This window comes from Granulicella sp. S156 (genome assembly GCF_009766105.1).
In the GTDB taxonomy this organism is placed as follows: domain Bacteria; phylum Acidobacteriota; class Terriglobia; order Terriglobales; family Acidobacteriaceae; genus Granulicella.
Genome location: NZ_LMUH01000020.1, coordinates 201,046 through 258,716, shown reverse-complemented (window position 1 = coordinate 258,716; position 57,671 = coordinate 201,046). Strand labels below are relative to the sequence as shown.

General features: G+C 55.2%; 45 protein-coding genes (2 of these 45 only partly in view). 25 read left to right on the top strand and 20 right to left on the bottom strand.

Features of this window, described 5'->3' with window-relative positions; all coding sequences use genetic code 11:
• The 6 genes from GSQ91_RS15725 to GSQ91_RS15700 form a co-directional block, all read left to right on the top strand.
• Positions 1-621: the 3' portion of a thioredoxin family protein gene (locus GSQ91_RS15725; protein WP_158822709.1), read on the top strand. Its footprint begins 156 nt before the window's first position; only the last 621 of its 777 coding nucleotides appear in the window; its start codon lies beyond the left edge, outside the window; the stop codon is at positions 619-621.
• Positions 622-769: 148 nt separating this feature from the next.
• Complete coding sequence (locus tag GSQ91_RS15720; RefSeq protein ID WP_254064618.1) at positions 770-1,693, top strand: hypothetical protein; 924 nt, start codon at positions 770-772, stop codon at positions 1,691-1,693.
• A gap of 263 nt (positions 1,694-1,956) precedes the next feature.
• On the top strand, positions 1,957-2,235 hold the full coding sequence (locus GSQ91_RS15715) for a hypothetical protein (RefSeq protein ID WP_158822707.1): 279 nt from the start codon (positions 1,957-1,959) through the stop codon (positions 2,233-2,235).
• 77 nt (positions 2,236-2,312) lie between these two features.
• Positions 2,313-3,197: a DUF692 domain-containing protein gene (locus GSQ91_RS15710; protein WP_158822706.1), complete on the top strand. Its 885-nt coding sequence runs from the start codon at positions 2,313-2,315 to the stop codon at positions 3,195-3,197.
• A complete protein-coding gene (locus GSQ91_RS15705) occupies positions 3,194-4,090 on the top strand; it encodes a DNA-binding domain-containing protein (RefSeq protein ID WP_158822705.1) in 897 nt (298 codons plus the stop codon). Before GSQ91_RS15710 ends, GSQ91_RS15705 begins: the two co-directional genes overlap by 4 nt.
• A 14-nt stretch (positions 4,091-4,104) precedes the next feature.
• Positions 4,105-5,850 carry a thioredoxin domain-containing protein gene (locus tag GSQ91_RS15700; RefSeq protein WP_158822704.1) on the top strand — a complete coding sequence of 582 codons (1,746 nt, stop codon included), beginning with the start codon at positions 4,105-4,107 and terminating at the stop codon, positions 5,848-5,850.
• 69 nt (positions 5,851-5,919) lie between these two features.
• Here GSQ91_RS15700 and GSQ91_RS15695 read toward each other — a convergent pair whose 3' ends face one another.
• The 5 genes from GSQ91_RS15695 to fdhD all read right to left on the bottom strand — a co-directional run bounded on the left by GSQ91_RS15695 (position 5,920) and on the right by fdhD (position 11,317).
• Positions 5,920-7,134: an OFA family MFS transporter gene (locus GSQ91_RS15695; protein WP_158822703.1), complete on the bottom strand. Its 1,215-nt coding sequence runs from the start codon at positions 7,132-7,134 to the stop codon at positions 5,920-5,922.
• Positions 7,135-7,216: 82 nt separating this feature from the next.
• Complete coding sequence (locus GSQ91_RS15690) at positions 7,217-8,470, bottom strand: cupin domain-containing protein (protein ID WP_158822702.1); 1,254 nt, start codon at positions 8,468-8,470, stop codon at positions 7,217-7,219.
• Positions 8,471-8,488: 18 nt separating this feature from the next.
• A complete protein-coding gene (locus tag GSQ91_RS15685) occupies positions 8,489-9,904 on the bottom strand; it encodes an alginate export family protein (RefSeq protein WP_158822701.1) in 1,416 nt (471 codons plus the stop codon).
• 19 nt (positions 9,905-9,923) lie between these two features.
• Positions 9,924-10,307, bottom strand: a complete 384-nt coding sequence (locus tag GSQ91_RS15680; RefSeq protein WP_158822700.1) for a hypothetical protein — start codon at positions 10,305-10,307, stop codon at positions 9,924-9,926.
• Entirely contained in the window at positions 10,304-11,317 is a 1,014-nt protein-coding gene (gene fdhD / locus GSQ91_RS15675) for a formate dehydrogenase accessory sulfurtransferase FdhD (protein ID WP_254064617.1), read from the bottom strand. Before fdhD ends, GSQ91_RS15680 begins: the two co-directional genes overlap by 4 nt.
• A gap of 225 nt (positions 11,318-11,542) precedes the next feature.
• Between fdhD and fdhF the strand changes: the two genes are divergently transcribed.
• Entirely contained in the window at positions 11,543-14,560 is a 3,018-nt protein-coding gene (fdhF, locus tag GSQ91_RS15670; RefSeq protein ID WP_158822699.1) for a formate dehydrogenase subunit alpha, read from the top strand.
• A 30-nt stretch (positions 14,561-14,590) separates the two neighbouring features.
• On the top strand, positions 14,591-15,034 hold the full coding sequence (locus tag GSQ91_RS15665; RefSeq protein WP_158822698.1) for a hypothetical protein: 444 nt from the start codon (positions 14,591-14,593) through the stop codon (positions 15,032-15,034).
• Here the strand turns inward: GSQ91_RS15665 and GSQ91_RS15660 are convergent.
• Positions 15,031-15,933 carry a helix-turn-helix domain-containing protein gene (locus tag GSQ91_RS15660; protein ID WP_158822697.1) on the bottom strand — a complete coding sequence of 301 codons (903 nt, stop codon included), beginning with the start codon at positions 15,931-15,933 and terminating at the stop codon, positions 15,031-15,033. The genes GSQ91_RS15665 and GSQ91_RS15660 overlap by 4 nt on opposite strands.
• Before the next feature lie 119 nt (positions 15,934-16,052).
• Entirely contained in the window at positions 16,053-17,234 is a 1,182-nt protein-coding gene (locus GSQ91_RS15655; RefSeq protein ID WP_158822696.1) for a glycoside hydrolase family 105 protein, read from the bottom strand.
• A 180-nt stretch (positions 17,235-17,414) separates the two neighbouring features.
• Here GSQ91_RS15655 and GSQ91_RS15650 point away from each other — a divergent pair, with 180 nt between their 5' ends.
• Complete coding sequence (locus GSQ91_RS15650) at positions 17,415-17,687, top strand: hypothetical protein (protein ID WP_216845275.1); 273 nt, start codon at positions 17,415-17,417, stop codon at positions 17,685-17,687.
• 72 nt (positions 17,688-17,759) lie between these two features.
• Here the strand turns inward: GSQ91_RS15650 and GSQ91_RS15645 are convergent, their stop codons facing one another.
• Together GSQ91_RS15645 and GSQ91_RS15640 are read right to left on the bottom strand one after the other, a co-directional pair.
• Positions 17,760-18,515, bottom strand: coding sequence for an SDR family oxidoreductase (locus GSQ91_RS15645; RefSeq protein ID WP_158822695.1), 756 nt, complete (start codon positions 18,513-18,515; stop codon positions 17,760-17,762).
• A 21-nt stretch (positions 18,516-18,536) separates the two neighbouring features.
• Entirely contained in the window at positions 18,537-19,931 is a 1,395-nt protein-coding gene (locus tag GSQ91_RS15640; RefSeq protein WP_158822694.1) for a hypothetical protein, read from the bottom strand.
• A 292-nt stretch (positions 19,932-20,223) separates the two neighbouring features.
• Here GSQ91_RS15640 and GSQ91_RS15635 point away from each other — a divergent pair, with 292 nt between their 5' ends.
• From GSQ91_RS15635 to GSQ91_RS15620, 4 genes are all read left to right on the top strand, one after another.
• Positions 20,224-23,913, top strand: coding sequence for a TonB-dependent receptor (locus GSQ91_RS15635; RefSeq protein WP_158822693.1), 3,690 nt, complete (start codon positions 20,224-20,226; stop codon positions 23,911-23,913).
• A gap of 241 nt (positions 23,914-24,154) precedes the next feature.
• Positions 24,155-27,886: a carboxypeptidase-like regulatory domain-containing protein gene (locus tag GSQ91_RS15630; RefSeq protein WP_158822692.1), complete on the top strand. Its 3,732-nt coding sequence runs from the start codon at positions 24,155-24,157 to the stop codon at positions 27,884-27,886.
• A gap of 319 nt (positions 27,887-28,205) precedes the next feature.
• Positions 28,206-30,326: a glycoside hydrolase family 3 C-terminal domain-containing protein gene (locus GSQ91_RS15625; protein WP_254064615.1), complete on the top strand. Its 2,121-nt coding sequence runs from the start codon at positions 28,206-28,208 to the stop codon at positions 30,324-30,326.
• A 26-nt stretch (positions 30,327-30,352) separates the two neighbouring features.
• Positions 30,353-32,734: a TIM-barrel domain-containing protein gene (locus GSQ91_RS15620; protein WP_158822690.1), complete on the top strand. Its 2,382-nt coding sequence runs from the start codon at positions 30,353-30,355 to the stop codon at positions 32,732-32,734.
• A gap of 96 nt (positions 32,735-32,830) precedes the next feature.
• Here the strand turns inward: GSQ91_RS15620 and GSQ91_RS15615 are convergent, their stop codons facing one another.
• A complete protein-coding gene (locus GSQ91_RS15615; protein ID WP_158822689.1) occupies positions 32,831-33,334 on the bottom strand; it encodes a response regulator in 504 nt (167 codons plus the stop codon).
• Between the two features lie 209 nt (positions 33,335-33,543).
• Between GSQ91_RS15615 and GSQ91_RS15610 the strand changes: the two genes are divergently transcribed.
• Positions 33,544-33,804 (top strand): hypothetical protein, encoded by a 261-nt coding sequence (locus GSQ91_RS15610; protein ID WP_254064613.1) that lies wholly within the window; start codon positions 33,544-33,546, stop codon positions 33,802-33,804.
• A gap of 121 nt (positions 33,805-33,925) precedes the next feature.
• The gene (locus GSQ91_RS15605; protein WP_254064611.1) at positions 33,926-34,588 is read left to right on the top strand and encodes a Crp/Fnr family transcriptional regulator; all 663 of its coding nucleotides are present in this window, start codon (positions 33,926-33,928) and stop codon (positions 34,586-34,588) included.
• A gap of 13 nt (positions 34,589-34,601) precedes the next feature.
• On the opposite strand, the gene GSQ91_RS15600 is transcribed toward GSQ91_RS15605, so the two are convergent.
• Positions 34,602-35,348 carry a sensor histidine kinase gene (locus tag GSQ91_RS15600; RefSeq protein WP_158822687.1) on the bottom strand — a complete coding sequence of 249 codons (747 nt, stop codon included), beginning with the start codon at positions 35,346-35,348 and terminating at the stop codon, positions 34,602-34,604.
• 345 nt (positions 35,349-35,693) lie between these two features.
• Between GSQ91_RS15600 and GSQ91_RS15595 the strand changes: the two genes are divergently transcribed.
• Positions 35,694-36,413 (top strand): Crp/Fnr family transcriptional regulator, encoded by a 720-nt coding sequence (locus tag GSQ91_RS15595; RefSeq protein ID WP_158822686.1) that lies wholly within the window; start codon positions 35,694-35,696, stop codon positions 36,411-36,413.
• 12 nt (positions 36,414-36,425) lie between these two features.
• On the opposite strand, the gene GSQ91_RS15590 is transcribed toward GSQ91_RS15595, so the two are convergent.
• On the bottom strand, positions 36,426-37,766 hold the full coding sequence (locus GSQ91_RS15590) for a serine hydrolase (RefSeq protein WP_158822685.1): 1,341 nt from the start codon (positions 37,764-37,766) through the stop codon (positions 36,426-36,428).
• 115 nt (positions 37,767-37,881) lie between these two features.
• Here GSQ91_RS15590 and GSQ91_RS15585 point away from each other — a divergent pair, with 115 nt between their 5' ends.
• The gene (locus tag GSQ91_RS15585; RefSeq protein ID WP_158822684.1) at positions 37,882-38,730 is read left to right on the top strand and encodes a phosphodiester glycosidase family protein; all 849 of its coding nucleotides are present in this window, start codon (positions 37,882-37,884) and stop codon (positions 38,728-38,730) included.
• Between the two features lie 26 nt (positions 38,731-38,756).
• Here the strand turns inward: GSQ91_RS15585 and GSQ91_RS15580 are convergent, their stop codons facing one another.
• The 4 genes from GSQ91_RS15580 to GSQ91_RS15565 form a co-directional block, all read right to left on the bottom strand.
• Positions 38,757-39,572, bottom strand: a complete 816-nt coding sequence (locus GSQ91_RS15580) for an anti-sigma factor domain-containing protein (protein WP_158822740.1) — start codon at positions 39,570-39,572, stop codon at positions 38,757-38,759.
• Positions 39,569-40,192, bottom strand: a complete 624-nt coding sequence (locus GSQ91_RS15575) for an RNA polymerase sigma factor (protein WP_158822683.1) — start codon at positions 40,190-40,192, stop codon at positions 39,569-39,571. The genes GSQ91_RS15580 and GSQ91_RS15575 overlap by 4 nt, the downstream gene beginning before the upstream one ends.
• A gap of 174 nt (positions 40,193-40,366) precedes the next feature.
• Positions 40,367-41,410: a ferritin-like domain-containing protein gene (locus GSQ91_RS15570; RefSeq protein WP_158822682.1), complete on the bottom strand. Its 1,044-nt coding sequence runs from the start codon at positions 41,408-41,410 to the stop codon at positions 40,367-40,369.
• 34 nt (positions 41,411-41,444) lie between these two features.
• Positions 41,445-42,449: a ferritin-like domain-containing protein gene (locus GSQ91_RS15565; protein WP_216845273.1), complete on the bottom strand. Its 1,005-nt coding sequence runs from the start codon at positions 42,447-42,449 to the stop codon at positions 41,445-41,447.
• Positions 42,450-42,950: 501 nt separating this feature from the next.
• On the opposite strand from GSQ91_RS15565, the gene GSQ91_RS15560 reads away from it, so the two are divergent.
• Both GSQ91_RS15560 and GSQ91_RS15555 read left to right on the top strand, forming a co-directional pair.
• Positions 42,951-43,502 (top strand): fasciclin domain-containing protein, encoded by a 552-nt coding sequence (locus tag GSQ91_RS15560; RefSeq protein WP_158822680.1) that lies wholly within the window; start codon positions 42,951-42,953, stop codon positions 43,500-43,502.
• A 210-nt stretch (positions 43,503-43,712) separates the two neighbouring features.
• Entirely contained in the window at positions 43,713-44,549 is an 837-nt protein-coding gene (locus GSQ91_RS15555) for an amidohydrolase (RefSeq protein ID WP_158822679.1), read from the top strand.
• Positions 44,550-44,575: 26 nt separating this feature from the next.
• On the opposite strand, the gene GSQ91_RS15550 is transcribed toward GSQ91_RS15555, so the two are convergent.
• Complete coding sequence (locus GSQ91_RS15550; protein WP_158822678.1) at positions 44,576-46,108, bottom strand: carboxylesterase/lipase family protein; 1,533 nt, start codon at positions 46,106-46,108, stop codon at positions 44,576-44,578.
• A gap of 381 nt (positions 46,109-46,489) precedes the next feature.
• On the opposite strand from GSQ91_RS15550, the gene GSQ91_RS15545 reads away from it, so the two are divergent.
• The 3 genes from GSQ91_RS15545 (at position 46,490) to GSQ91_RS15535 (ending at position 50,444) form a co-directional block, all read left to right on the top strand.
• A complete protein-coding gene (locus tag GSQ91_RS15545) occupies positions 46,490-47,380 on the top strand; it encodes an IclR family transcriptional regulator (RefSeq protein ID WP_158822677.1) in 891 nt (296 codons plus the stop codon).
• An 83-nt stretch (positions 47,381-47,463) separates the two neighbouring features.
• The gene (locus GSQ91_RS15540; protein ID WP_158822676.1) at positions 47,464-48,726 is read left to right on the top strand and encodes an exo-alpha-sialidase; all 1,263 of its coding nucleotides are present in this window, start codon (positions 47,464-47,466) and stop codon (positions 48,724-48,726) included.
• A gap of 161 nt (positions 48,727-48,887) precedes the next feature.
• Complete coding sequence (locus GSQ91_RS15535; RefSeq protein WP_158822675.1) at positions 48,888-50,444, top strand: sodium:solute symporter; 1,557 nt, start codon at positions 48,888-48,890, stop codon at positions 50,442-50,444.
• A 43-nt stretch (positions 50,445-50,487) separates the two neighbouring features.
• Here GSQ91_RS15535 and GSQ91_RS15530 read toward each other — a convergent pair whose 3' ends face one another.
• The 3 genes from GSQ91_RS15530 to GSQ91_RS15520 all read right to left on the bottom strand — a co-directional run bounded on the left by GSQ91_RS15530 (position 50,488) and on the right by GSQ91_RS15520 (position 53,279).
• Entirely contained in the window at positions 50,488-50,982 is a 495-nt protein-coding gene (locus GSQ91_RS15530; RefSeq protein ID WP_158822674.1) for an MgtC/SapB family protein, read from the bottom strand.
• A 118-nt stretch (positions 50,983-51,100) separates the two neighbouring features.
• Positions 51,101-51,964 carry a DsbA family protein gene (locus GSQ91_RS15525; protein ID WP_158822673.1) on the bottom strand — a complete coding sequence of 288 codons (864 nt, stop codon included), beginning with the start codon at positions 51,962-51,964 and terminating at the stop codon, positions 51,101-51,103.
• 91 nt (positions 51,965-52,055) lie between these two features.
• Positions 52,056-53,279, bottom strand: a complete 1,224-nt coding sequence (locus GSQ91_RS15520) for a thaumatin family protein (protein ID WP_158822672.1) — start codon at positions 53,277-53,279, stop codon at positions 52,056-52,058.
• A 1,080-nt stretch (positions 53,280-54,359) separates the two neighbouring features.
• Here GSQ91_RS15520 and GSQ91_RS15515 point away from each other — a divergent pair.
• The 3 genes from GSQ91_RS15515 to GSQ91_RS15505 all read left to right on the top strand — a co-directional run.
• Positions 54,360-55,763 (top strand): RICIN domain-containing protein, encoded by a 1,404-nt coding sequence (locus GSQ91_RS15515; RefSeq protein WP_158822671.1) that lies wholly within the window; start codon positions 54,360-54,362, stop codon positions 55,761-55,763.
• 112 nt (positions 55,764-55,875) lie between these two features.
• Positions 55,876-56,112, top strand: coding sequence for a hypothetical protein (locus GSQ91_RS15510; RefSeq protein ID WP_158822670.1), 237 nt, complete (start codon positions 55,876-55,878; stop codon positions 56,110-56,112).
• Between the two features lie 335 nt (positions 56,113-56,447).
• On the top strand, positions 56,448-57,671 hold the 5' portion of the coding sequence (locus GSQ91_RS15505; protein ID WP_158822669.1) for a TlpA disulfide reductase family protein. 909 nt of this gene lie beyond the right edge of the window; the window shows 1,224 of its 2,133 coding nt (coding positions 1-1,224); its start codon is at positions 56,448-56,450; the stop codon falls past the right edge of the window.

Genomic DNA, 57,671 nt, shown 5'->3' with positions numbered 1-57,671 from the left:
GATAAATTGCTCCGCGAGATTGATGGGACGGAACCTGTTGCGGGGCAGCTCATCGTCGGTATTAGCGAGCACGTTACTTATTGGAACTCGCTCGGATGGTCTGATCCGTTTTCCTCATCCACTTATACGGACCGGCAGAACGGCTATGGGACGAGGTTTGGGCTCGAAAGTGTGTACACACCGCAGATGGTTGTTAATGGCACAGAACAGTTTGTCGGCAGCGATAGAAACAGTCTTACAAACGCTATACGGAAAGAGCAGAATCGCACCGCAACAGTGGATCTGCATATTCTTTCCTCAAGTTTCTCGGGGGGGGCGCTGACTGTGAACTTCTCGGCAATGGCGGATGCTTCACTGCATGGCGCGGATATCTTTGCGGTTCTCGCCGACGATGCCGACCAGTCGACCGTGCTGAATGGAGAGAACGCTGGCCGTACGTTATCCCACGTTGCCGTAGCACGCTCCATTGTTCACGTGGCCAAGCTACGAGCAGTGGCTCAGCAAACCGTTGAGATTGCGTTGCCAGCCTCCTTTCATAAAACGCCCGGACATCATCTCATCCTGTTCGCCCAGGCCCCCGGAAGTGGACGAGTGCTCGGCGCGGATTTCACGCCACTGTAAATGCCGCACCCGAATTGCTGTTTAAACATACTGCGACTCTAATGGGATCCTTGAGGTATCCACCGCTGTCCCGGTGGAACAGGCGATGCTTGTGATATTCAGGATCATGCGAAGGTTACGAACTCTCGGTCTTCTAGCGATTATGGCAATGCCGATCGGAAGCCTCGCCGCGCAAGAGAAAGGTTCACGCCACCTACCGGCCATTGCGTTCTCTCAATCGCTTGCAGCAGGAGGCGCAACGCTGCAGATCGATTTTGCGGAAGGCCGGCTCGACCTGCCCAGAAGTGAGGTCATTCAGCGTATTCAAACGGCAGCTCACGCGGTAGCCCTCTACTATGGCCGTCTGCCTGTCCAGCGTATTCGAATCCTCGTCATCCCTGTTGCTGACCAGCACGGTGTTCTTCAGGGAACAACCTGGGGCAACATGGCTGGATCTCCTGCATTCCTGCGACTTCGTGTTGGCCAATCGACAACCCGTGAAGAGCTCGCTGCCGACTGGATCATCACCCATGAACTCGTTCATACAGCTTTGCCGTCGCTGCCGGACGACCAGCACTGGCTGGAAGAGGGAATTGCCAGCTATATCGAACCCGTTGCCCGAGTGCAGGCCAGCCAACTTTCCGCTGCAACCATCTGGGCCGACATGATGAATGGCATGCCGAATGGAGAGCCCGGTTCAAACGACCACGGGCTTGATGTGACACACACCTGGGGTCGAACCTACTGGGGAGGAGCCATGTTCTGTCTTATGGCCGATGTAGAAATCCGCAAGCGGACAGGGAACCGTCGAGGATTGCAGGACGCGTTGCGGGCAATCGTTGCCGCAGGCGGTTCTATCGATAAAGAATGGCCATTAGCACGGGTTCTAAGCATCGGAGATCAGGCTACGAGCACAAAGGTGCTTGAGGAGATGTACGCTCAGTGGAGCGTAACTCCGGTTCCCGTCGATCTTCCACGACTCTGGAGTCAACTTGGTATCCGTGCCGGACAGCACGGCGTCACCTTTGATGCGTCGGCTCCGCTCGCTACGATCAGGGTCTCTATTACTATTCCTGACCGGCCAAGTCTATAACAAGAAAAGGAATAAGTGTTGGATGTGACCGAAGGGTCGGTTGCTCGGCAGTCGTTAGGTGTGAAAAATAATCCTCGTAACCTATTCCGCACTTGGCACTCAAACGTGCAGTATGAATACGCGAAGATTAAGCCTCGCCGATGGCAATCCATTCGGCTTGTCATCGCGTTCCATCAGTACGGCAGTTTTGTATTTATCTTGCATCTATCTACTAACGCCCAGCGCACGCCGTGCGCGGCCCAACCCATAGAAAGGTTCCTCTCATGAAGAACTCCACAAAGTCGCTTGCTCTGGCCGCCGCAGTTGCTGGCCTTCTCGGTGGTACTGCTGTTCGCGTGAATGCACAACCGACGTCGAACGCGCCCACCACGGTTCAGGCCGCCGGTGTGTTGCTCGCGCAGACGACTCCCGACCCCACCAAGCACTCCTGCAAGGGAAAGAACGACTGTAAAGGCCAGGGCGGCGGCAAGCACCCCGGCAAGAACAGCTGCAAGGGTAAGGGCGATTGCGCAACCGACGGCTCCAAGGGACCTAAGGCTTAATTTGTCTCCTTGTTGTGGGGGTTTGAAGGTTCCTTCAGGCCCCTACTCCCCAGGCTTCATCGCATCAGGAGTACGCAATGCCAGCCAATCGATTTAATGGGTTCACGGACTACGGTGTCGGAATAGGACTGCGTGTGCCCCACTATGAGCACATCTTCTCCGAAAAGCCTGTCGTCGACTGGTTCGAGATCATCTCTGAAAACTACATGGTTGATGGTGGCAGGCCGCTCAAGGTGCTCGACCAGATTCTGGAACAGTATCGCGTCGTTCAGCATGGCGTCTCCATGTACTTTGGTTCCGCGCAGGCGCTCGACCGTGAACACCTCAAACGGCTGAAAGAGCTGACAAAGCGCACCAAAACGCCGTGGCTCTCCGACCATCTCTGCTGGGGCAGCGTCGATGGCCGCTATACCCACGATCTGCTTCCTTTGCCATATACGTTCGAAGCTGTACGCAACACCGCGGCCCGTATTCGCGAAGTGCAGGATTTTTTAGAGATTCCCATTGCCGTAGAGAATGTCAGCAGCTACGCCGAGTTCCATGAATCGCAGATGACCGAGTGGGAGTTCCTGAACGAAGTAGTTCACGCCGCCGACTGCGGCATCCTGCTCGACGTGAACAACATCTATGTTTCGTCTCAGAATCATAATTTCGACCCGTTGGAGTATGTGAATGCGGTAGCGGCCGATCGTGTCGCGCAGATTCACATTGCGGGACATTCCAAGTTTGAAAAGTACACCCTCGATACCCACGACCATCCAGTGCTCGATCCCGTGTGGAATATGTACGCACGTGCGATCGAGCGCGTCGGGGTGACCGCAACGCTTCTGGAATGGGATGACAATATCCCTTCGTTCGACGAAGTCCATGCTGAAGCGCTCAAGGCGAATCGTTACCTCGACCAGCCGCAGTCGCGGCCTTCCGCAGTACCGGTGGCTCAGCGCGACGAGGTCAGGGTATGAATCTGCTCGAACTCCAGCGGCGCATGTCAGAGGACGTTCGACGGCCACTGACAGAAGACTTCGAGATGCAACAGGAGATCGAAGATGGCCGCTCGATGAGCGACCTTGCAGAAACCTACGTCAAGCCGAATGATCGGCTTACGTCCTTTGAGCGGCTTGAGATCTATAACCGGCAGTATTGGTTCCGTACTATCGGCGCTGTCTCGGAAGATTTCCCCGCGCTCGCAGCAGTGCTCGGTGCCAAGCGTTTCGATGCGCTGGTACTTGCGTATCTCAAAGAAAACCCCTCAACCTCCTTCACGCTACGGAACCTGGGTGCTCGGCTGCCGCTCTGGCTGAAAGATCATCCCGAGTTTTCGTCAAGGCGGCACACGCTTCTGCTCGATGTAGCACGCCTGGAGTGGGCATATGTCGAAAGTTTCGACCGCGCCGCTGTCGCTCCTCTCACGCAAGAAGCCTTTACCGGGCTTGACGGCGAGTCCAGGCTCTCGCTGCAACCGCACCTCCAGCTTCTCGATCTCCAATACCCGGTCGACGAACTTGTCCTGGCCGTACACAGGGTGACGCCTGAGTCTGACATCATGAGCAACGCCGTTACGGAGCGCAAGGAAACAGCTCGCCTGCGGCTGCCAGGCATGCGCCGGGCGAAAATTTATCTTGCCATCCATCGCTTTGACAACTCGGTCTACTATCGCCGGATCGAGCGCGAGGCTTATCTCCTTCTCTCCGCGCTACAGCAGCGCAAGACGCTCGCAGATTCTATCGACCACGCCTTCGCAAGCAGCAAGCTGAGCCCTGAGGAGCAGGCAGCCAGGATTCAGCAATGCTTCGCGCATGCTGCCGAACTTGGCTGGTTCTGTCAACAACCGCCTGACTATATCGGCATCCAATGAAGCTCCGCTGGCTTTTGCCGTTAGCTCTCCTGACGGCTCACGGCTACGCGCAATCTACGTCTCAGCCCATCGTCTGGCATCCATGGTCGGATGAAATCTTCGCGCAAGCCGCGCGCGAGCATAAGTTTGTGCTGCTCGATCTGGAAGCCGTGTGGTGCCACTGGTGTCATGTGATGGATCAGCAAAGCTACCGCGATCCCTCTGTGCGACGCCTGATGAGTAAGAGCTATATTGCGGTCAAAGTCGATCAGGATTCGCGGCCTGATATCTCCAATCGGTATGAAGACTATGGCTGGCCTGCTACCGTCATCTTCAATGCAGATGGCAGTGAAATCGTCAAAAGACAAGGCTATCTTCCGCCGCAGCAGATGGCGTCCATCCTGCAGGCCGTAATCGATGACCCTTCGCCCGGGCCTTCTGTCGAACCAGAGAAGGCTATTACGTACGCTGTGACTCCATTTCTAGCTCAGTCACTGCTTGATGAGGTGAAGAAAGAGTACGAAAAGCAGTACGATGTTGCCGGCAAAGGCTGGGCCTTCGGCCACAAATATCTTGATGCCGATTCCGTCGAGTATGCCAGCACACTTGCGTGGCGGGGAGACAAGCTTCAGGAGCAGCGCGTCCGCGAGACGCTTCAGGCTGCGGGAGAGTTACTCGATCCCGTATGGGGTGGGGCCTATCAATATTCCACTGGTGGCAATTGGAATGAACCACACTTTGAGAAGCTGCTCTTCATCCAGGCACAGGTGATGCGCACCTATGCGCAAGCCTACGGCCAGTTCCGCACGCCGGAGTATCTCACTGCTGCGCAGAACGTGCATCGTTACGTCCGTACCTTTCTCACCAGTCCAGAGGGCGCGTTCTACGTTAGCCAGGACGCGGACCTCATTGCAGGCAAGCATAGCGCGGACTACTTCAAGCTGGATGATGCCAAGCGACGTTCGCTCGGGACACCACGCGTAGATAAACACCTCTACGCACGTGAGGACGGATGGATGATCAGGGCTCTCTGCACGCTCTATGCTGTCACTGGCGACCCACTTACGCAGGAAGAAGCCGAGCGCTCCGCCCGCTGGGTCATAGCTCATCGCAGTGTTGCTAACGGAGGTTTCTCCCATGGCGATCGGGATGCTGCAGGGCCGTACCTGGGAGATTCACTTGCCATGGGGCAGGCTTTCTTATCGCTCTATGAGGTCACTGGCGATCGCGAATGGCTGAAGCGAGCTGAAGCAGCACGTCATTTCATCGCTGCCAACTTCGCGGCTGCCACAGGAGCGGGGTTCATCACCTCGAAGACGTCTACCGACCACGCTTACAAAGCGCATCCGGAACGAGATGAGAACGCACAACTAGCTCGCTTCGCGAATCTGCTCTCGCACTACACAGGGGAGAAGGGTGATCAAGAGACCGCGACACGAGCCATGCGTTATCTGGCAACATCCGAAGTAGCGACAGCATGGCTCTCCGCGCCCATCCTGATTGCAGAGACGGAGTTCACCAGGCCACCTGTTCACATCACCATCGTTGGCGCAAAGAAGGATCCGACTGCAAAAGCTCTCTTCCAGACGGCTCTAAGCGCCGGGCCGGTCTACAAACGAGTGGAGTGGTGGGACCCAACAGAGGGACCGTTGCCACGGGCTGACGTGCAATATCCATCGCTGCCCCACGCTGCAGCGTTCCTTTGCACGGCGTCCAGCTGTTCTGCTCCCATCTCGGATCCACGGATACTCGAATCGCGCTCCCGCAAAGCAGGAGAATGAGCCTGGGTGATTTGAGATAGAGGGTTCTGAGGTGTCAGCCTTCAGAACCCTCTCCTCGTTGATATCTATCTATGCTCCCTTACTAACAGGATGGGGAGGACGCACTGCGAGTGGGATGATGGTCGCAATCAGAACAATGATGGCAAGGGCATGAAATCCGCTGCGGTAGTTGCCGTTTGCCTGGCGCATATGCGCGACGAGAAGAGGGCCAAAGGCGCTAGCTGCTCCCCAGGCAGTGAGCATCAGGCCATAAATAGGACCGACGTTGGCTGAGCCGAAGTAGTCCGCGGTGAAGGCCGGCATGGTACCGAAGCCGCCACCGTAGCACATGAGAATCAGGAAGGCGACTACTGTTAGCACCGTGGCTGAGGTGATTCCGGGGAGGAACCAGAAGAGCGCGACTTGCAGGAGGAACGTAATGATGAAAGTCGCGCGCCGGTTGAGGAGATCCGAGACCCATGACCAGAAGACTCGGCCAACAGCGTTACCGATGCTGGCGATGCCGACCATACCGGCGGCAATGACAACGGTAACCTTGGCGAGTTCCTGGAAGACTGGCGATTCCTGGGAGATGAGCGAGATGCCGGCGCAGGTGTTGAGGAAGAGGATCATCCAGAGCGCCCACCACTGCCAGGTGCTGAGGGCTTCGCCGAGCGTGTGGTTGGCTTCAGAACGTTGAGCCGTGAGGGCAGCAGAGGGCACCCAGCCTTCGGGCTTCCAGTCCTTATCCGGATTGCGCATAAACAATGAGGCGAGAACGCCGAGAACCGCGTAAGTAATGCCAAGGACGGCGAAGGTGTGGAGCACTCCGATGCTGGCCATCAAGTGTGTGGCCACAGGAGCGGTGATCAACGCCCCAGCTCCAAAGCCACCAACCGCAACACCGGTGATAAACCCCCGGCGGTCAGGGAACCACTTGACCAGTACCGCGACCGGAACGATGTACGCGAAACCAAGGCCAATGCCACCGATAACGCCGTAGGCGAGGTACAGAACCCAGAGGCCGTGGGCAGACAGGCTTGCGAGAAGGGTCCCAAAGCCGTAAAGAAAGGCTCCGGTGACAGCAACGGTGCGTGGACCTACTTTACCGAGCCAGAGGCCGCCGAAGAAAGCAGCAAAGCCAAGAACGACGATGCAGATGGTGAAGGTAAGGGTGACCTGAGAGATGCTCCAGTGAAACTGTTTGATGAGGGGCGTACGGAAGACGCTCCAGGCATAGACAGAGCCGAGCACAACCTGCAACACGATACCCGCAAGGGCAATTCCCCAACGATTTGTTTTCACGAATTGTCGCCCCCTTTAGGCGACTAATGATCTTGTATGGAAAGATGTGGATGCCCCGTTGCAGGGCATCCACACGATACAACTACTCAGGTGTGATGACAGCTTCTTTTTTCTGGATCTTATTTAGGAAGTCTTCGCCGGTACCGATGTGCTGATCGACTAGGCGAGAAGGTGTGTGCGCCAGCCACTCACCGAGGGAAATGTCCTCGTAATAAGGGGTGGGGAAGACCTCTAGGAAGACCAGGTCTTCGTCGCCGGTGTTTTCGATGAAGTGGGGAAGGGACCTGTCGATGTAGCCAACGTCACCTGCCTGGAAGTCCATGGTGCGTGCGCGACCACCTGCGGCAAACACGGACATGCGTCCACTACCTTTGACGTAATACTGCCACTCATCTTCATTCGGATGCCAGTGCAGTTCGCGTAGGCCTCCAGGCTTGAGGGTGACGATAGCAGCAGCGATGTTCGATGCAGGGAAGTTTTTCGCGTCGACGATTTTGACTTCGCCCCCCTTGGTTACCTTGGTTGGGCTCATCTTGCTGGTGAAGAAGGCAAATGAATTGGGGACGCCTCCAGTGACAGCTTCAACCTCGCGTTTTTCTTCCGCCAAAGGACGCGGCAGCTCGCGTTCGAAGATGAAGAGTTCTTTCGGGGGGACATTTGCGAAGGTCGCGGCGGGCACGTCGAAGTTTTTGGCCAGAGCTTCTGCTGGGGTGTGGTGCAGCCAATCGGTAAGGAGGAAGGTCTCGAATTCGTTAAAGTTCCCGTCGTCGAAGACCAGGAGGAACATGGCGCCATCCGGCCCAAGACCCTGAATGGAGTGAGGGATGCCCCCGGGGAAGACCCAGAGATCGCCCTCGTTGACATCATCCACAAAACCGCGCCCATGCTGATCGACAGCGGTGATGCGAGCACTGCCGGAGATCATGAAGGCCCACTCTGCTCCTACATGCCAGTGCAGTTCACGAATGCCGCCCTTGATGAGGCGCATCTGAACGCCGGCCATCTTTTTCGACATGGGAAGGTCGCGTACGGTTACCTGGCGGGTCCAGCCACCGCCTTCGATGCGCTTATGCGCGAAGGAGAAGGGGTACTTGAAGGGAGGCTGTCCACCGGAATCTGTTTCAGGCGGGAAGTTAGAAGAAGGATTCTGTGCATCGAGCGCGGTGTTCTTAGGCTGCGGCTCAAGTTCGTTGACGAGATGATGGTCTTTGGAGCGGATAGGTGTTGCTTCCTGCGCGGAAGCGGCTACCTGCATTCCGGCTATGGCCACCAGAGCTGCTGAAGAATTTCCAATAAACCTGCGACGGCTTAGAGGGTTGTACTCATTCTCGGACATAGGTTCTGTAGTTCCTTTCTAGTTCTGTTTGCCTGGATTCTGAGTTTGCTTATCCACTCGAAAACGGTAGGTGAGTGAAAAATAGCCAATCGTTTCCGCGGCTCCATGCTTGTTATCGAGGAGCACCTTGCCGGGAAAGAGATGCCCCACACCGACATTGGCGACGATGTAGTCGTGAAAAACGTACTTTGCGGAGGCGTCAAATTCCTGTCCGATGTCATCCGTCGCGAACCCGCCGGTGGGCGGCTTGATGACTACGGAGGCGGAGCTGGAGTAAAGCGAGTCATTCTTCTGGGCGAGATTCAGGAAACCGCCCTGGACCAGTATCGAAAGATTTTTAGAGGGTCCGAGATCCAGGTTGATGCGCTCCTGACGAATGTTCTGGTAGCCGAATAGATCAACGAGACCGAACGCGTTGTGGTTCGATGGATACGACTGGTCATAGGTGCCGATACGGTTCGCGTTGGTGTGGTCATTGCCGGTCGCGTAGTCAAACTCGCCACCGATGCGCGGCTTCCACGGAAGCGTTTCCATCGTGTAGGCGAGCTTATCGAAGTTCTGGCCTGCGTGAATCGAGTTGTTCGAATAGCTACCGCGCTGTAACGATGCATTGGCCTCGTAATCGAAATTCGCAGGCAATGTCCCTTCAACTTCGGTGCCGAACGTTGTTTCTACCTCATTACCCTTGATATTTTGATTGCTGGTAACCCCGCGTACCGTATGGATAAGCACATACGGAGAGAGGTGAACCTTCGGAATCCACGTCGAGATCGAGCCGTACGCACCATGGAAGGTGAGTCCGGCTCCATGTTTGTCGAGCGATGTGGGGTGCACGGCAACTACCGACGTAGAAAACAGATCAATTCGATTCTTGTCGCCGATGCGGGCATCAAAGCCGTCCCAGGTGCGGCTGTTATTGGTCCAGTCGCTGATACCGATGATTCGCTCTGAGCCGAACTTCAGTTCCTGCCGCCCCGCGAAGAGGTCGACGGGTATACCTCCTGGCCGCCCGTGCAAATCGGCATAGCCCTGGCGCAGGTCGAACGCGTCGCGCATGTTGGAAGCTACAACATGCGTGGGCAGGCCCAGGGCGTGGGTGTCGATGAACTGCAGATAGCCGGTAAAGAAGCTGGTCGGTCGAATTTCCAGAGCACCGTAGGCACGTGTCAGCTCATAAATGCGATCGCCGTCCTGGGTGTAGTTGTAGGAGGTTTGGCCTTCGGTACGGCCGCGAAGTTCCATGCTGAGTGTCATCCACGAAGGCAGATCGTTCCACTGGAGGGGTTCGACCTTTCCGCGCTTCTGCGGGTAATCCGCATAGATGGTGGACTGCGCAATGGCGTGGACGGCAGAGAATGCGACGATTGCTGCTAGGGCAATGGCACTGATGCGCGTTGCCAGGTGAAGCTTATTGCAGAATAAGTTGGTTGTCACTTACGTTCTCCGTATGGAGTCAACAGGCCTTGCCTGCCAATGGATTGGCGAAGGTATCTGCGTTGTCTTCGTCGCTAAGATCCAGGCAGGCGAAGTCTTTTTCGATGGATACTTCGAGCACTGTCGTTTCATCGACAGGCAGCGAAGCATAGATGCCGACCTGGTGTTCGCCGCTCCAGCTTGCGAGTTGGTCCTGGGACACACTCACGACGATCTGCTGGTCAACGAAGACCGTCGTGACAGGCTGGCTATGTGAGCCGACCTCCAAAACGTAAACAAGCCTGGCGTTGGGGTCGACTGAAAAACGAATAGTTTCCTGAATGCGCTCTCCAGCCTGGAGTCGTGCAAGTTCTGAGCGTGTGACTCGCAAGCGTATTGAGTTACCTTTCAATCGCAGTTTCACGCGGATACCTCCGTGGACGCCTTATGGCGGGTTATATGTTCGATACCGTGGTAGACGTTGAAGTGCCGATCACGCAAAAAACCTATCAAAGTTACGTCGAAGTCGCGAGCGACCTGGACGGCAAGGCTGGAAGGGGCACCGACAGCAGCCACCATGGGAATGCCCGCCATTACGGCTTTTTGCAACAGTTCAAAGCTGGCACGGCCAGACAGCATCAACACTCTGTCGCGCAAAGGCACAGCATCGGCGAGAAATTGAGCACCCAGAAGTTTGTCTACAGCATTATGGCGGCCAACGTCTTCGCGCGAGAGGACAAGCTCGCCCTGGGCGGTGAACAGCCCCACACCATGAAGGCCGCCTGTAGCCGCAAAGATCTGCTGTGCGGTGCGAAGCGATTCGGGCAGGGCATAGAGTGTTTCGGAAGAGATCGAAAAGTCATTATGCCGGCGCGGAGGGCACACCGATCGCAGTGCAAGTAGAGAAGCCTTGCCGCAGATGCCGCAGCTGGAAGTGGTGTAAAAGTTGCGCTCCAGGGTTGCTGTTCGGACTTCGACATCTGGCGCAAGCTCGACACGAACGATGTTGCCAGGACTTGAAGCCGGAAGCGCGCTGTTGGGCGAATCCTCTTGCGGGGTTACGCCGGCGAGAAAGTCGATGCGCAAAATCTGGGCGCTGTCTTCGAGAACGCCTTCGGTTAGGAGAAATCCAGCTGCCAACTCGTGGTCGTGACCCGGAGTACGCATGGTGACCGTGATGGATTTTGTTTTCCGCGCATCAAGGGGCCCGAAGATTAGTTGAATCTCAAGCGGCTCCTCCACGGCGAGGAGATCTTCGCTGGTCTCGACGCCTTCCGGATTGACCCGACATATTGCTGCCGAGGCTGTCGATTGAGACCGGCCTGAGGGGGATGCCGAATTTGTCGTTTCAGCCGGCATCACGTCGGTATCGAAAGCTGATTGCTGCACGCGAAGCCCCTTCGGAGTTGTGCCTGGAATCGTAAGATTTCGCAAATCCAGATACAAATTGCAAAAATACACCCTGCTGATATAGATGCGAAAGGCCCTAGGAGCATAGGTTTGCCCTCGAAAGCCAGATGAGCGGTGTTTTTTGAAAAAATACATAGAAACTCGCAAAACCGACCTATGGAAACAGGCGCAGACTTATCGTTAGGCGGTGGTGCAGCATCGTATGGAAAAGCGGCGCAGGTCTAGAATGTTTGTGGTTGAGGTTTGGATATGCTCGGGACGATAAGTGAAGCAGTTCCACTACCGGTAGAAGTTGAGACCGGCGCGATAGTTCATCTCCAGATCGATGGGCAAGAGGTCGTGGCTAAACCATCAGACCTTGTGCTTGAGGCCATCTTGCGGGAGAAAGAGATTCCGCATGTTTGCTATCACTCCCCGCTGATGGGCCCCATTCAAACCTGTGACACCTGCCTGGTCGAGGTCGACGGAAAACTTGTCCGTTCCTGTGGGCTGAAGGTTGCGGCAGGCATGGAGGTAGTGACGGAATCAAAACGGGCGGCGGACGCCCGAGCCGAAGCCTTCGATGTGATTCTCGGCAATCACATGCTCTATTGCACAGTCTGCGATAACAACAATGAGAACTGCACCGTACACAATACCGCGCTCGCGATGAAGGTAGAACACCAGGAGCGTCCCTTCACGAAGAAGCCGTATGAAGTGGACATGTCGAATCCGTTCTACCGTTACGATCCCAGCCAGTGCATTCTGTGCGGTCGTTGCGTACAAGCCTGTCAGACGGTGCAGGTCAATGAGACTCTGACTATCGGCTGGGAGCTCGAGCACCCGCGTGTGCTGTGGGATGGCGGTATGCAGATCGGCGGCTCAAGCTGTGTTTCTTGCGGCCACTGCATTACGGTTTGCCCGTGCAATGCGTTGATGGAAAAATCGATGTTGGGCGAGGCGGGCTATTTGACGGCTACTCCGCAGAAGACGCTCGACAAGATGATTGACGTGATTAAGGCCATTGAGCCGGAGATGGGTTACGGCGCGGTGATGGAGGTGTCGCAGACCGAGGCGGTGATGCGTGAAGAGCGCATCAAGAAGACCAAGACCGTGTGCACATACTGCGGTGTCGGCTGCTCGTATGACATCTGGACCAAAGGCCGGCACATTCTGAAGGTTGAGCCGCTCCATGGTGATGCGAATGCGATCTCCACCTGCGTGAAGGGCAAGTTCGGTTGGGATTATGTGAATCACAAAGAGCGCCTGCAGAAGCCGCTGATCCGAGAGGGAAGCGGCTTTCGTGAAGCCGAGTGGGAGGAGGCGCTGGAGCTTGTCGCGAGCAAGTTGAGCAGCATCAAGTCGGAGTACGGCCCCGATGCCATCGGAGTGGTCGTCTCTTCGAAGACCACCAATGAAGATGGCTACGTCATGCAGAAGCTAGCGCGCGCTGTCATTGGTACCAACAACGTCGACAATTGCTCGCGCTACTGTCAGTCCCCAGCCACCGCTGGCCTGTTCCGAACCGTCGGCTATGGCGGAGACTCCGGATCTATCGAAGACATCGGCATGGCGAAACTTGTGCTCGTCGTTGGAAGTAACACTGCCGAAAGCCATCCTGTGCTTGCGACGCGGGTAAAGCGGGCGCACAAACTCTTCGGCCAGCGCCTTATCGTTGCCGATCCGCGTGAGCACGAGATGGCCGCTCGTGCTGACATCCACTTTCGCCCCAAGCCGGGCTCGGATCTCGTATGGCTTTGTGCTTTTAGCCGCTACATGTTCGATAACGGCTACGCCAAGACCGAGTTCATCACACAGCATGTCAACAACGTTGAAGAGTACCGTGCCAGCCTCGAGCCCTTCACCATGGAGTTTGCCGCAAAGCAATGTGCGGTACCTATCGAGACCCTCATAGAGGTCGCCGAGGAAATCGCCAAGGCTGAAACGGTCTGCATCCTGTGGGCCATGGGAATCACGCAGCATGTGATGGGGTCAGACTCCTCGACTGCGATTAGCAATTTGCTGCTCACGACCGGGAACTACGCCAAACCGGGCTGCGGCGCCTATCCGTTACGTGGTCATAACAATGTCCAGGGCGCTAGCGACATGGGCGCCATGCCCAATAATTTCCCCGGCTACCAGGCAGTTACCAACGACGAAATCCGCGGCAAATTCGAGAAAACCTGGGGTGTTACCTTGCCGGCGAAGGTTGGCCTGGACAACCACCAGATGGTGGACGGTGTCTATGACGGCAAGCTCCGTGCCATGTACCTCGCCGGAGAAGACATGATCTCTGCAGACTCCAATGCGAACCACGTCGCCGGAGCCTTTGAACGTCTGGACTTCTTCGTCGTTCAGGACATCTTCTTCACGGAGACCTGCCGCTACGCTGACGTCGTTCTTCCCGGCGCACCCGCACTCGAAAAAGAAGGCACCTTCACCAGCACCGAGCGCCGCATTCAGCGCCTTTATCAGGCTCTGCCCGAACTAGGCAATGCACGCGCCGACTGGAAGATAACGCAGGACATCGCGAACCGCCTCGGAGGCAATTGGAACTACTCGCATCCCTCCGAGATCATGGCGGAGATGGCATCGCTGACGCCTCTGTATGCCGGCGCGAGCTTTGAGCGTCTTGAGAATTACAACACTTTGCAGTGGCCTGTACACCCAGACGGTACCGATGAGCCAACCCTCTATCTCAACGGATTCAACTTTCCGGACAAGAAGGCCCGTTTCTTCCCACTTCAGTTCCGTGAACCCAGCGACGCCCCGTCCGATGAGTTCGATCTCTTTCTTAACAATGGCCGCCAACTCGAGCACTTCCACGAGGGCAATATGACACACCGTGTTCCCGGTATCAACCTGGAAACGCCCGAGCGCTACGTCGAGGTCTCCGAAGAACTCGCCCGCGAGCGGCATATCGAATCCGGCCACTGGGTTCGCCTCACCAGCAAGTACGGCTCGCTGAAGATCAAAGTGCTCGTGACCGCTCGTGTCGTCGGGAAGCAGGTCTACCTTCCTTTGGCTTCGCAAGAGGGGCCGGTCAATGTTCTTACCGGTTCTTATACAGACTCAAGTACAGACACTCCTGCTTACAAGGAAACCGCAGTCAAGATGCAGGTACTTCCGGAGAAGGGAACCAATCCACTTCGGCCGCTGAACTTTCGCTATTCAGGTGCTCCCACGCCGCAAACCGGTGTAGAAGTCGAACGCAAATGGAAGCGTGCAGACTATCGCATGCCCGGTTCGGCAAAGCTCGTACAGATCGAGACTCGGAAGTCCCACTGATGTTAGAGCGCGCAAGCAAGGAGGAAAAGTATGGCGGTTGCCGTTGATTTCCGAGTATATCAACCAGCAGACTCTCGTGAAGATCTGCTTCGCAAAGTGAATGAAGCGCCTGCGCAACATGCTGAGGCTGTTCTGGCTGCGTATGAAGTTTTGGAGAAACTGCACGAAAAAGACGTGCTGAACTTGATGAAAGGTCTGTTGGGCGCGAAGGATACCGTTGTCGACCACGTGGCGGATTTAGTGAGTTCGCAGGAGATGGTGAACCTGCTGCGACTGTCGCTGCTGGCGGGGAATCTACTGAAGGACATAAACCCGGATGATCTGCATGGCGTCCTGAAAGAAGCAGAGGGTGAACCTCCCTCGCTGTTTCAGATTGCACGCAGGATGACTTCGAAGAACGCTCGCCGTGCTATGGGAGCTGCGGGTGGATTGCTGAATGTGTTTGGCGCAGCGCTCAGCAAGAAAAACAGCTAGAGCGAACGGCGAAGTTGACCCGGAGTAATCCCGGCATAGCGGCGGAATACCGTCGTAAACTGGCTTTGGTCCTGAAAGCCGCAACGATGCGCGATCTCCAGCAGAGTCAGGTCACGATGCCCCAAAAGCATGCGTGCCTGTTCGACGCGTTTCAACACTACATACTTATGTGGCGTCATTCCAACCGACTGGCGGAATAGCGCGATCAGATAGTTGGGACTGATCTCAGCCACCTTTGCCAGCTCTTCCAGAGTGATCGATTCGTTTAGGTGTTCGGCGATGTAGGACAGTACGCGGCGTTCGCGGCTGGGTCCCATGCCACCGCGATAGGAATGAAAGGCACGACTGCGGTTGCTGTAGGAACGAACAAGGTGTGTCGCCGTGAGGGTAGCCACGGACTGCGTAAAGAGCTCCGTGAGATGGCCTTCGCGGCTCTCTCGGTGAAGCGACTTTGCAAGTTCCACGAGAAATGGATCGCGGACCAAAACAGAGGGAATCAGCAAAGCTTCTACGGAGTCCGGCGCATCTTCCACCATCTTGCTGAAGAAGGATCCCGAGAGATAAAGATGGATCAGTGTAGCCGGGCGATCGAAGTGGATGACATGCTCTACGCCGGGAGGGACGATCCAAGCCATATCTCCGTTCATCTCGCGACGTTCGATGTGACCGCTTTCGCCTTGCCATTCGCCGCGAACCTGCGCGGGATTCATCGCAATGGTGATTTGGGTGCAGTCGTGCGTGTGACGCTCCCATACGGAGCGGTGCTGCTCCGCGGCGTAGAGGCTATAGTCGCTGTAATCCTGCGACACGTAGTCCTCTGGTGGACCCGGGGTAAGCCCGATCAGGAACTGTTGCTGCCCGATGGGCGAAGCCTCGATATTTCGATTCGAATTTGACATCCCGGCACCTTCTCACGAGACAGTCGCAATTCTGTAATTGTAGTCTCTTCTGCCTCTAATTGGCTGATATAGAGAGTTGTCCCCATCGTGAGCAGGTGGTTGCAGGCTTCCTGTTAGGCTCAGCAACCGGCAGTGCGCATCTGTTCGTTCATGATGAGGAAAGAACCCAATCCATGAAAATCGTCCAGCTTCCGCTGTCGAGCGTAGTAGTACTCCAGATCGCCGACATTGGTGCCCTCGCAGATGTTTGCGATGTGAACGAGGCCCTCCTCATCCCGTGAGAGTTGAGTCAAAACGCCGCGGTATCCCTTGCATGCTACGTGGTCGTATTTCTTTGCGATGTAACCACGCTGCACAGCTCTTGACAGTGTGTATGTGTACATTGAGGAGCTCGAGGTCTCAAGCCAGTTATTGGGGTCGGAACTCTTGTCGACTACTTGGTACCACAACCCTGTCGCCGGATCCTGATAGCGTTCATAGGCAGCGGCCAACTGGCGTACGAGCTTGAGCAAATCATTGCGCTGAGAATGGCTGTGCGGCATCACTTCCAGAACCTCAATCAGCGCCATGCCAAACCATCCGATGGCGCGGCACCAAAAGATCGCGGAGTGACGAGTGACCGGATCGGTCCACTTCTGAGCACCCGATTCGTCATACGCGTGAAACATTAATCCCGAAGCCGGATCGTTGAGATGTTTGGCATAGATCAGTAACTGTTTCGCGGCTTCATCACAGGTGTACTTGTGATCGTCGAACATTTGGCCATAGCGCACAAGGAAGGGCATGGACATAAACATGCCGTCCAGCCAAAGCTGATGCTGGCGAGAGTATGCATGCCAGAATCCCCCATCCTCGGTGCGTGGGTAGGTATCGAAGGTCCGCCGGATGGTGTCGGCTGCCGTTTTATACTTTGCCTGTTTCGTTTCCGTATAAAGCACGAGTAGCAGATTGCCGGGCAGCATGTAATCGAGGGCAGTGATAGAGCGATCGATTACACCGTCCTCATTCACATGGCGGTCCACCCAACTCTGAATGTAGTCGAGATGCTTGCGCTCACCCGTACGTTTGTAAAAGAGGTATTGACCATAGAGGTAAAGCGAAACAGCATATCCCCACGCGCCGAGATCCGGGCCCTCGGGTGTTCGATGCATCGTTGTCTCGATCATCCCTTTGGACCAGTCGATTGCGGGAGCAGCAACCTTCTTTTCACTCAAAAGGACGCCTGCCCACCCCTTATTGCCACCGAGCAAGGAAGCTGCTGCCATTAGTCGCAGCGCCTCTCGTCTCGTTGAATGACTCATCCTCGTCTCCTTCTCGAAATTTGAAAATCAAAGCTTGCCCAAGAGGCTTTCTTGTCTCTCCAGAGCCACAGGCACTCCGGCGAATCCGATGCTGGTCAGTTTAGAAAGTCTTATGTTGATTTAATTCACAGTACGAAAAGCTAGGGCAGTCACTGTTAATTTGTCAATGAAATAAATATTTTGCGGGAGAAATTTTACGAGGCACGAATAGGTACCGCTGACCGCAACTCCGCCCGCGGTACTGCCTTTTCCCGACTCGATGTAGGGCTGCATAAGTCGTTCGGCTTATGGACAGAGGCGACGAAGCTAGACTTCCGCGCTGAGGCGTTCAATGCCCTAAACCAGGTGAACTATCAGTCACCTGATGGTAGTAGGACGGATGGTGGTTTTGGCGCCATTACCTCGGCTTACCCGGCACGACAGCTTCAGTTTGCCGTGAAGTTGCTTTTCTAATCGCTGCATTGCGGCGTGCCATGTGGAACTTGTGTCCACGTGGCACGCCGATCTTATTTCAGGGGAAGCACTTCAAGCCAGAGTATTGCCACCGTTTACGGAGAAGCGCTGACCGGTAATGAAGCCCGCGGCATCGCTCGCCAGGAATGCAACCGTTTTGGCGATGTCGTCGGGGATGCCCATTCGCTGCATGGGGACATTCGCCGTGTAACTATCCATCTCTTCCTGACTTGCGTCTACGTGGCGCTTGGTCGGAATCCAGCCGGGCGCTACGAGGTTGACCGTAATGCCGGTTGGAGCGAGTTCGCGTGCCCAGGAACGAGTTAGTCCAAGCTGCGCGCCTTTGGCTGCGACGTAGTTCGCAAACCGGGGATTTCCGAGCTCGAAGACTTCACTACCAATGTTAATGATCCTGCCGAAGCCACGTTCTTTCATTCCCGGCAAAACCTGTTTCAGCAGCAATAGTGGAGACTTTACGAAAAACTCCAGCTGGTCGAGATAGGAATCCCATGTTTGCTCTTCGATAGAGAGGAACGGCTGGGGACCGGTCGCGTTTACAACAAGAACGTCTATCCCGCCGAAGACGTCCTCTACCTCACGGACCAGACGGGCGACCTCGGCTTCGTCACGCACATCCGCCTTGAAGGCATGAGCGTAACCGTCGTTCTGCCGAATGCGTTGACAGAGCTGTTCAGCCTCGTCGCCACTATTGAAGTAGTTGATGGCAACGTTCGAACCGACGGCTCCTTGCTCGAGAGCGATAGCAGCGCCAAGGCCCCGTGATGCGCCGGTAATGAGAACGGTACGTCTGGAGTTTGGAGTGCTCATGTCCGCCTCACTTACGATTGTCTACCAGACATGCACGGCGATCACTTCCGTCGCCGCCGGTTTGAAATCGATAACCTTGACGTGCAGGATCAACTGCAGATTTCGGCTTGCCCAATCTTTCGGCAGGAGACGTGTCATGTCAGAGATAGCAGCCGGGCTGCAGACAAAGTCGGAGGCAGCCAGAGTTCCATACTGGCCCATGCCGGCAACGCTGAGGATCGGTGCGTCCCCAGGTCGTTGTGTCAGGCGGGTCACGATAGCGTAGTCCTCTGTGTCGTGTGAGTCGGCTGAGGCGTGCAGCAGCCAGTGCCGATTGGGATCTTGTATGTCATCGATCTCGTTGCGGGCACGCATCACGAATCGCAGGCCCTTGGTCAGTTCCAGCGTCATCGGATTGTTGAAACCGCCGACCAGCAGCGTTGGGCTGTTGCGCAGTTCGGCGAAGGAGATGTCGTTGGGGAAGCGCTCCTGGAAGCTTTGCTTCTGGCGAGTCAGGTTGGCTACCAGAGCGGAGACGGACGCGACGTCCCCCAGGGCAACGAAGCTGTCCACCGACGGGTGCAGGTCGCTGCCGTGAAGGATGGCCGTTGGAGCAAATGGAACAAAGAACTCCTGGCCGCGTGTCTCCAGTTGATGGTCCTTTGCGTACTGGTCTGTGACGCTGTCAGAGAGCCGGTACACGGCATTGCTCCCGATTACGATAATGACTGGCTTTGGACTGTTCGTCCATGGGCTCCAGAACTCCTTGAAATGCTTGGCCTGGGTGTTATTCCAACTGGGAGATGTGAACCCAGCGATACCTGCAAGAAGCAGGGAAGCAGCCACAACCACCCAGATCTTCCAGGTGTTCTTTCGGGCGGACGGCGAAGGCAAAGCATCAGGAATTGTGCCAATCTGTGGCATTTCTGGTGCATGAGAAGCCTGGGGCAGTGGATGCGACTCTGTATCGATCGTCGAAACGTCTGCAAGTCCTGTCTCATGAATGACAGTTACAAGTGCTTCAACTTGTCCATTGACGATTGCATGGAAGCTATTGTTCCAGCGGAAGGTAGCGCGATAGCAGCCTGAAGGGATCTCAATGTGGACTTCTGGCGGCTCGTGCAGGGACTGGTAGTACTGCGCCAGACGTTTCCGAACCTCCGCTACTCGGATTCGGACTACCGGATCGTCGCCGGTCTCATAATCTGGCCGCCGGCCAAAGATTTCAGAGCCGATGACCCGTTCGCGCAGAAGGTTATCCTCGCCGGCGAGACTGTGCTTGACGATGTAGCGCAACAGGCTCTGACACTGCAGGGTGTTTCGAAACGGTCCGCTGGACAGTATCTGGTCGAGGGCCTGTTGCAGGCGTTCCAGGCTTCGTGACCCTGCGTCTTCATTTTCCGGAGGAGCCAGAGCCGAATTGGTGAGAGTTTCCATTAATGTTTGTGGTCTACGAATAATCTTTGTGATCTATGAAGCGGTATAGTACCCCCCCGTAATCTAACCTGTCAAACACGCAGAATCAATCAGTTAGGCAGGTATGGAACTGTACATTGCTTGTCGGGCATACGGTCCAGGGAGTCTTGTGATTCGGGCTGAGGGAACGGCAATTTGGAGTTCCTTCGACCTGCGTTCCGGCCCCAGTTTTTACCGATGAGCGACGACTCACGTTTGCCAGAGACGATCGCACACGACACCGACACGACTTTGTAAGCTCCAGGAGAACCAGATGACATTGCGATTGAGATTGAAATTCCTGTTCGTGGGGGCGATACGAACAACCCCGTTGAGCAACTCCAGGCATGCGACCGCCAGCGTCCTAGCCCTCGTAGCGTTCTGCATGCTGATGTTCATGACACCGCTCCTACGGGGGCAACTGACTACCGGCAGCTTGTCCGGTACCGCAGCCGATTCCACCGGAGCGGTCGTTCCCAATGCCAAGATCGTTCTGCTCAATGAGGAGACCCGCGATGAGCGTTCAACGACCAGCAATAGCGTGGGACGGTTCACGTTCGCGGCGGTACAACCAGGCACGTACACGGTGACTGTTTCGGCCACTAATTTCAAGTCATGGAAAAACTCGGGGATTCCAATGAACCCCGGTGACCTCCGTGAGGTTTCCGGCGTTGCCCTGGTGGTTGGCGCTTCCAACGAAACCGTGGAGGTTGAGGCCGGTGCGATGAACCTGCTGCCAACCGACTCGGGAGAACGATCGGCGATTCTGAGCTCGAAGGATATCGAGCGGCTTTCGCTGGAAGGCCGCAATATCTCAGAACTGCTCAAAGTCCTGCCCGGCGTCACGACCGTTCCCAACGGCATTGGAAATGGCGTGGGTTTCGACTTCACAGCCTCTTCGTCGACTGGAAGCACGATCGGAGTGGGGCTTTCCCCTGGTGGCGCGCCCTATCGAGGAGGTACGTCCTACATTCTTGACGGCGCCAACATCATCGACCCAGGCTGCAACTGCTGGTCGATTGCGGTGGTGAACCCGGACATGACCCAGGAGGTGAAGGTCCAGACGTCGAACTTCGGCGCTGACAGTCCCAATGGCCCGGTCATCGTCAACGCCATCAGCAAAAGCGGCGGCTCCAGCTACCACGGACAAGCATATCTATATGCCCGTAACAGCGCGCTCAACGCAAACTCTTGGGCCAACGATCAGCAGGGAACCCCCAAGCAGGCTGCCAGATATTACTACCCCGGCGGCAATATAGGCGGTCCGATCAAGGTTCCCGGAACGAACTTCAATCATAACGACAAGCTGCTCTTCTGGGCGGGCTATGAGTACTACAACCAGCTGCTTCCTTCGTCTACCCCGCTTGAATCGTTTGTGCCAACTGCCGCGATGGAGGGTGGTAACTTCACCTCCGGTGGCGCCGGCAATGCAGCGCTTTGCCCAAATGGATTCACCGCTTCAGCTACCAATTGGTGCAACAACTTGTCTGGAACGGTAGCCCCCGATGGTACAGCGATTACCGGAGGCGTCATTCCTTCCCAATATCTGGACTCCGGCGCGGCGGCATTGATGAAGATGTTCCCTGCAGCCAACACCAATCCTGCGTCTACCCCTGGCGGCTACAACTTTTATCTGCCTATCAGCACGCAAGAAAACGGCTATGTGTGGCGTGCCCGGGTGGACTATAACTTCAGCGATAACACCAAGCTCTTCGTCACCTACCAAACCGGCAGCAATGGATCGTCGCAGCCAGCCCACATTTACTACAACCCCAGCTATGCCGTGCCTTACCAGGGGGGCACGATCAACAATCCAACCGTCTCCCGTGTATTAACGGGCAACCTCGTGCATATCTTCAGCCCGACGTTGACGAACGAGTTTGTAGCCGCATGGGGATATGCCAGCAGCCCCTATACGCCAAGCGATCTTCAGGCTGCCTATAAATCCACACTTGGATACGGCTACGGAACGATCTACAGCAGCGCGGCAAAGCTAGCGCCCTCGATCAACAGCGCTGGAGCGCAGACCTTCCCGGATATGTCTCAGCCCGATCTATGGGAGGACGGAGGTTCTTACCCTTCGGTCAAAGCAAATCCAGCATTTTCCGACAATGTGACCAAGGTCTATAAATCACACACCTTGAAGTTTGGAGCGTATACCGACCTGGCCAGCAATCGCCAGGGAACCTACGCTTATCCAAACGGCAATCTCTCGTTCAACAGTGGTCTACAGCCGAACGAGGCAAATCCAACGGTGCGCATCGGTTCCTTGAACCCTGTCGCGAATCTGGCAATGGGCGTTGCCACCGCCTTTACCCAAAACAACTACATGCCGATCGAGGATATGGCGTATCGCACGACCTCTGCCTATCTCATGGACGACTGGAAGGTAGCGAGCCGCCTTACCGTAAATGTGGGCCTGCGCTGGGACCATGTTGGTCGCTGGTACGACCGGCAGGGTACAGGGTTGGCCGTCTGGCTTCCAGGGAGATACGCCAGCGATCTCAATTCAGGAAAGGTCTATCCCGGAGTCTACTGGCATGCTATCGATCCCGGTATTCCCGTAGGCGGCTCACCGACTCGTCTTGCTTTCACCTCACCGCGTCTCGGCGTTGCCTGGAACATCGATGGGGCAGGTCGCACCATCGTCCGCGGCGGATGGGGTGAGTATCGCTGGAACGATCAATTCAACGACTATGGCGGAGACCTGAGTACCGCACAACTGATGACCACCTATAACTCTCCCAGTGGTCAGTCTGTGACTCTTTCGCATCTCGGCCAACTTGGATCAACTGCCGCAGCTACGGCCAGTCTCCCCAGTGCGGTGAGTGCGGCGGATCCGAACGATTACGAAGTACCTAATACCGAGGCCTGGAATCTCACCATCGACAGGCAGCTCCCATGGCAATCCTTGTTCGAGATTGCGTATGTCGGCAACACCACGCGCCATCTGCTGATGGGTGGCCAGAGCAGCGGCTCTGATATCGGTGGTTCTGGATTCACCAATGTGAATAAGATTCCCGTTGGTGGCCTCTTCCAGCCGGACCCGGTGACGGGCGCGGCGGCACCCTCCGATCCCGATAACACTTCCACCTATACCCTCGCGGATTACTACCCGTATTACGCCGGTTATGGTTCGAACTCCATCAGCGTGGGCGAGCATGTCGGCTATTCCAACTACCACGGACTTCAGATCGCATGGTTGAAACAGGCCGGTCGCCTGTCCTTCGACGTCAACTACACCTGGTCGAAGTCGCTGGGTATGATCAACAGCACCGTCGACGCCTTCAATGTGCGTGGCAACTATGGTGTTCTGAATATCGATCGCCCGCAGGTGATCAACACCTCCTACGCCTATGACCTCGGCAGGCTGTATCGCGGAGATCATAGGCTGATTGGCGGTACTGTAAATGGCTGGACGATCTCCGGTACGACGACCTGGCAGTCCGGGGGCAATCTACAGGCACAGGACACGCAGAATCTTGGCCTGACCATTCTCAACTCGACGAAAAACGAGTCTTTGACCTCGAACACCTACTTCGGGACCAATGCCAATGAGATTTTGCCGATTATGACCTGCAACCCCAAGAGTGGACTGCAAGCCCATCAACTGTTGAATCTCTCCTGCTTCAGCGCACCTGCTGTAGGTCAACAAGGGCTACGGCAGTTTCCCTATCTGAGCGGGCCCTCTTACAACAACTCCGATCTGACCATCTATAAGACGTTCGCAATTACGGGGAGGCAGAAGGTGCAGTTCCGCGCATCGGCGTTCAACTTCATGAATCACCCGCTGTGGGGATTCAGCACCAGCAATGACATCACGCTCAAGTACGCGACGACTAATGGGACAACCTTTACTCCCAACGTAGCTTCGGGGCTGCCTACGGGTTATACGTGGGGCACCATGGACACCAAGTCTGGAAGTGCCAGGGTACTGGAGTTGTCGCTGAAATATAGCTTCTAGATGAACCGCAGCCTGGCGGGTTCGCTCGCCAGGCTGCCATTACGGACCACAAGACCAGTACTGTACCCCCTTCGAGAAAACCAATAAGGCACGCTTAATCAGCGACTTAGAAAAGTACTGAACTGTACATTGCTTGTGGGTCGTACGTTCGGGGGAGTCTTGTGATTCGGGCTGAAGAAAGCCGGAGATTTTGACTTGTAGTTCCAGCAAGAAGGCCCATGCAGCATTTCAGGAGACCAGCATGAACGATATGCACAAGAGATATTCTTTACCGAAGCGGCTTCTCACCACAGGTTTGCTCGCAGGCAGTCTGCTTGCTCTGGTCGGGGTAAACGTTTTCACTGTACCTGCCTATGCGCAGGTCACCACCGCTTCGCTATCGGGAACAGTGACAGATAGTACCGGAGCGATTGTCTCCAACGCAGTGATCGTGTTGCGCAACGCCCTCAGTGGCGACACGCGCTCCATCAAGTCCAACGGTTCGGGGTTCTTCACGTTTGCCGGAGTTTCGTCGGGCGACTATACCGTCACGATCAGCGCTCCCAGCTTCCAGCAACTCAGTGAGTCGGGAATCCATCTGGATCCCGGCGACAGCCGCAACCTGGCATCACTCATCTTGAAAACTGGAAAAGCGACAGAGACTGTCACCGTGGAAGCAGAGTCGTCTGTTCCGCTCGATACCGGGGAGAGCAGCCAACTGATTACGGCCGAAGAGATTAAGCATCTTGCGGTCGAGGGGCGTGACGTTACCGAACTCTTCAAGACACTACCCGGTTTTTCCATCGCGAATCAAGGCGTATCTAACTCCGCCTATGATCCTTCGCAGGTGAATGTGAATGGCGCGCTGGGCAGCTACGCTGCTAACGGCAACCCGCTTAATGGCATCAGCCTGAAGCTGGACGGCGCCGATATCACCGATCCCGGCAACTATGGCGCGGCGATCCAGAACGTCAATTACGACCAGGTGGCTGAGGTTAAGGTGCAGGTCTCCAACTTCGGCGCGGATGTTGCCAACGGTCCTGTCGTTGTGAGTGCCGTAACCAAAGCCGGGGGCAGCCAGTACCATGGAGAGCTTTATACCTATGCCCGAACCAGCCAGCTCGACTCCACGGATTCGCTGGACAAGGCTACCGGGGTCGCGAAAGATCCAGACCGCGAGATCTACCCGGGATTCAACATTGGCGGTCCCATTCTGATTCCGGGCACCCACTTCAATCACAGCAAGGCGCTGACCTTCTTCGCCGGAGCGGAAGACTATGCGCAACGCAACATCTATGCGTATGGAAACGCTGCGAGTGCCCTGGTGCATGCGCTTGTGCCTACGGCCAACATGCGCGCCGGCAACTTCAGCGCGTCGGAACTGCAAAACTACTTGGGTCCGCAGCTCTATGCAAACTCGGCGTATAGCAACATCAATGCGGTTCCGACGTATGCCAAAGACGGAACAGCCATCACGAACGGCCAGATACCCAGCACCTATCAGGACCCTGGGTTCCAGGCCATCTTCAAGAATTATCCTTTGCCGAACGCTGTGCCAACCCTGGCGAACCCGTATAACTGGCAGTCGCAGGACTTCATCAACAACGACATGTGGCAGGCCATCGGGCGCGTCGATATCGACATCTCACCGAAGAACCATCTCTTCGGCCGTTATACCGTGGAACGGGGTGCTTCAGGAGAGCCGGGTACCATTTACTACAATCCTGGCGAACTCAACACGCCGGGGGGCGGATTAAATACCATCAACTCTCAGAGCGCTGCCGCCAACCTTACCACCGTGATTACGTCGACGCTCACGAACCAGCTCTACGGGTCGCTCGCCTATCTGGATTCGGGGTACACAAGCGCGAACCCCAGCGTTCTGACGGACTATCCCTACCAGGGCGCCTATGCCAACGGCCGTCACCCGCTGCCTCAGCTGGGGAACTACGACGACCAAAGCGGCCTGCCGCGTCAACTTACTCCGGACTACTCTCTCTCCCCGATCTTTTCTCATAAGTTCGATCCGCAGGGAGGAGACACAGTGACCAAAGTATGGGGGACGCACACCGCCAGCTTTGGTGTGTTCATCGAAAGAATTACCAATAACCAGAAAGCGCCTTTTCAGACGACAAACGGGTCTATTACCGAGTATTACCTTCCCGGAGCCGGGCAGACGATCACGGATGTAGATAACAGCACTGCAACGATGTCCGGAAACTGGGTCGCCAATAACTTTGAGGGTTACACCAGCAGCTACGCCCAGCAGAATATTCTGCCGCAGACGAACCTCTACTTCTGGAACAACGATTTCTTCGTTAACGATTCCTGGAAGGTGGTATCGAGAGTCACGCTGAACTATGGCGTGCGTATCGAACACCTTGGCTCCTGGAACGATGCCTATGGCCAGGGCCTGGCAATCTTTGACCCTTCTTTAATTGCCAGCGGAGCGAGCAACTCGCCCTATCCCGGTTTCTTGTGGCACGGCATCGATAAGAGCTTGCCAATCTCCGGCAACGCCGACAAGGCGGCTTTTGTGGACCCCCGGTTGGGTTTCGCATGGGACGTCTTCGGAAACGGCAAGACGGCACTCCGCGGCGGCTGGGGCGAGTACCGAGCACACGACTCGTGGAACGACGTTTCCAGTGCATTATCGGTATCTCAGTACGTCAACTCGGTGAACTATGGCGGCGGCGGCCTCTCGTTGAAGGCTGTTAGTGGTCTCAACCTGCCTACTGCCTCGACGACTCCTCCGAACACCAACACGTTTGGTCTAACCAGCCCTCCGGGCACGTACTACGGCCTTACCAAGGGAGACAACGAAGAGCCACTGGTCGATACCTATAGCCTGACAATCAATCAGGCTCTTCCATGGAAGATGAACGCAATGGCAGCATACGTCGGAAACAACAGCCGCTTCCTTATGAACGACGGCAGCAACCAGACAGTTGCGCTCGATAACGTAAACGCCATTCCAATCGGAGGTTTGTATAAACCAAACCCATTTCCGGGTGTTCTACAGGGTACAATTTTGACGCCTACCGGTTCCTCCAGTTCTGACCTCACAGTTTCTGGGGCCAGTGCTGCGCAAATCAACAACTACCGTCCACTGAATACGGCACTTGTGCAGTACGGCGAGCTTCAGGTGCCGAAGCACAATCTGTTTGCCAACTACAACGCTTTGCAACTCGCAATTGCCCGTCAGACCGGCCGTATCTTGTTCAACGTCAACTATACGTATAGCAAGGCACTGGGTATTCTGGGCGGTGACAGCAATGGCGAGCCGGCAAATCCATTCAACCTTTATGACAACTATGGGCCTGAAAGCTTCGACCGGAGCCACATCATCAATGCCACTTACACCTTTGAGGTTGGCTCACCGGTTCATAACAGGTTTGCAGGGGAGTTCGTGAATGGGTGGGAGGTCTCAGGCATCACGACCTTTCAGAGCGGGCCCAACATTGTAGCGACCACGAGTAGTCCGGGCTTCGGGATCAATGGATTCATTGGGCCTTCCCTGAATGCAGATGGCACTGCAAACATCAACCAGATCACCATCGACAACAAGGTTTATCTGGGTACTCCGGATGTAAGCCTGCAGCCAACGCTAACCTGCAATCCACGCTCGGGGCTGGGCAAGCGCCAGTTCATCAATGGCAACTGCTTTGGCACACCGAACCTTTTGCAAAATGGACCGTATCAGTATCCGTACCTCAAAGGTCCGGCATACTTCGATACCGATTTGAGTGCGCAGAAGACCTTCGCTATCAAGGGTAGCCAGAATATTCAGTTCCGCATCTCGGGATTCAACTTTATCAATCATGCACTTACAACCTTCACCGGAGATTTTCCCAACCAGTACACGCTCAATCTGACGAATGCCAGTGGCACGACCTTCAATCAAGGAGCTCCCAATCCCTCCTTAGGATTCGGTTCTGCTCCTTACTCAACCGGCCGACGGGTAGTAGAACTGATGGCCAAGTACAACTTCTAGCCCGAACGGAGGGTGGGATAGTCCGCCCTCCTGTTTTCCATTGTTCTCGTAGTTCACTTACACGAGAACTGTTCCAGAGTGGCTATCGCCACAGCGATTACTGCCGACAAACAATATGAATGGATTTTCGCTCGGATCGTTTGACCTACTCTAACTCCACAGCAGTGTGCCACCTTGAAACAAGGCGGGTTGCATGATTTATTCCGGATATCAGGAGAGTTTCTCGATGTCGGCCCAGAAGTCTTATCTCTACTGCAACTCCAGGGAAGCATTGTCTGGCTGCACTGCACGAACGGCTTTGTTCTTGTTGTGCATGTTCATGACTGCATACACAGCGGTTACACAAAGCGTGCCGGTCACCCCTGTGTATAGCGATCCTCACGCCAATCCAGAGAGCAGAATTACCAGTCTGCTGGCTGCGATGACGCTCGATGAGAAGATCCATGCGCTCAGTACGGACCCGTCCGTGCCACGGCTCGGCATCGTTGGCAGCAATCATGTGGAAGGCCTCCACGGCCTTGCGCTCGGGGGGCCGGGGCACTGGGAGGGCCACAACCTGTCCGTTATTCCGACAACCCAGTTTCCGCAGGTCCGCGGGCTGGGGCAGACCTGGGACCCGGCACTACTGCAAAAGGCGGCAGCACAGGAGGCCTATGAGGCACGCTTCGCCTTTGGCAAGTACCATCGCGGCGGCCTGGTAGTTCGCGCACCGAATGCCGACCTGAGCCGCGATCCGCGCTGGGGACGCAGCGAAGAGAGCTATGGAGAAGACCCCTTCCTCGTAGGCACGCTTGCTACCGCGTTCTCTCGCGGTCTCCAGGGCAATGACCCGCATGTCTGGATGACAGCATCGCTGCTCAAGCACTTCCTCGCCAACAGCAATGAGGATGGGCGTGGTGGTTCGTCCTCTAACTTCGATACGCGACTTTTTCATGAGTATTATTCTGTGCCGTTTCGCATGGCTATCGAAGATGGACACGCCGATGCCATGATGACCTCCTACAACGCCTGGAACGGCGTCGCTATGGCGGTCAACCCTGTGGTTCGAGATGTTGTGATGAAGGAGTGGGGCCTCGACGGTATTGTCTGCACAGACGGAGGCGCGCTCACTAACCTGGTGACGGAGCACCATGCCTTCCCCACGATGGCTGAGGCTGCCGCCGCATCCATCCATGCAGGCATCAACCAGTTCCTTGATGATTACCAGCAGCCAGTGCGTGATGCGTTGACGAAGAAGCTGATCACGGAGCAGGATATCGATCGCAACCTGCGTGGTGTCTACCGCGTGATGCTGCATCTCGGACTGCTCGATCCTGCAGAAGACTCTCCCTACTCACACATCGGGGAAATCAACCAGGCGGCAGGCGATCCTTGGAACACCGAAGATCCACGCGCGCTGGTACGCCGAGTTACGGACGAATCGATTGTGCTGTTGAAGAACACGGGCAGAGCGCTGCCGCTTGATGCAGCGAAGCTGAAGTCCATTGCCGTCATCGGTCCGTGGGCGGACACGGTAGCGCTGGATTGGTACAGCGGAACGCCGCCGTTATCCGTTACTCCAGTCGAAGGCATTCGACGCCGTATTGCAGGTGCTTCGGTCACGTTCAACGACGGCAAGGATGAAGCGGCAGCTGCGGCTCTAGCTGCACAGGCACAGATTGCAGTTGTGATTGTCGGCAACCACCCTACGTGCGATGCGGGTTGGAACAAGTGCGCGCAGCCCAGCGAAGGCAAAGAGGCCATCGACCGTACGAGCCTGACGCTGCCGGAGGAGTCACTGGTGAAGGCGGTACTAGCGGCGAATCCGCACACCGTGGTTGTCTTGCAGACCAGCTTCCCGTACACCACGAACTGGACCCAGGAGCATGCGCCGGCGATTCTTGAGATGACGCATAACAGCGAAGAGCAGGGAACGGCGCTGGCTGATGTTCTCTTCGGCGACTACAACCCGGCGGGCCGATTGACGCAGACTTGGCCTGCCTCGCTTGAGCAGCTTCCACCTATGATGGACTACGACCTCCGCCATGGGCGCACCTATCTCTACGCGCAGAAGACGCCGCTCTATCCCTTCGGTTTCGGTCTCAGCTATACCAGCTTCGCTTATGGCAACCTAACCGTAGCCCAACAGGGCAAGTCGATTGCCGTACAGGTCACGATTGCCAATACAGGAGCTCGTGATGGAGACGAGGTCGTGCAGATCTATGCAGCGCATCAGAACTCGACCGTGCAGCGTCCGACGGAAGAGTTGAAGGCGTTTCAGAGGGTTTCATTACACGCAGGAGAAAAGCGAACCGTCACTTTCGATATTCCAGTCAGCAGTCTTGCCTACTGGGACGATCACTCACACCGTTTTATTGCGGAAGGCGATCGCGTTGAATTTCGCGCGGCTGCCTCCTCTGCAGATGTCCGTCTCAGGCAAGCGCTTCTGGTAAAGCCGTGAAACCAAGTTTCTGGAGATTGTTGAACATGTCTTTCTTTCGTGGATGCACGAACTGTAAGTTTCTCGCCGTACTTTTCTTCTGCGGCACGGCCATGGCACAGCAGACTGTGCTCACGCGCAACAACGCGACGGTGGTGCTGGAGGGGTATGCCCCCAACATCGTCCGCGTTACGATAAGCCTCGACAATGCCTTTGCGCTCAAGGGGCCGGGGGTGGGGATCACGGCTGCGCCTGCTAGCAGCGGATGGATACGTGATGGAGGAGCGGACGGTGACAGCTTGCACTCCGATCGGATGGTAGTGCATGTTGCTCCGGAGAGCCATGGGAAGGCTACGGGCACTGGCGCCGATATCGCCAAGTACTTCAACGGCTCGACACCCTACGTCGGTTTGCGCATCGATACGCCTGGCGGCAAGTCCATCCTGCGCATGAACGGTTGGGAGATGGCCGTCCCGAATCATAAGGACGGCAATGCCGATGTACTCTACGACCGCAGAAAGGAAGATGATCCCTACTTCGAGGTGGGGGCAACGTTTGCGGCTGCGAATGATGAGCACTACTACGGGCTCGGACAGAATCAGCAGGGTTTCCTGGATCTTCGTGGACACTCCCTGGAGTGTGCTCACGACTACACAGCTGCTGGTGGTCCAAGTGTCTGCGTGCCGTTCGTCGTGACCAACAAGGGCTATGCGATTCTCTGGGACAACCCATCGAAGACACGCGTAGATTTTGCATTCAAGGAGCAGACGCGCTGGACCTCGCAGGTGGGCCAGCGTGTCTCCTTTTTCGTCATCGTCGGCGATACCTACGATCAGCTCTATGAGGGCTATCGCAGCCTTACCGGCAGTGTTCCTATGCTGCCCAAATCCGCCTATGGCTACATTCAGTGCAAGCAGCGCTATACCTCACAAAAGGAGCTGCTGGATGTCGCACACGGCTACCGGGACCGGCATCTGCCGGCCGACGTTATGGTTGTGGATTGGTTTTATTACACGAAGATGGGCCAGATGGATATGGACCCAAAGTTCTGGCCCAATCCAACAGCCATGAATGAGGAGCTACACAAACTTGGCTTCCATAGCATGATCAGTGTGTGGCCGCGCTTTGTGCCCGAGGACCGCTACTACAATCTGCTGCTGAAGAATGGCTGGTTCGAGCACCTGGCCGATGGAACTCCGACCGACGGTTTGCCTTACGATCGCGCTGGCTCCGACATCGACACAACGAATCCTGATGCGGCGCATTGGTTTTGGAACACAATCCGCGAAAACTTTGTGACCAAGGGCTTCGATTCGTTCTGGGCCGATGAGACGGAACCCGACCTGCCGCCCAATGGGAGCTATCTCCATGTCGGTCCAGGGACGGAGTACTTCAACGTCTACCCGTATTTTCATACCAAGGCCCTCTACGACGGGTTTCGGCGCGACCTGCCGCAAACACGCGCCCTTATCCTCTCTCGTGATGCCTACCTGGGGGCGCAGCACAACGGCTCCATCTTCTGGTCGTCGGATATCTCCCCGACGTGGGACACTCTGCGACGGCAGGTTCCCACGGGGTTGAATTTTGTGGCCTCCGGCATGCCGTACTGGAGCACGGACATCGGCGGCTGGGAGTACCTGCCCTATGCCCACACTCCCGAGCATCCCCCACTGATCGACCCCAGCGATGCGCGGGCGAACGTGAACCACAACGACGACTACCCCGAGCTTTATGTGCGCTGGTTCCAGTACGCAACCTTCCAGCCCACCATGCGCGCGCATGGCAGCCGCAACTTCAACGAAGTCTGGTCCTATGGCAAACAGGCTGAACCGATACTGGAGAAGTACCTGCGGCTGCGCTATCAGCTCATGCCGTATATCTACTCGCTCGGTTATTTTTCGCATCAGACGGGAGCGCCGTTTATGCGCGGCCTGTTCATGGACTTCGGCAGCGATCCCAACACAGCTTCCATCGGCGACGAGTTCATGTTTGGACCGGCGTTGCTGATTGCACCGGTCACCGAGCAAGGTGCGACGAGCCGGTCAGTCTATCTTCCTGCGGGGAGCGATTGGTTCAACTTCTGGACGAATGAGCGCCTCCATGGCGGACAGCGCGTACAAGTCTCTGCTCCCATCGATACGCTTCCAATCTTTGTGCGTGCAGGTTCCATTCTGCCGCTCGGCGCGCCGGTCGAAAGCACCAACCAGAAACAAGACATAGCCAGCGTGCGTGTATACCCGGGGGCCGATGGTGACTTCACGCTTTATAGCGACGACGGCAAGACCTATGCCTACGAAGCCGGCAAGAGTGAGATCACCCATCTGCACTGGTCCGATGCTACGGGCAAACTAGAGCAGACCGGTGCCTCTGCATGGAGTGCTCCTGACAGCGAACTTGTACAGGTTATGGGCAAGACGGCAGGGAATTGAAGAAATAAAAGGTGAGAGGCAGCCGTGGCAAAAGCTGCCTCTCTTTCTTGCCGGGGCTGGTCGAATGACTCGCAGCGTGCGAGTGTCTGGCTGCCGTTATTGATACAACCTGTTGCTAAAAGCAAACTCTGTAAGAGTCTCGGAGATAGTTCCTCGCGTCGTCAGGCACTCCGTGATGCGGCGCAGCATGTCAGTCGGGTGAACGGGTTTGGCCAATGTCGTGAAGTTGTAGCCCGCATTACGCGCATTTTCCAGCAGGTCGGCGGTCGCTGCCTGGCCGGAGAATAGTAGTACTTTGCAGGCTGGGTTCTTTTGAGTCAAAGCAATGGCCAACTCAACCCCAGTCATCCCTGGCATGACGACATCCGATATAAGAAGTGCCGGCGGCACAGTCCTGGCGAGCTCCAACGCACTTTTCCCATCGTAAGCAGTCAGCGTTGAAAAACCATTCTTCCTCAGAATGATCGAAAGTGTATCCGCAATCACTCGTTCGTCATCAACAATCAGCACGACCGGCCGATGTTTCCCGCTATGAACAACGGCGTCTGACTGGGATACTTCGGCGATGGGAACAACTTGAAAGTTCGGTTCTTGAGACATTGGAACACCTCTAAAACTACCGTAAGCCTGTTTTCCGGATACGGGTTAACTCTTTTATATCTATGAGTTGAGAGGGATTTTAGAGTTTACTGAACAGAGCGTCTTGACAACCAGCCGATATATCAGTTTATGATTTCGTTAGCGCTAGATTAGCGTCAAAACTGCGTTAGCTCGGAGGGACAGTGGAAAACGATGAGTTTGTAGAGCCGATGAAGTTTGAAGCAGTGCTTCAGACTGATGTTCCGAAGGGGAGAGATGGCAAGCATAGGGGAATTACTACCCAGTTGTTGAGTGACATTTCGCAATTGGCGCCAGGCACGGCCTTGAAAGTTCCTCTCTCCCAGCTGCCGGACACGAAAGAGAACATTCGCTCCGCACTGAGCCGTGCGGCACGTCTCAGTGAGATCAGCCTCGCCACTTCAAGCGATGATGAGTTCCTCTACGTTTGGAAGACCGACAAAGAAGAGTAGGGTCGCTCTCCTCCCTTGTCTGGCGGCAAGGCGCATACTGAGTACACGGTCTATCCGGTTGCGAGGATCTCGATTGCGCCCTCCGTTCAAGAACTCGCTCTTGAGAAATTTGGAGGCAGAGGTGGTCTCCCGCCTCTGCCTGCATCCAGTCACGTTTGAACTAGGACATGAGATCGAATTTCCTGGTACGCCTATCGACTATCTTTACTTCGTCGAAGAAGGGATGGCCTCTATGACCAATACCTTCAAGGATGGATCTCAGGTCGAAGTGGGCATGTTCGGTTACGAAGGCGTGATCGGCGTCTCGGCACTGATGGGGACCAAACGGAGTCTCAATCGCGTCTACACGCAGATTGCAGGCTATGGTTATTCCTCTCCGGTTGAAACGGCGAGAAAAGAATTTGACCTCGGTGGTGACTTCCAATCACTCGCTCTGCGGTATGTTCAGACGCAGCTTGTCCAGGCGACTCAGTCGGCAGGCTGCAATGCAAAACACAATCTCGAGCAACGCCTTGCCCGCTGGCTGCTGCTCTGCGCCGATCGTGCCCATACAAACAACTTTAAGATGCCGCAGGAGTTTCTCGCCGACATGCTCGGAACGACTCGCCCCACTGTCTCCCTGGCAGCCGGGCATCTGAAAGAGAAGGGACTGATCGATTACAACCGAGGGCTGATCCATATACTCGATGTCGCCGGACTCGAAGAAGAGGCTTGCGAGTGCTATCGCATTATCAGGGATCATCTCGACAACTACGCAGAGTTTGAAAGCGGCATCACGGTGTAGAGCTTACCGGGGTCTAGCAAAGAGCCTCAGATTTAGCGGGGAGAGAGATCCTGAATATCGTGCCGCTTCGGCCCAGACGCACGCTGCTGCGCATGGATATTTTGCCCTGGTGGTGTTCGATGATCCTCTTTGAGAGTGCTAAGCCAAGTCCGGTGCCCCGATCGGCTTTCGTTGTGAAGAACGGCTGGAAGATCTCGTCCACATGCTCGGCCGGAATGCCGTGGCCATTATCCGCTATCACAAAGTGAATCTCGTCCTGACGCTTTCGAAGCCGGACACACACAACGCCGTCGTGGGGCAGGGCATCGAGTGCGTTGGCAAGCAGATTCGAGATCACCTGAAGCATCTCACCCCTGTGCACGTCTGCCACTAAGTCCTGAGGGAGATCCTTGACCAGATGTACCTTTCGAGAGTCGATTGTCCGTTGGTGGATGCGGAGTGCAGCCTCCGCCAGGGCCACGAGATTAATGGACTTGGGAGTCTGAGAAGATCTTGCGAACCCAAGGGTCTGACCGACGATACGGTCTAGTGTAGACATTTGCTCTTCGGCCAGTTGCATGTACTCTCGAACTTTTTCAGGATCTTCTGCTTCCTCCGAGGCTAGATAGGTAAGGTGACCTAACGCCTCGAGAGGATTCTTGATCTCATGCATCATTTCGAGAGCCAGCTGGCCTGCAGTGGCTCGCTCTTCCGCCCGCTGTAAAGCCTCGGCGAGTACTGCGAGTTTCGACTCCAGGCCCGAAATCGTGGTTAAATCCATTCCCGCTCTCCCAAATCTGAGGCGCTGGAAAGAACGCCAAATGGCTGGCGTCTGGGTTGGGGAAATCCCCGCTGACCAGTAGGCTTCGTCATCAAATGAGACGACATGCAACCGAGTTGTGTTGTATGCCGAACAGACAAGCATGTCTCGTAATTGATACACATGCGAATTCTTACGTGCGCCGCCTCTTCGAGGGCGCCTTAGGTCTGGTATCGAACAGAACTTCCCTCTTTCGGTGTATATCGTCAATCACAAGTCAACGAGACTATCCCGCTCTAATCAAAGAGGTAATTAGCCGCAATGTGTGAGGCGGCAGTCCTTTGCGAAATTGACCCAAAGGACCGAATGACTTTGCTGCATGCAAACCTTTTTCTAGCTTCTCTCTCTTCTGAAAATCGCGACTTCCTCCTCGATCGGTCCACTCCTGTTGTTCTTCCTCTGAGAACAGTGCTGTATGAAGCTGAAGAGGTTCCCACGCACGCCTATTTCATGACCTCAGGCATCGCTTCCGTTGTCAGTACGATGTCGAATGGTGCGACGGCGGAAGTAGGGGTCGTTGGGCGAGAGGGAATTGTGGGTAGCCTGCAGCTTTTGGGTCCTGGACGTGTGCCCACCCATTGCTTCATGCAACTGGATGGAACGGCACTCAAGATCCCTTTCTCCGAGTTGAAAAAGGCCTTTCGATCTTCTGAAGAGATCCGAGATCGTATCCAGGAATTCGTCCAGGAACAAGCGCTTAGTCTTAGTCAGCTTGCGGGTTGCAATCGCTTCCACGAGGCGGAAGAGCGGCTGGCGCGTTGGCTGCTCATGGTGCAGGATCGAACCCAATCCGATGTCTTGAACCTTACGCAGGAGTTCCTGGCGATGATGCTTGGGTCGCAACGTTCGACAGTTACCCTGGTAGCCGGTTCGCTGCAACGGAGCGGGTTGATTGAATACCAGCGTGGGCGCGTGAAGATTGTAAATCGCGAGAATCTTGAGGCAGCCGCCTGCGATTGCTACCAGGTGACCAAGCATCTCTATGCGAACCTTTACAAGCAACGTGCCTCTGGCGTGGGGAATTAACGAGACGATTCTCTAGCGCAGCTTACTAGTTGCAGATCCTTCGCCTGGTGCAGCCCCTGACGACCGGAGGTCCTGGTACACCAACTCTTCGAAGTCGCGCAGCGTTCGGAGAGCGCCGTCGTCGTAGAACGGCGATACCTGCATCATCATGACTCCGCCGATATGCTGCAGGGGATCGATCCAGAACTCAGTGTTGTAAATACCAGCCCAACTCATACTGCCCGCGCTGCGGAACTTTGCATACTGCGGGTCGCCGGATGCGATCTCAAAACCGAGGCCGAATTTATCGTGACCTGCGCCGAGCGGAAACGGTTTGGCGAGTGAGCGATCGGCGGCGGGCTGCAGCTCTACGAAGATGGATCCGATGTTGTTTTCGCCCATCATCTTTACCGAGCTCTCACTGAGGATCTTCACGGGCCCCAGGTGTCCACCGTTGAGCAGCATCTGTATAAATCTGCCGTAGTCCTGCGCGGTCGAGTAGAGGCCGCCCTCACCCAGGAACGGAGGCTTCGGCGTTGCCGGGATGGGTCTTCTCGGCTGTTCCTGCAACAGGCCATTTATACGGCTGTACTTCGTGGCCACACGCGACTGTTTGGCGAGTTGCACGGCGTACGACGTATCCACCATGCCCAGCGGTTCGAAGATGTGCTGCTGAAAGTACGTTTCGAGCGGCTCCCCGGTGATCTTCTCGACGATCATGCCTAACACCGTGGTGCTGGGGCCGTAGTTCCATCTGTCGCCAGGATCGTTCAGCAGTGGAAGCTCCCACTCGTTCTTTTTCGTCACCTCCGTGAGCCGGTACTCGATTGGGTTCGCAAACCCATAGCCGATGCCGGAGGTATGCGTGAGCAAATGGCGGATCGTCATAGGTCGTTTCGCGGGCCGCGTTTCGTAGGTTGCGTCCTTCTCGTTGAACGTCGTGATGACCCGCAGGTTGTCGAAGCCCGCCAGGTACTTCGACACCGGATCGTCGAGCTTGAGCTTGCCCTCATCGAACAACATCATGATAGCCACTGAAGTCACAGGCTTGGTCATGGAGGCAATCGAAAGAATGGCATTCACGGGCATCGCCGTATCGTGCGCAACATCGAGCTTGCCAGCTGCGCCTTCATAGAGCACACTGTCGCAACCAACGACGAGGGCGACGACGCCTGGTGTGTCGCCGCGACTGACGGCGCTGCTTATCTGGCGCGACAGCGAGGCCTTGCCCATGTCTGACAATCCCATTGCCGCTATCGGCTCGTCCGTTCGAACGGGCTGCGTGTTCGTCTGAGCAGACCCCGAAGTCGCCCACCATCCTGTGAGGACCAGGAATGAGGCGAAGAGGATGGCAGTTCGGTGCAGTCTCATCATTTTGGATGACCCGAATTTATCGCGTGGCTGAAGCGGCATGTGGTTGAATTGTAAGCTGCGACAAAAAGGTACAACGCCATAAAATGCAGCTTGAGGTCCTGTCTGCATGCGGAAGATGATGACGCGAAATTGGAGTTGGCTGGTCGTATTGGCTCTGATCGCCTGCACACCTGTGCAAGCGCAAGTGAAGATGAAGGATTGGTCACCGGCCTATGTGGGTATCGATCAGGCTAGCGGCTCCATTAGCGCGAAATATGTGAGTGTCATCTATGCGGTGCGTGTCGATCTAAAGGCACCCGGAATCAGTTTTGTGAGCTCGCGGCACTCGGGAACAAAAGCCACAGTCTCTGACACCGTATCGGATTTTGCAAAGAAGACCCATGCCCAGGTAGCCATTAATGCGGGGTTCTTTTCTCCCTGCTGTCTTGAGCATGAAGAGGATAAAAACATTCTTGGGGTCTCCATCGCGGAAGGCAAGATCGTATCTCCTCCTTCAGCCAAGGATGAGTACAACGCTGCCTTGCTGATTACCCAGCAGAACGAGGCTTCCATTACGACGGTGTCCCCTGATACGAATCTTTCCAGGATATTCACTGCCGTTGCGGGTTCGGCCATCATCGTTCAAAAAGGTGAAAATACCGGCAATGTGAATCAACTGAATAAAGCTGCCTATGCGAACCCGCGGACTGCCGTGGGGGTCTCGAAAGATGGACGATATCTCTATCTCGTTGTCATCGACGGACGCAAGCCGGGCTACAGCATGGGGACCTCAAACAGCGAGACCGCTGAGGTCATGATTGCTTTGGGTGCATACACGGCACTCAATCTGGATGGCGGCGGATCGACGACGATGGTGAAGTCAGATGAGCAGGGAAACGTAGAGACGGTAAATCATCCCAGCGGCGGCGCAGAGCGATTCGACGCGAGCGCATTGGGTGTGCATGCAAGCTTTTTGCCTCATTGAGGCCTCATGCGCCGGAAGAAATGATCCTATATGCCGCTTGCAGCCCCGGACAGGATTATTGGCGCTGTGGGAGTGGCAGAACCTTCAGCCCTCTCGATAGTGATGGCGAAGGCCTTTGCGGGAACGCCCTTGGGAAGAGGCGGTAATACCACGCTCGCAGTGCCTGTTGCATCTGGCCGGAAGAGTCCGGCGGGGATGGGTGCCGGGCTATTTGCCGGGACTACCCAAAGCTCATAGGTCTTGTTTGCCGGCAGAGGTTCGAGGTTATTCGCCTGGAAGATCAGACCACCACGATCTGCCAGATAGACGGCGCGTCCAGTAGGCGCGACTGGGGTCTTGCTGGCTGTCAGCGTCGCCCTTTGCGCCGAGGGTGCTGTAAGTACTTCGAGCACCTGCTGGGCGTGCGAGGTGTTGGTGACCAGGTGGTCCATTAAGCCGGATTGATCGCGCAGTTGCTCGTGAAGGGAATTGTTCTTCACACCGAGAGAGACCACTGCGATGACCAGCGCCGCTACGGCTGCCCACGGAAGCCAGGCCATAGAGGAGCGCGGCTGTTGTTCTCTCATCCATGGACCAGGCTGCACCGCTGTGGCCTTTTGGCTGGCTTCAGAGGAAGAAGCAGCTACTCTGTCGAGAAAGCGCTGCCGTGCACCCTCGGGTACGGGATGCTGTTCGACACTCAGCGCTACCATGGCCAAATCACCAGAGAGCTCCGCCAACTCGTCGCGGCACAAAGCACACGTCGCCAAATGCGTACGGACCGCTACAGACTCCTCCGGAGAGAGTGTCTGCATCGCATAGAGAGCTATGTCCTCCTGCGGGATGTGATTGCGGTCCGTCATGCCTGGATGGCCTTTCGTATGCTGATTAATGCCAATCTAATTCTTGTCTTCACGGTTCCCAGCGGGTCACCCGTTTTTGCTGCGATCTCCGCGTGACTCAAGCCTTCAAAAAAAGACAACTCCACTGACTTCTGCTGCTCGAATGGCAGACTTTTCAATAATTCGCGGATTCTTTCCATCATCATATTCCGCTCAATCTCCGAAGCCAGGTTCGTCTTTGAAGTGAGTACAACCTCGTCGACGGAGTCGGTCGGTTTCCTGCGGCGCAGAAAATCGATCGCGCGATTTCTTGCCACCACTGCCAGCCAGGCACCCAATGATCCTCGACCCTGCACGAACGTATTCGGGTTTTGCCAGACCTGGAAGAAGATCTCCTGCATCACGTCTTCCGCTTGTCCCGGATCTTTCAAAATACGCAGTGCTACGGAATACACCGTACCTCCATAGCGATCAAAGACGTCCGCCATGGCCTTTGGATCATTTGCTCGTACGCGATCCAACAAAAACTCATCATTTACCGAAGCAGTTCCATTTTCGCCCGACGCCGTTTCTCCCTGATCGAAATCTCTATTGAAGGAACGTTCAGATGGCCTTATCGGATTGGAGGAGTTTTCTAGCATTGAGTAAAGACCAATATGTTTTGCAGAGCACGCTGAGCGGTCCCGTCCATCATACAAAGCTTGGATGCAAAATGTTCGGGAAATCTCAGTCTCTGAACTACGGTGGCACTTAAACATAACAAAAGGGCCGCCTCTTGGAAGAGGCGGTCCTTTGCCTTACGATGTGCGTTGCTTCTATTTGAAACCGTTGGGACCTGCATTCATGCCTGCGGGGAAGAAGACTCCCGTAGCTGGGCTGACGACGGTGGTGCCACTGACAGCCCCGCCACCGGTCACGATGTTCAGCACCTGGGTGGTATTGCGGGCGAAGGCGACGACGTTGGTGGAGTCGGCGTCGGTAATGCGAGTGGCTGTTGCGGTGCCGCCGCCGCCGAGTCCGACAGAGGTAGTGAACGTTGCTAACCCGAAGTCGTCGGGGTTGCTGTCATACGCGCTGGGCGCAACACCAAGCAGGCCAGCCTGGGAGAGCGATGCGCGTAGCGTCGAGATCAGATTGGTATATCCAGCGATGCTCGTACCTGTCGGGTCGATATAGTTGATGGTCGTGCGGATAAGGCCAGCGTGATAGGCTTCGACCGCAAGGATGCCGGCTGCTGTTGTCAGGTTTGAGGATGATGTGAGCAGCGAGGCTGCACCGTGATACGCCGTGACGCCAACATCCTCGAAAACATAAGCGCCAACGAGGAAGGTCTGGTCGTTGGCATATGGGCTGAAGCCACCACCACCGGGGATCTTCGCTGCCGTAGCGAGCGTCTGGAAGGAAGTACCCAGATTGATGGCAGGCTGGGCGACGGCAGAACTACCAAGCGCACTGAGGAGCAGCTGGACATGTTTGCCCTCTTCAACAGCTGTCTCGATGGCATAGGACGCAACCGGGATGGTGGTGAAGGGAACAAGGCTGCCGCCCGAGACTGTACCAGGTGTTCCCACGGTTCCCGAGAGTGTAATCAAAGGGGCCTTGGCAGCTGTTGAGGCGCCATTGGCCTTGTCGATGGTTGTGCCGAAGGCCGCCAGATAGTAGAAGTTCGCCTCCAAGTATTCGAGGTTGAGGGCGAAGTTGAGAATATCTGCGTCTGTGTAGGCTACGGTTGCTGCCTTTGCCGAGGGGGCGCTCGCGCCCAGTACCAGGCCAGCGAGCGACGTTGCGCCGAGCGTCAGCATCTTGCGCCGACTCGTAACGATGATGTCATCCAGAAGTTGAGTCTCTTGATTTGCCATGGAATTTTCCCGTCCTTTGGGTACTGAGTGCTGCTTAGGCTGTGGTGGTGGCGAAGATGCTGTTGACGCCGCTGGGGAAGAATCCGCCCTTGGCGACACCGACCGTAGGCGAACCGTAGACGATGTGCAGGACTTGATCTACGGTGCGCGCGAACCCGACAGCATCGGATGCACTGGCAGCAACGATTGCGCTCGGAGTAGTCAGGCTGGTAGGCAATACAAGAGCCGTCTCCACCGAAGCAGTCTCACCTACGGTAAGCGTATCTCGCAGTTTTTCCACCAGGTTGGCTGCAGCAAGGTACGGATAGGCGGATGCAGGGCCTGCGGCTATCGCTCGTCCTGTAAGTGACGTACGGACATAACCAGCGTGGTAGGCCTCGACGGCGAGGATGCCAGCAGCTGCAGTGAGATAGCCTGCCGTAACGCCCGCCGCAGTGATCAGTGGCGCCGCGCCGGAGTAGGCCGTTACACCAACGTCTTCGAAGATGAAGGCGCCGACCAGGAAATAGTCAAAGCTGGAGAAGGGATTGAAGGAGCCTGTACCCGTGGCGGCTGTGGTGATAGTGGCAGCAACAGCCAGAGGACCGAAGAAGGAGAGATCAATACTCGGCATCGGAACCGCAGCCGAGCCGAGAGCACTGCGAAGGAATTTAACATGCGCTTGCTCCTCGAAGGCGATCTCGTTCAGGATCTCCTGCTGTGCCGGTGTAAGGCCCGGGACTGCCGCAGCGCTGCCCACCGTGACCGTACCTTCCGTGTAAGACCCTGTATATCCAGACGGCGCGGACGTGTCGGAACTGGCGAGTCCCGTACCGGTCGCGGCGTACAGATAAAACTGTGCCTCCAGATATTCAAGGTTGAGGGCAAAGTTGAGCACGTCTAAATCGGTATACGTAGAGGGTGGGGGCGTAGTTGTTGTCGTCGTGCTGCCGCCGCTACTGCAACCAGCGATCGTTGCTGTGGCGGCTACAGCTCCAGCGCCAGCGAGGAACGACCGCCGCGAGAGGGCTTTATCAACAATTGAATCGAGTGTTTTCACGGTACATCTCCTGTGTGCGTTGATAGGTGCTTGCGACGCCGCTCGCCTGAAGTATTTCGGCATTTACAGATTTGCTTATGCCTGACGAGAAGAAAAAGCCGACAGGCCTATGCGCGCGGCCGAGGTTAGTTGAGACGTAGATTTAGGTAGCACGCAGATGGCGTACGTCTGCGTGTGAATCTGTCGTATTCAAGGCATTTCGATGACAGAGCGAAGGAACCATTCCTGCCATCATGTTGTAGGAACGCGGGACATGGAGGATTGGATTGGAGGAAATCTTTAAATACTTTGAACGACCGTTTCGTGGTGTCCCTTATACCCGTTAACTGCAGGTAACGCGTTGCATAGAACTACGTCCAGGGAGATTGGAGCACCACAAGAATCTCTTATTATGGATAGCCGGAAAACATACACGGCTTTTTCGATGGCGATGAATCCAATCTGCTAACTGGTGTCGTTTGGCTAATGAAGTAAAAAACCTTAGCAGTGGAAGGACACACCATGAAGAAGTTTCCTGTAATGATTCTGGCGGCGGTATTTGGATTTGCCGGTATCGCAGCCCATGCACAGAAGGATCCGGATGTAGGCGGAGCGCCGATGTATGCGACCAAGAACATCGTCGAGAATGCCGTCAACTCCCAGGACCACACAACACTGGTTGCAGCGGTAAAAGCAGCTGGACTGGTGGATACCCTGGAGGGTCCAGGGCCGTTCACGGTCTTTGCACCAACCAATGAGGCCTTCGCAAAGTTACCTGCTGGAACTGTCGATACGCTCCTGAAGCCAGAGAATAAGGATGCGCTTGTAAAGGTCCTTACCTATCACGTGGTCGCCGGCAAGATTACGGCAAAGGATCTGAAGAAGCAGATCAAGGCAGGCGGCGGCAAGGCGGTTCTCAAGACTGTTCAGGGAGGAAGCCTGACGGCCACTCTGCAGGGCGGCAAGATCGTGTTGACCGACGAAAAGGGTGGCACGTCTACCGTGACGATTGCTGATGTATTCCAATCGAACGGCGTCATTCATGTTGTTGATTCCGTTCTCTTGCCAAGCTAACGAATTTTGCTCTCGCTCGATAGTTACGAGCGAGAGCTTTGGAAAGAGGCCACCATTCTGTGGTGGCCTCTTTTTTTTATCGCGCTGATCGGTGCTTGCACGGGGTTTGGCTCGTGCGCGAAACTTGCAGGACAGTTCTCCATCCATCATGATGATGATTGCAACCATTCTGGTTAGCACTATCGACAAGCCGGAGCAGAACTGGAACCAATGTCTACTGAATGTATCGATGCCCACCATCATCTCTGGAAGTTCTCCTCGAAGGAGTACCCCTGGATGTCGGACAAGATGGATGTTCTGCGCCGCGACTATGTCCATGATGACTTGTCGGCAGTAACGGCTGCCGCTGGTGTTACAGGAACGGTAGTGGTTCAGGCCCAGCAGACTATCGCGGAGACAGAGTGGCTTCTTTCATTAGCCGAGGGTAGCAAACTCATTCGCGGAGTCGTTGGTTGGGTGCCGTTGATAGATGCCAAGGTAGAAGCCTCTCTTGAGGAAATCGCCCGGCTGCCAAAGTTAAAAGCAGTGCGCCATGTACTGCACGACGAGGCCGACGACCGATATATGCTGCGTGAGGACTTCAATCGCGGCATAGCTTGTTTAAAACGGTTTGACCTGCGCTATGACTTGCTGATCTTTGAGCGTCATCTGCCGCAAACGATTGAATTCGTCGACCAGCATCCCCACCAGATCTTTATCCTCGACCACATCGCAAAGCCACGCATTCACGAGCAGGTGATGGAACCCTGGCGATCGAATCTGCGTGAGCTTGCCCGCCGTGAGAATGTCTACTGCAAGATCTCCGGCATGGTAACGGAGGCGGACTGGCACTCATGGAGCGAGGCGCAACTATGGCCCTACATGGAGACGGTGCTTTCCACCTTTGGTGCTGAACGACTGATGTTCGGTTCTGATTGGCCAGTGCTCAACCTTGCGTCCGACTATGGCGCATGGATCGAGGTCGTGAAACGAGCCGTAGACAGACTCTCTCCGCACGAACGCCAACAGATCATGGCGAAGACTGCTATTGAAGCTTATGGGCTCTGAAGCTGCACCAGTGCAGTCGCTCCAATCTATTCCAGCTGCGGATTAACCTTTTGATATTCCATCCAGAGCTTGAACTTCTCTGGACTGACAACAGGTTGTGGGGCTACGCGATCTCCGAGCTCCATCGTTACAGGCTCAGCCGGTTCGAGTGCAGGCCATGCCGGGAGTCCTTTGCCGTTAGGATTACCGGTTTTGACGAAGTTAGCCCAATAGCTCGAAAGCGTGTCCGAGATTGCCCAATCTACGGGGGTATAGGGACGGTCCAGGGCCTTCAGATTTCTCGTCCAGTATGGAATTTCGGCGGAGTGGAATGCCCCAAACTCCGGATGTTCCGGCCATGGCAGGGCATGGTCGAAGTAGTACGTGTAGAAGCTCGTCTTTGAAGTACCTGCGCGTTTCACTCCCCAGAGATACATCGACACAAGCCGCCTGTCTCTTTCCAGTTGCTTCTGTGATTCCGTACATTCTGCCTGGGTGCTAGAGGGATATAAGCTCAGAAACTCATCTGCCAGGGATTGGTAGGTTTTGCGAACCTGCTTTTGGAACTCTTCGGGTGTCAACGCTCCATAGCTCTTACTCGAGCTTCCTTCATCCGCGACCATGCCGTCGATAGTGACTACATCGTTTTGCCGGCCCGCTGCAAAGACAGCGGGAACACCTTCGGAGAGAAACCAACCATCCACATCGGCTCCAAACCTCAAATGAGCGTTGCGTTCGAGTGTCTGCAGGTCTTCCGCAGAAAGCCCACGCAACTCCTTCAAGGTGGGCTTTTTGATAGAGACTGCGAATTGGGTGCCTTGTTGCTCCGCTTCAGCAAGAGATCCGCCGGTGGGGTCGGAGAGAGTGGCGCCACTCTCTATGATTGCTGCACGAAAGAGTCCCTTCGCCAGAGGGGACGCGGTGAGAAGTTCCTCAGCAGTGCCCCCTGCAGACTGACCGGCGATCGTCACCCGCGCAGGGTCCCCTCCGAATGCCCGGATATTTTTCTGTGTCCATTGGAGTGCTGCCACAATGTCGAGAAGCCCATAGTTTCCTGAGGCGTGGTGTGCAGATTCCTGGGTCAACTCAGGATGTGCAAAGAAGCCCATGATCCCAAGACGATAGTTAATGGAGACAACGACGATGCCCATTCTGGCAAGCTGTTCACCGTTGTACATCGCCGGCGAAGCCGCTCCCTCCACGAAGCCCCCTCCGTGAATCCAGAGCAGGACGGCTTTCGGCTCTTTGGTTTTGATCTCAGGAGTCCACACATTCAGATAGAGGCAATCTTCGCTGATGGGCAATTGAGCCAGGAATTCTCTGGTCCAGGGCAGGCGCTCTCCACTGATGTGCTGAATGCAACTGGCGGAAAAGTGGTCGGCCTTGCGTATGCCGCTCCACGCAGGAACGCTTTGCGGCTCACGCCAGCGCAGATCACCAAGGGGAGGCGCCGCATAAGGGATTCCCAGGAAGGCGCTGATCTTTGCATCGTTGGCAGGAATGCCTTGAACAAGCCCACTCTCCGTGCGGACTGTACGGTTTTGCGCGAAAGCCGATAGAGAAGAAAGTACTAGTACCAACGGACTAACTCTTCGACAGATTCTAACGAGGTTCCGAAGAACGTTTTCGCATGAGCCGACCATCTCGCACCACCCCTTACGACACACTTCTCTTTAGGCAAACCCAATCAGTATTCCCGAATAACCATAGCATTCCGTCAAAGGGACACTTTCCAGGTAATTGACGTCGCCGGTTGAGGTCATTCGTAGTCTGTCAGGCAGATTAGGTGCATTTGATTGATAGAGGTTACATTCGCTATTGGCTACCGATAGTCGTTATTCGGACATCTTCGGGTTTTATAGTCAGCATTGTTGAAATTATGCACTCCAGCTCCTTTGCCTTTCAGTTTTCTAGGCTTATGCTGGAGGATAAATTCGCGGAGCGCGCGCGACCGGAGGCCCATGAACACTTCTGTAGGGAATACGATTGTGGCAAAACAACTACTACCAACGAAAACGCCACGCCGCCGTACACCGCAGTGGGCCCTTTCTGAACACAGCAAAGCAGGCGTACCCGATCAGCAAGAGGATCGTTATCATTCCAGAACGATCGAGCGTGCCCTGGATGCTCTGGATGCCTTTGGCTTTAGCAATGCTCCTCGCTCGCTGAAAGAGATTAGTGCTGTTACAGCTCAACCTGAATCCTCTCTCTATCGCGTCCTGACCACACTTCAGAAGCGCAATTATCTGCTGCAAAATCGTGACGGCACCTATCAGTTGACTCGCAAGGTGCTGTACGGCCGTACGTTGGATATGGCGGAGGTGCTGCGCGAACTAGCACGACCTATTCTGGAGGAGCTTGGACGGAGTTTCGACGAGACCGTCGGACTCTCCTATCTCTTTACCGACTACATTCAAGTGCTGGATACGGTGGAGACCTTCCATCCAATTCGGGTAACCAACCGGATTGGACGTATTATTCCGCCACATTGCAGCTCTATGGGGAAGGCCATCCTGGCTTTCCAGGACAATGAAACCGCAGACCGCATGCTCGAGACCTACGGCCTGAATCCTCGGACCATTAACAGCATTACCGATCGCGGAACACTGCGCAGAGAGATGGAGAAGGTGCGAGAGCAGGGTTTTGCCGTCGATCGCGAGGAGTCGATGCTGGGAGGTGTCTGTTATGGGGCGCCCATCGTCTGCAACGGCAGCGTTGTCGGTGCTTTGAGTGTCTCCACCCCTATTCCCCGACTTGATCCAGAACGTGAAGACTCCATCCGGCTTGGCGTCATGGAAGCAGCACGGCGTGTTGGTGAGGTGCTGGACGCAAAATTCGGGAAGCTTCAGTAGTTTTCAGATTTATAGATTCTGGTTTTTATCGACCCATTTTAAGGATATGCGCAATTTGTACTTGTGCATGCGGTAGGAGCTGTATGCGCATTTTGTGGAATGTCGCCGGTCTGGCCCTGTCTCTTAGCCTTGTTACAACTTCTGCATTGGCCCAATCGAACGCGGCTCAAGGTTTGCCTCTGAAGAGCCCTACAAGCGTCGTGCTCGAGGGTGATTCGGACGCAAAGGCCTCAGATCTGCTGGATCCGCAGGTGGTCGCGCTCGCCAACGGACAGGTGCGGAAGGATCCCAGGGAAAAAACTTCTGAGGCGTATCTGCCGATTCTTTTTCCGAGTTCCCATGCAGCCAACCTGCTCGAACTCAAGAATGGCGACCTGCTATGTGTCTGGTTTTCAGGGCATTGGGAGGGCGACTCCAAGGTGGGCATCGTGTACTCGCGCTTGCGCAAGGCGGCGCAACGCTGGAGCGAGCCGCAGCTAATCGATCAACAGGAAGGTGTGTCTTTTCAAAACCCCGTGCTCTTCCAGGCTCCTGATGGGGCAATCCACCTGTACCACACGACCCAAGAGGCCCATCAAGGGGAAGCGAACGCGCATGTGCTTGAGTCGGTCTCGCGCGACAACGGAGTGACCTGGAGCCAGCCGGTCCTCATCTTTGAGAAACCCGGGGCCTTTACTCGCCATCCGCTGCTCCTCCTGCCGGACTCCACATGGCTATTGCCCATGACCTACGTTACAAGCAAGGGTATTGGGGAAGGTTCAGAGACCAACTATTCCGCGATGCAACTTAGTCAGGACTCGGGCAAGACCTGGAAGGAGTGTGTAGTTACCCAGAGCTTTGCGCGGGTTCAGCCAACCGTTGTACAGCTCGCACCCGGCCGGTTGCTCAGCTTTTTTCGCAGCCGTAAGTCTGACTTTATCTACCAGAGCTCCTCGAACGACGGATGCCAATGGACCGAACCAACGGCGACGGTGCTCCCGAACAATAATGCATCCGTGCAGGCTTTCCGGCTACAGGATGGTCACCTGGTCATTGTCTTTGACAACCAGCATAAAGGGCCGCGCAGGCCTGTATCCATCGCCCTTTCGGGAGATGAAGGCCGCACCTGGCGCTATGTTCGAGATATAGAAATCGGACGGCCGGAGCTGGGCGGCGAGTCGTCAAAAGTGATGGGTTCTGGACGCGAGGAATATTCCTATCCATCCGTGCTGCAGACGCGGGATGGCGTCATCCAAGTAGCGTATACCTTTCGCCGGCAGACCATCAAAGTCGTCACATTTCGAGAAGGATGGATTCGTGAAGGCGGGACAGTCGGACTCTACAAGGGTACGTCCGTCGAAAAGTAGATAGAACGAACGTGTACCTGTTCGTCATAATCTACGTATAGCAATGGATCGACAATCATCAACAGACAGGGAATCACTGCCGTTTCGACTCTGTGAGAGTAGAGTAGGAGTTTACGCGTCCAGACTCCGTTTCGATAAGTTGAGGGCATAGAGGATCAAACGTGAAAACTCTCGACATACTGGTCATCGCGCTTTATATGTCGGGATTGCTGGGTATTGGCCTTTACTTTTCCAGGCGCCAGACGACAACGGAGAGCTATTTCATTGCCAACAGATCCATTCCCAGTTCGGTGATGGGGATATCTTTGTTGGCATCCATTATTACCAGTGTGACCTTTATTGCCTATCCCGGCTCTGCCTATGCAGGGGATTGGTCACTGCTGGTTCCAGGGATCATGTTCGTTGTCGTTGTTTTCCTGGTAGGCGCGGCTATCATTCCATTTTTCCGGCATGTCGTTCGGATGAGTGCCTATGAGTACTTTGGCCTCCGCTTCGGCACCGGCGTCAGACTCTATGCTTCGCTAACGTTTGCCATTGGTCATTTTTTAAAGATGGGGTTCGTCTTCTATTTGCTGGCTCTCACTCTGTCCAGCATCATAGGCTGGCCTGTAGACCGCGTCATCCTTCTCACCGCTGCGATTACTATCTTCTATACGATCCTTGGTGGCATCGAGGCTGTTATATGGACCGATGTCGTCCAGGGGTTTGTCCTATGGGCAGGCATTATTGTGTCCATCTCGTTCCTGCTCTTTCTTCCCAAACAGGGGCCGCTCGCCGTATTAGCAGACGCATGGCACCACGGAAAGATGAGTCTCGGCAGTACAGCCCTCAGATTCGATAAACCGACCATTATGGTTCTGGTTATCTACGGGTTCTTCTTTTATCTGCAAAAATATACAGCCGACCAGACCGTGGTGCAGCGTTACCTGATGGCCAAGACGGATCGCAGCGCCATACGCGGTATCAGTCTTGGCGCATTTTTATGCTTGCCTGTGTGGATGGCTTTTATGTTGATTGGCAGCCTTCTGTGGTCCTTTTATCGTCTTACCGGTGAGAAGCTTCCATCCGTGCTGAAGAAAACAGAGCAGATATTCCCATATTTTCTTCTTACGCATATTCCTGCTGGATTATCTGGACTATTTGTAGCCGCTATCCTTGGCTCTGCGATGGCAATGATTGCTCAGGACATGAATTGCCTTGCGACGATTGGGACAGAGGACTTTTACCGTCTGGTGAGACCGGACAGCACGGATAGACAACGCCTGCGTGCAGGACGCGCGATTGTTGCTGGCAGCGGTCTTGCGGCAGCGGTCGTGGCAATCAAGGTTGCCCATACCAATAATGGCAGCGCTCTTTCGTTCTATTACACGCTTACGGCAGTCCTTGCGGGAGGCTTGGCAGGCCTCTTTCTCCTCGCATTTTTGATGAAACGAGCCACTCCTGCAGGCGCAATCGCCGGTATTGTCGCGAATCTTGCGTTTACGATCTGGGCGACACTTACCCTTGGGGGGAAGACCCTTAACCTGGGCCGCTTCAATTTTCCATGGCATGAATACATGATCGGCGCGATCGGTCACTTCATACTTCTAGCCGTAGGAATCACGTTCAGTTTGCTGTCTCCATCTGGATTTAAGCGTCCTGATTTAACCGTGTGGGGATGGATACAAAGCAGACGGCAGAACGCCGTAGATACTGCAAATCCATCGCTCCAGGCTTGAGTCAAGTTTTCGCTTTGAAAGCGACTGAGTTGGATGAAGCGCCTTAGTCGTGCTCCGTGATAACCGCTTGCTCCGTTGGTATAGGCGCGCCGGGAAGCAATCGCATGAGAATAGGGAAGACGAACGCGACGATAAAGTAGGCCACGGTGACTGCCAAGGCAAGCCATAGCAGACCGGCACCACATGCCATGCCGATTCCCGTAACTAACCAGACAGTAGCAGCGGTAGTAAGCCCGGTTACCCGATCCCCCTTCACAAAGATGAGACCGGCCCCGATGAAACCAATGCCCGTGACGATCTGTGCCGCAACACGAGAGGGATCAAGCACCACTCGATCATTGGCAAGAACATCCATGAAGCCGTATTTCGAGATCAGCAGAAAAAGGGCTGCGGTCGTACCGACGACCGTGTAAGTACGCAATCCAGCACTCTTGTGGCGTATCTCACGCTCCAGTCCGATGGTGGCCGACAGGAAGAAGGCGGCTCCTAGTTCCGCGAATTGCTTAATGCCTTGTCCTGCAATCTCGAATAGTGGCATAGCACATATCTTACGTCTCTAAAGTGGAGACGGCCATACCTACTGAAACCAATTCCTATACCTCCGGCAATCGATCAGTTCTAAGACTTGAATCAAGCGCCCTGTAACCGATCCTGGCTCAATTCACCGGCGGGTGCACCATTGCACCACTCGTCGCTATCGCGGGCGGCGCAGGAGAGAGCAGGGGATCGATGGCCGCTTTGAACGCTTCGAAAGGTTGAGCCCCTATCACCGTCGTCTTGATGTTCACCAGATCACTACCCGGGCTCATGGTCCCAATGAGAAAGGTTGGTGTGCCTCTTATCTGCATTTTGGATGCCTCATCCACGTTGCGGTGGATCGCATCGGCGAAGCGATCACTATTCACACAGGCGTCCAACTTTGCGGTATCGAGGCCTAACCCTTTCGCCTGATCGTCAATCTCGGCTGAAGTCGATGCGAGTTTATCCGCGAACAAACTATCGTACATCTCCCAATACTTACCCTGTTCACCCGCGCAGCGTGCCGCACGTGCGGCCGGCAATGCGTGCTGATGGAAGGGCAATGGCATATCCCGGTAGAAGTATTTTACTTTTCCGGCCTTGATGTAATCGTCTAAAACCTGCGGATAGACGTCATGCTGAAAGTGCCGACAAAAGGGGCACTCAAAATCTCCATATTCAATGATCGCAACCAGAGACGACGCCTCGCCTCTGAAGGGTTCGCCCTGGACACTCATAACATCCGGTGCCTTGATCGTAGGGGCGGTGGAAACCGCTCCCACCCTGCCGCTCAGGAGCTTCTTCAATTCGTCCAGGCGATCCAGAATCTGCTGCTGTTGTGTCTTTAGCTGCTGCACATCCTTCTTGAGGGCCGTAATGTCGTCTCCCGCTGGCTGTGCCGTCTGCTGCGCTGCGGCCAGTGAAGCGCAGAGAGAAGCTCCGAGTATTCCGATGATCAAGGACCGAAGTCCACGACTGCGTCCGTATCTCATGTCACGCATTGCATCTCCCTAACACCGGCATACATGGGCCGGAAACAATTGATCTTCTGGCTTAAGTTAATCGGGATGGATCGCCATCCCGATCCAGCGTTTAGTTGAGGACCCACTGCTCGTTATTTCCGCCATTGCATGTCCAGGCTTGTACCAGCGTTTCCTGTGCTGAGGAGTCACCCTGCACGTCCAAACAAAGGCTCGTGTTGTTGGCAGGATTGAACGTATAGCCCACGCTTGACGGGACAGCTTGCCATGCTTGCGCGGACGATCCGTTGCATGGCTGCAGATTCACCAGTGAGCCGCTGGATGAGCCGGAAGCCGTAAGACAGTAGGCTCCATAGGAAACAGCTATGTTGTAAAAGCCTGCCGGCTGGACGTTCACATTAGAGAATACCCAGGTCTGTGCGCCGCTCCCATTTGCCGGCCAGATATCGATCTGGTTCCCGCTTGCCGTGCTACCTTGCCAGTCATCGAGCACGAGGCCAGGAGCATTCTGGGGATTCATCACATAGGAGCCGTTTGCAATGCTGGTGCCGCCACCACCGCCGCTACTCCCGCTCGGGCAGAAGGTTATGGTGTAGTCCGCGCCAGTCGGGCAGGTATGGTTGCCCACAGAGTCATCGTAGGGCCACGCATAATCGTTTGGGCAAGCGTTGTGGATGTCATTGACATAGGCCTGATCATTCGCGGGCCAGGTCGATTCCTGACAGGTGGCAGGGGTGTTGTCGGCCCCACTACAGCAAAATTCGTCCGTGCTGTATGCCGTGCATGGACTCATGCAATCCGGACCATTTGCCAGCCCTGAAGGACAGCTCGACACGATGGAGTTGCAAGTGCTCGGCGACACGCAACTGGAATTGCTAACAGTCAATCCAATTGGATTATCCATGCCATCCACATAGCTAACGTCATAATCATCGGTGGTATAGCTGGGAGAGTAATCGAGGTTGAACTCTACTAGCGAGGTACCCTTTACTCCAGTCGTACCGGCGCACTGTAATCCTGTTCCGCCGCATTGCCCAGTCTGGCAGATAGCTGGACTAGAGCTATCGCATCCAATACGTCCCCAGATACGGCCGTTCCAGGGATCCGAAAGTGAGAAGGTAACCGAGGTGCCTGCATTCATCTGCCAGCCCCCGTTGTTATAGCTGGCGGGATAGATTCCTGGGTAGACGGTGTACCCACAGTTATTGACGATCTTGATATCTGTTGCGAAGATGTTTTGTGGTGTCCCGAAGACCGCCATCGCAACGAATAACGCTAGGGTTATCTTGCCAGACAACCGACAATACAGATGCCGACCAAGCTGCTGTGCCTTCATGGATCACCTCGTGGACAATCTAGTTCCTAGAAGCAAATCTTGAGCTGGTGCATTTTCTGTGCGGCTAAAAGCTACGGAGCGACATGAACTAATTAAACAATCGTGCAAATGTAGATACTAGAAAGTATTTCAAATGTCAACTTAGACAGAGCTATTACTTGTAACTGTCCAGGGCTTTACGTCCATTTTTCAGAATAATTGACGCATAAATTTCGATACCTAACGATACTGGAAACTATGAATGAGATATGCGTACCATATCAACATAGTTCACTTGAACTATTACCTGAATATCCGGCAATAGTTGATTTCGTAAGTCAACCGCTTGACACCGTCTATAGGGTCTTTTATGAGCGCTCCTATGTTTGAGCCCGCCCAATTTGCTCCAGCACTTCTCCATTATTTTTTCATTATTGACAGATTAACCTCTTCCACCACTACGCTGCGCGGCAGACGTTCCGGCGACATAATCCGTTTGCAAACGGCTACGTATCCGAGGCGAGGTCCAGGGTACCCAGTTCTGAGGAAACGACCTGAGGTTCGGGCCACACGCGTGTATTTCGAAGGAGAGCGGGGAACTAACGCAACCGTGGGAACAGAAGATCGGTCGATAAATAGATTTGAATCAACCGTTTGTCTCCTGCATGAAATCTATGGAAAATATGCAGCATAACTTCGCGACATAAACATCGTTGACAGTCTATGATTCTTGACGCACTACTTATTGAGGGTTGGTTAAAATCTCCCTGAGATGTACGCCGGCCCCTTATGCGAGATGGCAGTTCGAGCAAATTGTGACACTTTCTGTGGCCGTGCTGTTCTGGCACCTCTGATTCGCTCTAGCTTCACGGCCTGCGCCATGCAGAGGTGTGGCCGGTTACCTGCACGACTCAACCGAACGGCAAATTGAAACACTGCTGCGCTTCCGGCTGACATTCCGAATACTTCGCTATGACACCACTACCAGGATAGTTTGACCAGCCTACGACACGGACGAAAGCGATCCGTGCCAAAGCTGTATAACCAGCGCAAATTGCGCCAATCACAAGCAGCCTCAGCGAAACGAACAAGGAGAACAAAGTGAAGAGCCTATTTTTACAGTCTTCGATCGTTCGATCCACCCTCTGTCTATCAGTGTTGCTAACGCCGCTCGCGTTGCTTCACGCGCAAGATACCTTGACCCCTGGCACCCCCTACAACATCGTCAACGAGAACAGCGGCTCATGCGTTGGCGCATCCGCCCAGGGTACGGCGAATGGGACGGTCCTTGAGCAGTATGTTTGCGCCAACGGCACTTACAGCTCCCAGGCCAGCCAGCAATGGGTATTCACGTCCGTGGGCAATGGCTACTATGAAATTACCGACGTCAACGCACCGAGTGAAGCCTGGAATGTGGTCAACAACGGCACAGCCAGTGGCAGCCTCATGCAGATATGGACCTATGCAGGGAACCCCAACGAGGAATGGCAAGCGGTAGCTCTGGGCGGCGGTTTCTATGAGTTTGTAGGCCAGGGCAACGGTCTTTGCCTGGATACTCCAGGCGATTCGACCGCAAACAGTCTGCAGTATGACATCTATACCTGCAACGGCACGGAGGCTCAGGCGTTCAAACTCGTCACGCCTACAGCAAGCGGCGGCGGTACCGGCAATTGCAGCGCTGTTTCCAATATTTCGGTTGGCGGAACGACCTACACGCCGCAATGGTGCCAGGAATTTAACGGCGCAGCTGGCTCCCCAGACACCTCGGTGTGGAACTTTGACCTCGGAAACAATGGAGGCTGGGGCAACAACGAGGTGGAAGTTTACTGTGGGCCTCCGGGATATCCCAATAATCCGTCACAGTGCCCCACAACGTTCAGCACCTCCACGAATCCTGTCTATATCGATGGCAACGGACACCTCGTCATCCAGCCCATCAATGTAAATGGCACATGGATATCGGGACGCATGAATACGGAAGGGACGCAAAACTTCCAGTACGGTATTCTCGAGGCCAGTATTCAGGCTCCCAATACGACAAACCAGGGTCTCTGGCCCGCCTTCTGGACCCTCGGCGCCGACATTAATACCGTTCCATGGCCCGGTTGTGGCGAGTCGGACATCATGGAACTTTGGTCTCCATCCTTAGATGGAGGTTCAGGTCCTGGAGGGAACCACTCCACAATTCACACCGCGGTAACTGGAGGCGATGGAATCGGAGGAACGTTTACTTTCCCCAGTGGAGAGGCGAATGACACTGCCTTCCATACCTACGGAATAGTCTGGTCGCCGAATCTCATGGAGTTTTTTGTAGACAACGCATCCACACCGTTCTTCACGGTTACCCCCAGCAGTCTTCCTTCAGGAGATACGTGGCCCTTTAATGCCAACCTCTTCACACTCTTGAATGTGGCCGTCGGCGGTACTCTCGGTGGATCGACGAGCGGTCTATCGAATCCACAGCCCATGGTCGTGGACTACGTTCGCTGGTATACGGCTCAATAGCAGCGCTGTCTCCGGCACGCAATCGTGACCGAGACAGCTATTCTCTGCACGGAGGGGCGGCACTACGTCGCCCCTCTTTTACTCTTGATCCTCTCCTCAGGAGTCGGCTAACATGGCTGCCATGGTCGAGCCGACTAACAGAACGCCTGATTCCGAACTTGCAACACAGGTAGCGAGACTGTGGCCGCACAGGGAACATGAAGCCAATATCATGCTCGGTCAACTCTGCCGTGTGGGGTTGCATTGGTGGCGGCAGTTGGATCTATCGGAACTTGTGCCGGGCAAGGACGTTCACTTTTGTTTCTCCTGCCAAAAAGTGAAGATCGATGGAGTCATGCACAATCCCTAGCCCGAGATGTCCAACCTGGCGGCTTCGACACTTCATCATGATCGAGCCAGCTATGTTCTGCACGGAGGGGGCGGCTATACGTCGCCCCGCTGTACTCAGAAGTATTCTGAGTGTTCAAAATCTTCCAGATTTCTCTGAACTTTTGTACGACTTCTCCCGAACTACTATATGCAGCCATCGCAGCGATGTTCTTGCATGGCAGCGCGTGCAGCGTTCGAGGCACGCACTTTGAGTTTGATGACACGCCCTGAGCCCTGCGAATTGACACGGCTCGTTTTCAAAGAAAATAATCACCTTCACGGCAGTTCGACGGTCAAAGCAGTAAGGAGACGCAAATGCCACGCATGTTCCTGCCCGTATGGTTCCTTCTGGCGACACCGCTTTTCGCGCAAATTTCCTCCTCATTACCTGGCTGTAAAACGCCGTCCGAGATTCAAAAGACCCTTCACGACAAACTGCAGTCGCCGGCATTCGACAAACTGAGCTTTCTCGATCAGGAAGCGCTGCGCCGTCAGGTGCTGACCGATCTGGCCGCACAGTATCCGCGCGAAATCGTCCCCAAGCAAAGACTGATAGGGATCGCGCGCCGGGAAGAGGAGGCGCTCCATCCCGGCAGCTGGAAGGTCTTTCAGGAGAACTACCGTCAGCAGGCCAAAGATCACCCTGACGATCCGCTGATCCTGAATCTGGCTGCGAATGCCCTGAATGGGACCGATACGCCCGAGGCTATCCGGCTGCTCGAAGCGGCGAAAGCAAAGGCGCCGCAGTTTGCGCACCCGTATCTCGATCTCGCAGGCATTTATAGCGACGGAAAATTTGCGGACAAGCAGAAGTTCACCGAGAACCTTACCTTCTACTGGACCAGCTGCCCCGCGTCTACCGACGGCTCTGCACAGTGGATGCTGGTAAAGGACATGGCTCTGCAGGCGAAGGTCGCCGCGGCACTGCGCCCGCAGTTGGAAAGGGAGACAGACCCTGATCAACTGAAAGACTATTCGTTTCTCTGGAGCCTCGAGTTTCGCACGCATCCTCCGCAGGAGCATGACGCGATCCGCAAACAGGTGGCTATCGACCTGAAACGGCTGGAGACACTGCAGCCTCATCCCGATGCGGAGTGGATGAACTTTCTCATCAACGGCTACAAGCAGAGCGGCGCTTCGAAGGAAACCCTCACGGCTATGGAAGACCACCTGCTGCAGCAGTATCCTCACTCCGACGAGGCCGACAACATCGAATCTACGCGCTGGAACGATGCGCACAAAAGACCGGACGACCAGAAGGATACCGTCGCATGGACTGCCTATCACAAGGCCCACCGGGAAGCTGTTGAGGGATGGATTCGGGAGTTTCCAGACAATAACTATCTGTCGCGGTATGGCATGTTTTCCGAGGACTACAACGATCATTCTCTATCTGAGAAGGACGGCATCGCCGCGGTGGATGCGTTGCTGGCGGCAGGGGAGAGAGACGATCAGCCTGACTGGCCCTGGACGAAGTATGAGGCTGCGCAGTTTCTGTTGGAACACAAGTGGCAGCCGGACCGCGCTCTGGAGTTGCTG

What these genes read in the sequence shown, in the direction of transcription:
- GSQ91_RS15720 (WP_254064618.1), top strand. Translation starts at nt 770, where the DNA reads ATGCCGATCGGAAGCCTCGCCGCGCAAGAGAAAGGTTCACGCCACCTA.
- GSQ91_RS15715 (WP_158822707.1), top strand. Translation starts at nt 1,957, where the DNA reads ATGAAGAACTCCACAAAGTCGCTTGCTCTGGCCGCCGCAGTTGCTGGC.
- GSQ91_RS15710 (WP_158822706.1), top strand. Translation starts at nt 2,313, where the DNA reads ATGCCAGCCAATCGATTTAATGGGTTCACGGACTACGGTGTCGGAATA.
- GSQ91_RS15705 (WP_158822705.1), top strand. Translation starts at nt 3,194, where the DNA reads ATGAATCTGCTCGAACTCCAGCGGCGCATGTCAGAGGACGTTCGACGG.
- GSQ91_RS15690 (WP_158822702.1), bottom strand. Translation starts at nt 8,470, where the DNA reads ATGTCCGAGAATGAGTACAACCCTCTAAGCCGTCGCAGGTTTATTGGA.
- fdhF (WP_158822699.1), top strand. Translation starts at nt 11,543, where the DNA reads ATGCTCGGGACGATAAGTGAAGCAGTTCCACTACCGGTAGAAGTTGAG.
- GSQ91_RS15665 (WP_158822698.1), top strand. Translation starts at nt 14,591, where the DNA reads ATGGCGGTTGCCGTTGATTTCCGAGTATATCAACCAGCAGACTCTCGT.
- GSQ91_RS15660 (WP_158822697.1), bottom strand. Translation starts at nt 15,933, where the DNA reads ATGTCAAATTCGAATCGAAATATCGAGGCTTCGCCCATCGGGCAGCAA.
- GSQ91_RS15655 (WP_158822696.1), bottom strand. Translation starts at nt 17,234, where the DNA reads ATGAGTCATTCAACGAGACGAGAGGCGCTGCGACTAATGGCAGCAGCT.
- GSQ91_RS15645 (WP_158822695.1), bottom strand. Translation starts at nt 18,515, where the DNA reads ATGAGCACTCCAAACTCCAGACGTACCGTTCTCATTACCGGCGCATCA.
- GSQ91_RS15640 (WP_158822694.1), bottom strand. Translation starts at nt 19,931, where the DNA reads ATGGAAACTCTCACCAATTCGGCTCTGGCTCCTCCGGAAAATGAAGAC.
- GSQ91_RS15635 (WP_158822693.1), top strand. Translation starts at nt 20,224, where the DNA reads ATGACATTGCGATTGAGATTGAAATTCCTGTTCGTGGGGGCGATACGA.
- GSQ91_RS15630 (WP_158822692.1), top strand. Translation starts at nt 24,155, where the DNA reads ATGAACGATATGCACAAGAGATATTCTTTACCGAAGCGGCTTCTCACC.
- GSQ91_RS15625 (WP_254064615.1), top strand. Translation starts at nt 28,206, where the DNA reads ATGACTGCATACACAGCGGTTACACAAAGCGTGCCGGTCACCCCTGTG.
- GSQ91_RS15620 (WP_158822690.1), top strand. Translation starts at nt 30,353, where the DNA reads ATGTCTTTCTTTCGTGGATGCACGAACTGTAAGTTTCTCGCCGTACTT.
- GSQ91_RS15615 (WP_158822689.1), bottom strand. Translation starts at nt 33,334, where the DNA reads ATGTCTCAAGAACCGAACTTTCAAGTTGTTCCCATCGCCGAAGTATCC.
- GSQ91_RS15610 (WP_254064613.1), top strand. Translation starts at nt 33,544, where the DNA reads ATGAAGTTTGAAGCAGTGCTTCAGACTGATGTTCCGAAGGGGAGAGAT.
- GSQ91_RS15600 (WP_158822687.1), bottom strand. Translation starts at nt 35,348, where the DNA reads ATGGATTTAACCACGATTTCGGGCCTGGAGTCGAAACTCGCAGTACTC.
- GSQ91_RS15595 (WP_158822686.1), top strand. Translation starts at nt 35,694, where the DNA reads ATGACTTTGCTGCATGCAAACCTTTTTCTAGCTTCTCTCTCTTCTGAA.
- GSQ91_RS15590 (WP_158822685.1), bottom strand. Translation starts at nt 37,766, where the DNA reads ATGATGAGACTGCACCGAACTGCCATCCTCTTCGCCTCATTCCTGGTC.
- GSQ91_RS15585 (WP_158822684.1), top strand. Translation starts at nt 37,882, where the DNA reads ATGATGACGCGAAATTGGAGTTGGCTGGTCGTATTGGCTCTGATCGCC.
- GSQ91_RS15580 (WP_158822740.1), bottom strand. Translation starts at nt 39,572, where the DNA reads ATGACGGACCGCAATCACATCCCGCAGGAGGACATAGCTCTCTATGCG.
- GSQ91_RS15575 (WP_158822683.1), bottom strand. Translation starts at nt 40,192, where the DNA reads ATGCTAGAAAACTCCTCCAATCCGATAAGGCCATCTGAACGTTCCTTC.
- GSQ91_RS15570 (WP_158822682.1), bottom strand. Translation starts at nt 41,410, where the DNA reads ATGGCAAATCAAGAGACTCAACTTCTGGATGACATCATCGTTACGAGT.
- GSQ91_RS15560 (WP_158822680.1), top strand. Translation starts at nt 42,951, where the DNA reads ATGAAGAAGTTTCCTGTAATGATTCTGGCGGCGGTATTTGGATTTGCC.
- GSQ91_RS15555 (WP_158822679.1), top strand. Translation starts at nt 43,713, where the DNA reads ATGTCTACTGAATGTATCGATGCCCACCATCATCTCTGGAAGTTCTCC.
- GSQ91_RS15545 (WP_158822677.1), top strand. Translation starts at nt 46,490, where the DNA reads ATGAACACTTCTGTAGGGAATACGATTGTGGCAAAACAACTACTACCA.
- GSQ91_RS15540 (WP_158822676.1), top strand. Translation starts at nt 47,464, where the DNA reads ATGCGCATTTTGTGGAATGTCGCCGGTCTGGCCCTGTCTCTTAGCCTT.
- GSQ91_RS15530 (WP_158822674.1), bottom strand. Translation starts at nt 50,982, where the DNA reads ATGCCACTATTCGAGATTGCAGGACAAGGCATTAAGCAATTCGCGGAA.
- GSQ91_RS15525 (WP_158822673.1), bottom strand. Translation starts at nt 51,964, where the DNA reads ATGCGTGACATGAGATACGGACGCAGTCGTGGACTTCGGTCCTTGATC.
- GSQ91_RS15520 (WP_158822672.1), bottom strand. Translation starts at nt 53,279, where the DNA reads ATGAAGGCACAGCAGCTTGGTCGGCATCTGTATTGTCGGTTGTCTGGC.
- GSQ91_RS15510 (WP_158822670.1), top strand. Translation starts at nt 55,876, where the DNA reads ATGGCTGCCATGGTCGAGCCGACTAACAGAACGCCTGATTCCGAACTT.